The organism is Lysobacter antibioticus (assembly GCF_000731095.1).
Lineage (GTDB): Bacteria > Pseudomonadota > Gammaproteobacteria > Xanthomonadales > Xanthomonadaceae > Lysobacter > Lysobacter antibioticus_B.
Window position 1 is genome coordinate 57,672 of sequence record NZ_JMTZ01000012.1, and the last position, 57,671, is coordinate 115,342.

The 57,671-nt window shown below is 67.2% G+C and carries 49 protein-coding genes and 2 tRNA genes (2 of these 51 cut by a window edge); 6 read left to right on the forward strand and 45 right to left on the reverse strand.

The window, feature by feature from the left end; translation table 11 throughout:
- The 28 genes from EX88_RS0104750 to tpiA form a co-directional block, all read right to left on the reverse strand.
- On the reverse strand, nucleotides 1-725 hold the 5' portion of the coding sequence (locus tag EX88_RS0104750) for a TraB/GumN family protein (RefSeq protein ID WP_031370858.1). The gene continues 316 nt to the left of window position 1, outside the view; the window shows 725 of its 1,041 coding nt (coding positions 1-725); it begins with the start codon at nucleotides 723-725; its stop codon lies off the left edge, out of view.
- A gap of 219 nt (nucleotides 726-944) precedes the next feature.
- Nucleotides 945-3,053 carry a polyribonucleotide nucleotidyltransferase gene (gene pnp, locus EX88_RS0104755; protein WP_031370859.1) on the reverse strand — a complete coding sequence of 703 codons (2,109 nt, stop codon included), beginning with the start codon at nucleotides 3,051-3,053 and terminating at the stop codon, nucleotides 945-947.
- 256 nt (nucleotides 3,054-3,309) lie between these two features.
- On the reverse strand, nucleotides 3,310-3,570 hold the full coding sequence (rpsO, locus tag EX88_RS0104760) for a 30S ribosomal protein S15 (RefSeq protein WP_031370860.1): 261 nt from the start codon (nucleotides 3,568-3,570) through the stop codon (nucleotides 3,310-3,312).
- 222 nt (nucleotides 3,571-3,792) lie between these two features.
- A complete protein-coding gene (locus tag EX88_RS0104765; protein WP_031370861.1) occupies nucleotides 3,793-4,440 on the reverse strand; it encodes a hypothetical protein in 648 nt (215 codons plus the stop codon).
- A 58-nt stretch (nucleotides 4,441-4,498) separates the two neighbouring features.
- Complete coding sequence (truB, locus tag EX88_RS0104770; RefSeq protein ID WP_031370862.1) at nucleotides 4,499-5,431, reverse strand: tRNA pseudouridine(55) synthase TruB; 933 nt, start codon at nucleotides 5,429-5,431, stop codon at nucleotides 4,499-4,501.
- Complete coding sequence (locus EX88_RS0104775; RefSeq protein WP_200875798.1) at nucleotides 5,415-5,789, reverse strand: GlcG/HbpS family heme-binding protein; 375 nt, start codon at nucleotides 5,787-5,789, stop codon at nucleotides 5,415-5,417. The genes truB and EX88_RS0104775 overlap by 17 nt, the downstream gene beginning before the upstream one ends.
- A gap of 255 nt (nucleotides 5,790-6,044) precedes the next feature.
- Complete coding sequence (rbfA, locus tag EX88_RS0104780) at nucleotides 6,045-6,464, reverse strand: 30S ribosome-binding factor RbfA (RefSeq protein ID WP_031370864.1); 420 nt, start codon at nucleotides 6,462-6,464, stop codon at nucleotides 6,045-6,047.
- A gap of 109 nt (nucleotides 6,465-6,573) precedes the next feature.
- Nucleotides 6,574-9,216, reverse strand: coding sequence for a translation initiation factor IF-2 (gene infB / locus EX88_RS0104785; protein ID WP_031370865.1), 2,643 nt, complete (start codon nucleotides 9,214-9,216; stop codon nucleotides 6,574-6,576).
- A gap of 207 nt (nucleotides 9,217-9,423) precedes the next feature.
- On the reverse strand, nucleotides 9,424-10,911 hold the full coding sequence (nusA, locus tag EX88_RS0104790) for a transcription termination factor NusA (protein ID WP_031370866.1): 1,488 nt from the start codon (nucleotides 10,909-10,911) through the stop codon (nucleotides 9,424-9,426).
- 76 nt (nucleotides 10,912-10,987) lie between these two features.
- Nucleotides 10,988-11,584, reverse strand: coding sequence for a ribosome maturation factor RimP (rimP, locus tag EX88_RS0104795; protein WP_031370867.1), 597 nt, complete (start codon nucleotides 11,582-11,584; stop codon nucleotides 10,988-10,990).
- 293 nt (nucleotides 11,585-11,877) lie between these two features.
- Nucleotides 11,878-11,954: transfer RNA gene (locus EX88_RS0104800), tRNA-Met, on the reverse strand.
- Between the two features lie 793 nt (nucleotides 11,955-12,747).
- Nucleotides 12,748-14,193 carry an NADH-quinone oxidoreductase subunit NuoN gene (gene nuoN, locus EX88_RS0104805; protein WP_031370868.1) on the reverse strand — a complete coding sequence of 482 codons (1,446 nt, stop codon included), beginning with the start codon at nucleotides 14,191-14,193 and terminating at the stop codon, nucleotides 12,748-12,750.
- A 158-nt stretch (nucleotides 14,194-14,351) separates the two neighbouring features.
- Entirely contained in the window at nucleotides 14,352-15,869 is a 1,518-nt protein-coding gene (locus EX88_RS0104810; protein ID WP_031370869.1) for an NADH-quinone oxidoreductase subunit M, read from the reverse strand.
- A 19-nt stretch (nucleotides 15,870-15,888) separates the two neighbouring features.
- Entirely contained in the window at nucleotides 15,889-18,015 is a 2,127-nt protein-coding gene (gene nuoL, locus EX88_RS0104815) for an NADH-quinone oxidoreductase subunit L (RefSeq protein ID WP_031370870.1), read from the reverse strand.
- A gap of 6 nt (nucleotides 18,016-18,021) precedes the next feature.
- Nucleotides 18,022-18,348 carry an NADH-quinone oxidoreductase subunit NuoK gene (gene nuoK, locus EX88_RS0104820; RefSeq protein WP_031370871.1) on the reverse strand — a complete coding sequence of 109 codons (327 nt, stop codon included), beginning with the start codon at nucleotides 18,346-18,348 and terminating at the stop codon, nucleotides 18,022-18,024.
- Entirely contained in the window at nucleotides 18,345-18,983 is a 639-nt protein-coding gene (locus tag EX88_RS0104825) for an NADH-quinone oxidoreductase subunit J (protein WP_031370872.1), read from the reverse strand. Before EX88_RS0104825 ends, nuoK begins: the two co-directional genes overlap by 4 nt.
- Before the next feature lie 11 nt (nucleotides 18,984-18,994).
- Complete coding sequence (gene nuoI, locus EX88_RS0104830) at nucleotides 18,995-19,483, reverse strand: NADH-quinone oxidoreductase subunit NuoI (protein ID WP_031370873.1); 489 nt, start codon at nucleotides 19,481-19,483, stop codon at nucleotides 18,995-18,997.
- 13 nt (nucleotides 19,484-19,496) lie between these two features.
- The gene (gene nuoH, locus EX88_RS0104835; protein WP_031370874.1) at nucleotides 19,497-20,573 is read right to left on the reverse strand and encodes an NADH-quinone oxidoreductase subunit NuoH; all 1,077 of its coding nucleotides are present in this window, start codon (nucleotides 20,571-20,573) and stop codon (nucleotides 19,497-19,499) included.
- 5 nt (nucleotides 20,574-20,578) lie between these two features.
- The gene (gene nuoG / locus EX88_RS0104840) at nucleotides 20,579-22,810 is read right to left on the reverse strand and encodes an NADH-quinone oxidoreductase subunit NuoG (RefSeq protein WP_031370875.1); all 2,232 of its coding nucleotides are present in this window, start codon (nucleotides 22,808-22,810) and stop codon (nucleotides 20,579-20,581) included.
- 103 nt (nucleotides 22,811-22,913) lie between these two features.
- Nucleotides 22,914-24,278 (reverse strand): NADH-quinone oxidoreductase subunit NuoF, encoded by a 1,365-nt coding sequence (nuoF, locus tag EX88_RS0104845; protein WP_031370876.1) that lies wholly within the window; start codon nucleotides 24,276-24,278, stop codon nucleotides 22,914-22,916.
- Nucleotides 24,279-24,289: 11 nt separating this feature from the next.
- The gene (gene nuoE, locus EX88_RS0104850) at nucleotides 24,290-24,817 is read right to left on the reverse strand and encodes an NADH-quinone oxidoreductase subunit NuoE (protein ID WP_031370877.1); all 528 of its coding nucleotides are present in this window, start codon (nucleotides 24,815-24,817) and stop codon (nucleotides 24,290-24,292) included.
- A gap of 151 nt (nucleotides 24,818-24,968) precedes the next feature.
- A complete protein-coding gene (locus tag EX88_RS0104855; protein ID WP_031370878.1) occupies nucleotides 24,969-26,258 on the reverse strand; it encodes an NADH-quinone oxidoreductase subunit D in 1,290 nt (429 codons plus the stop codon).
- Between the two features lie 20 nt (nucleotides 26,259-26,278).
- Nucleotides 26,279-26,998: an NADH-quinone oxidoreductase subunit C gene (locus EX88_RS0104860; RefSeq protein ID WP_031370879.1), complete on the reverse strand. Its 720-nt coding sequence runs from the start codon at nucleotides 26,996-26,998 to the stop codon at nucleotides 26,279-26,281.
- Entirely contained in the window at nucleotides 26,995-27,582 is a 588-nt protein-coding gene (locus tag EX88_RS0104865) for a NuoB/complex I 20 kDa subunit family protein (RefSeq protein WP_031370880.1), read from the reverse strand. The genes EX88_RS0104860 and EX88_RS0104865 overlap by 4 nt, the downstream gene beginning before the upstream one ends.
- Nucleotides 27,573-27,929 carry an NADH-quinone oxidoreductase subunit A gene (locus EX88_RS0104870; RefSeq protein WP_031370881.1) on the reverse strand — a complete coding sequence of 119 codons (357 nt, stop codon included), beginning with the start codon at nucleotides 27,927-27,929 and terminating at the stop codon, nucleotides 27,573-27,575. Before EX88_RS0104870 ends, EX88_RS0104865 begins: the two co-directional genes overlap by 10 nt.
- 239 nt (nucleotides 27,930-28,168) lie before the next feature.
- Nucleotides 28,169-28,253, reverse strand: a tRNA-Leu gene (locus EX88_RS0104875).
- A gap of 122 nt (nucleotides 28,254-28,375) precedes the next feature.
- Nucleotides 28,376-28,870: a preprotein translocase subunit SecG gene (gene secG, locus EX88_RS0104880; RefSeq protein ID WP_031370882.1), complete on the reverse strand. Its 495-nt coding sequence runs from the start codon at nucleotides 28,868-28,870 to the stop codon at nucleotides 28,376-28,378.
- A gap of 73 nt (nucleotides 28,871-28,943) precedes the next feature.
- The gene (gene tpiA, locus EX88_RS0104885; RefSeq protein WP_031370883.1) at nucleotides 28,944-29,696 is read right to left on the reverse strand and encodes a triose-phosphate isomerase; all 753 of its coding nucleotides are present in this window, start codon (nucleotides 29,694-29,696) and stop codon (nucleotides 28,944-28,946) included.
- 179 nt (nucleotides 29,697-29,875) lie between these two features.
- Here tpiA and EX88_RS0104890 point away from each other — a divergent pair, with 179 nt between their 5' ends.
- Together EX88_RS0104890 and EX88_RS0104895 are read left to right on the forward strand one after the other, a co-directional pair.
- Nucleotides 29,876-30,412: a DNA-deoxyinosine glycosylase gene (locus EX88_RS0104890; protein WP_031370884.1), complete on the forward strand. Its 537-nt coding sequence runs from the start codon at nucleotides 29,876-29,878 to the stop codon at nucleotides 30,410-30,412.
- Nucleotides 30,413-30,959: 547 nt separating this feature from the next.
- Nucleotides 30,960-32,108 (forward strand): trypsin-like serine peptidase, encoded by a 1,149-nt coding sequence (locus EX88_RS0104895; protein ID WP_051884506.1) that lies wholly within the window; start codon nucleotides 30,960-30,962, stop codon nucleotides 32,106-32,108.
- A gap of 136 nt (nucleotides 32,109-32,244) precedes the next feature.
- Here the strand turns inward: EX88_RS0104895 and EX88_RS0104900 are convergent, their stop codons facing one another.
- Entirely contained in the window at nucleotides 32,245-33,180 is a 936-nt protein-coding gene (locus tag EX88_RS0104900) for an isopenicillin N synthase family dioxygenase (RefSeq protein WP_031370886.1), read from the reverse strand.
- Between the two features lie 375 nt (nucleotides 33,181-33,555).
- Between EX88_RS0104900 and EX88_RS0104905 the strand changes: the two genes are divergently transcribed.
- Entirely contained in the window at nucleotides 33,556-35,415 is a 1,860-nt protein-coding gene (locus EX88_RS0104905) for a DUF3413 domain-containing protein (protein WP_051884508.1), read from the forward strand.
- Nucleotides 35,416-35,817: 402 nt separating this feature from the next.
- On the opposite strand, the gene glmM is transcribed toward EX88_RS0104905, so the two are convergent.
- From glmM to prmB, 11 genes are all read right to left on the reverse strand, one after another.
- Nucleotides 35,818-37,158, reverse strand: a complete 1,341-nt coding sequence (glmM, locus tag EX88_RS0104910) for a phosphoglucosamine mutase (protein ID WP_031370888.1) — start codon at nucleotides 37,156-37,158, stop codon at nucleotides 35,818-35,820.
- Nucleotides 37,159-37,342: 184 nt separating this feature from the next.
- Nucleotides 37,343-38,233, reverse strand: a complete 891-nt coding sequence (gene accD, locus EX88_RS0104915) for an acetyl-CoA carboxylase, carboxyltransferase subunit beta (protein ID WP_031370889.1) — start codon at nucleotides 38,231-38,233, stop codon at nucleotides 37,343-37,345.
- Between the two features lie 116 nt (nucleotides 38,234-38,349).
- Complete coding sequence (gene trpA, locus EX88_RS0104920; protein ID WP_031370890.1) at nucleotides 38,350-39,150, reverse strand: tryptophan synthase subunit alpha; 801 nt, start codon at nucleotides 39,148-39,150, stop codon at nucleotides 38,350-38,352.
- Between the two features lie 134 nt (nucleotides 39,151-39,284).
- Entirely contained in the window at nucleotides 39,285-40,499 is a 1,215-nt protein-coding gene (gene trpB, locus EX88_RS0104925; protein ID WP_031370891.1) for a tryptophan synthase subunit beta, read from the reverse strand.
- Between the two features lie 155 nt (nucleotides 40,500-40,654).
- Nucleotides 40,655-41,323 (reverse strand): phosphoribosylanthranilate isomerase, encoded by a 669-nt coding sequence (locus tag EX88_RS0104930; RefSeq protein ID WP_031370892.1) that lies wholly within the window; start codon nucleotides 41,321-41,323, stop codon nucleotides 40,655-40,657.
- The gene (gene truA, locus EX88_RS0104935) at nucleotides 41,320-42,114 is read right to left on the reverse strand and encodes a tRNA pseudouridine(38-40) synthase TruA (RefSeq protein WP_031370893.1); all 795 of its coding nucleotides are present in this window, start codon (nucleotides 42,112-42,114) and stop codon (nucleotides 41,320-41,322) included. Before truA ends, EX88_RS0104930 begins: the two co-directional genes overlap by 4 nt.
- A 109-nt stretch (nucleotides 42,115-42,223) precedes the next feature.
- Nucleotides 42,224-44,221, reverse strand: a complete 1,998-nt coding sequence (locus EX88_RS0104940; RefSeq protein ID WP_235186197.1) for a FimV/HubP family polar landmark protein — start codon at nucleotides 44,219-44,221, stop codon at nucleotides 42,224-42,226.
- Between the two features lie 340 nt (nucleotides 44,222-44,561).
- Complete coding sequence (locus tag EX88_RS0104945) at nucleotides 44,562-45,584, reverse strand: aspartate-semialdehyde dehydrogenase (RefSeq protein WP_031370895.1); 1,023 nt, start codon at nucleotides 45,582-45,584, stop codon at nucleotides 44,562-44,564.
- Between the two features lie 106 nt (nucleotides 45,585-45,690).
- Nucleotides 45,691-46,752: a 2-hydroxyacid dehydrogenase gene (locus EX88_RS0104950; protein ID WP_031370896.1), complete on the reverse strand. Its 1,062-nt coding sequence runs from the start codon at nucleotides 46,750-46,752 to the stop codon at nucleotides 45,691-45,693.
- Entirely contained in the window at nucleotides 46,739-47,854 is a 1,116-nt protein-coding gene (aroC, locus tag EX88_RS0104955; protein ID WP_031370897.1) for a chorismate synthase, read from the reverse strand. Before aroC ends, EX88_RS0104950 begins: the two co-directional genes overlap by 14 nt.
- Nucleotides 47,855-48,470: 616 nt before the next feature.
- Nucleotides 48,471-49,400: a 50S ribosomal protein L3 N(5)-glutamine methyltransferase gene (gene prmB, locus EX88_RS0104960; RefSeq protein ID WP_031370898.1), complete on the reverse strand. Its 930-nt coding sequence runs from the start codon at nucleotides 49,398-49,400 to the stop codon at nucleotides 48,471-48,473.
- A gap of 338 nt (nucleotides 49,401-49,738) precedes the next feature.
- On the opposite strand from prmB, the gene EX88_RS0104965 reads away from it, so the two are divergent.
- The 3 genes from EX88_RS0104965 to EX88_RS0104975 are packed head-to-tail and all read left to right on the forward strand — an operon-like array spanning nucleotide 49,739 to nucleotide 52,267.
- Entirely contained in the window at nucleotides 49,739-50,386 is a 648-nt protein-coding gene (locus EX88_RS0104965) for an SCO family protein (protein ID WP_031370899.1), read from the forward strand.
- The gene (asd, locus tag EX88_RS0104970) at nucleotides 50,383-51,231 is read left to right on the forward strand and encodes an archaetidylserine decarboxylase (RefSeq protein WP_031370900.1); all 849 of its coding nucleotides are present in this window, start codon (nucleotides 50,383-50,385) and stop codon (nucleotides 51,229-51,231) included. Before EX88_RS0104965 ends, asd begins: the two co-directional genes overlap by 4 nt.
- Nucleotides 51,232-51,271: 40 nt before the next feature.
- The gene (locus tag EX88_RS0104975) at nucleotides 51,272-52,267 is read left to right on the forward strand and encodes a hypothetical protein (protein ID WP_051884512.1); all 996 of its coding nucleotides are present in this window, start codon (nucleotides 51,272-51,274) and stop codon (nucleotides 52,265-52,267) included.
- Nucleotides 52,268-52,316: 49 nt separating this feature from the next.
- Here EX88_RS0104975 and EX88_RS0104980 read toward each other — a convergent pair whose 3' ends face one another.
- The 5 genes from EX88_RS0104980 to EX88_RS0105000 form a co-directional block, all read right to left on the reverse strand.
- Nucleotides 52,317-54,101, reverse strand: a complete 1,785-nt coding sequence (locus tag EX88_RS0104980; protein ID WP_051884516.1) for an XVIPCD domain-containing protein — start codon at nucleotides 54,099-54,101, stop codon at nucleotides 52,317-52,319.
- A gap of 90 nt (nucleotides 54,102-54,191) precedes the next feature.
- Nucleotides 54,192-54,656 carry a hypothetical protein gene (locus EX88_RS0104985; RefSeq protein ID WP_152566101.1) on the reverse strand — a complete coding sequence of 155 codons (465 nt, stop codon included), beginning with the start codon at nucleotides 54,654-54,656 and terminating at the stop codon, nucleotides 54,192-54,194.
- 109 nt (nucleotides 54,657-54,765) lie between these two features.
- Complete coding sequence (locus EX88_RS0104990; protein ID WP_051884517.1) at nucleotides 54,766-55,455, reverse strand: lysoplasmalogenase; 690 nt, start codon at nucleotides 55,453-55,455, stop codon at nucleotides 54,766-54,768.
- Nucleotides 55,452-56,669, reverse strand: a complete 1,218-nt coding sequence (locus tag EX88_RS0104995; RefSeq protein WP_031370905.1) for a M50 family metallopeptidase — start codon at nucleotides 56,667-56,669, stop codon at nucleotides 55,452-55,454. Before EX88_RS0104995 ends, EX88_RS0104990 begins: the two co-directional genes overlap by 4 nt.
- Before the next feature lie 27 nt (nucleotides 56,670-56,696).
- Nucleotides 56,697-57,671 carry the 3' portion of a transglycosylase SLT domain-containing protein gene (locus EX88_RS0105000; RefSeq protein WP_031370906.1) on the reverse strand. 606 nt of this gene lie beyond the right edge of the window, so only the last 975 of its 1,581 coding nucleotides appear in the window; its start codon lies beyond the right edge, outside the window; it ends in the stop codon at nucleotides 56,697-56,699.

Sequence of the window (57,671 nt, forward strand, 5' to 3'; positions counted from 1 at the left end):
CGGTCCAGCGTCTTGCGGAAGCAGGCCACGTCGTCGAGCGTGGTCGCATTGAAGGCCTTGAGGGTCTGTTTCGGATCCTCGACCTTGAGCGGCAGGCTGGTGGAGCGCGTTTCGATCCCGGCCGCCTCGACCGCCTTGCGGATCGCCGGCCCGACGATGCCGGTTTCGTCGAGACCGCTTTTCTTCAGCGCCGCACGATAGAGCTCGCTCGCCGCGAACAGCGGCCGCCAGTTCTCGACGCTGTTGTCGCGGCCGATGTATTTGAGCTTCAACACCTGCCAACGCGCATGCAAGTCCGCCGGCAGCACGTCCTGCAGTTTCGCGCCGCCGGGGTTCTTGCGCAGCTTCAGCATCGAAGGCAACAACGACAGGCGCCCGAACAGGCCGATATCGGCGCTGACCGACAGGCGCGGCGGCTGCAATGCGAGCTGCGATTGCGCGATCGCGGCATCCATGTCGCGCGACAGCCAGGTGATGTCCTTGGGCAGCGGCGACAGCGTTCCCAGGATCCACAACACGCGATCGCCCTTGTGGAATTTCCACAGGCCGGGCCCCGGCTGCACGCCGGAAACCACCACCACGTCCATGTCGACGATGGGCGGCGGCGCCACGGCCGCCACGGCCGCGACAGAGGACGGTGCACCGCCTTGCGTTGACGACGGCTGCGCCGCCGCGGGCGCGGCCAGCATCGCGGTCGCCAGACCTAACAGCAGCTTCCTTCGCATCTCGGCGTTCTCCTTTGGTCGAACCGCAGTCGAGGCAGGGTTCGGCCACGATGGAAGCCCATCCGCGAGCCCGGCGCAAGTCGATCCGCCGCGACTGTCCCAGGCAATGCCTGCCGGTATGTCGCCGGCTGCTTCCGCCGCAGGCGCGAAGCTAAACGGCGCACAAAAGAAAAGCGGGCCGAAGCCCGCTTTTCTCGAATCCGACGTTGCGCGTGCCGATTACTCGGCGACGACGCCCTCGCCTTCTTCGACGGCCTTCATCGACAGGCGGATACGGCCCTGCTTGTCGACTTCCAGCACCTTGACCTTGACCACGTCGCCTTCCTTGAGCTTGTCGCTGACCTTCTCGACGCGCTCGTTGGAGATCTGCGAGACGTGGACCAGACCGTCCTTGCCCGGCAGGATCGTCACGAAGGCGCCGAAGTCCATGATCTTGGCGACCTTGCCTTCGTAGATGCGGCCCGGCTCGACGTCGGACACGATCTGGTCGATGCGCGCCTTCGCGGCCTGAGCGGCGGCGGCGTTGACCGAAGCGATGACGATGGTGCCGTCGTCCTGGATGTCGATCTGGGTGCCGGTTTCCTTGGTGATCGCCTGGATGGTCGAGCCGCCCTTGCCGATCACTTCGCGGATCTTGTCCGGGTGGATCTTCATGGTCAGCAGACGCGGCGCGTACTCGGACAGCTCGGTGCGCGATTCGGTGAGGGCGTGAGCCATCTCGCCGAGGATGTGCAGACGGCCGGCCTTCGCCTGGCCCAGCGCGACCTTCATGATCTCTTCGGTGATGCCCTGGATCTTGATGTCCATCTGCAGCGCCGAGATGCCCTCGGAGGTGCCGGCCACCTTGAAGTCCATGTCGCCGAGGTGATCTTCATCGCCCAGGATGTCCGACAGGACGACGAAGTTGTCGCCTTCCTTGACCAGGCCCATCGCGATGCCGGCGACCGGCGCCTTGATCGGCACGCCGGCGTCCATCAGCGCCAGCGAGCTGCCGCAGACCGAAGCCATCGAGGACGAACCGTTCGACTCGGTGATTTCCGAGACGATGCGGATGGTGTACGGGAATTCTTCCATCGTCGGCATCACGGCGAGCACGCCGCGCTTGGCGAGGCGGCCGTGGCCGATTTCGCGACGCTTCGGGCCCATCATGCGGCCGGCTTCGCCGACCGAGTAAGGCGGGAAGTTGTAATGGAACAGGAAGTGTTCCTTGTACTCGCCCGAGACGGCGTCGATGATCTGGCCGTCGCGCGCGGTGCCGAGGGTGGCGACCACGATGGCCTGGGTCTCGCCGCGGGTGAACAGCGAGGAGCCGTGGGTACGCGGCAGCACGCCGACGCGCGAAGCGATCGGACGCACGGTGTCGAGGGCGCGGCCGTCGATGCGGACCTTGGTGTCGAGCACCGAGTTACGCATGGTCTGGTACTCGAGCTCGCCGAATTCCTTCGACAGCTCCGAGGTGCTCCAGCCGTCGGCTTCGGCGCGGCCGGCGAGGCTCTGCAGCACGTCCTTCTTGATCGCGCCGATGGCGTCGCGGCGCTGCAGCTTGTCGCGCACTTGGAAAGCGGAGGCGAGCTGGCCGCCGACGGCTTCCTTCAGCGCGGCGATCAGCGCCTCGTTCTTGACCGGAGCTTCCCACGTCGACGGCTTGGTGCCGGCTTCGACGACGAGCTCGTTGATGATGTTGATGACCTTCTGCATTTCGCGATGGCCGAACATCACCGCGCCGAGCATGACGTCCTCGGACAGCATCTTGGCTTCGGATTCGACCATCAGCACCGCGTTCGAGGTGCCGGCGACGACGAGCTCGAGCTCGGATTCGGCCAGCTCGGCGGCGGTCGGGTTGAGCAGGTACTGGCCGTTCTTGTAACCGACCTTGGCCGCGCCGATCGGGCCCTGGAACGGGGTGCCGGCCAGCGCGAGCGCGGCCGAGGCACCGATCAGGGCCGGGATGTCGCCGTCGATTTCCGGATTCATCGACATGACCGTGGCGATGATCTGGACTTCGTTACGGTAGTCCTCCGGGAACAGCGGACGGATCGGACGGTCGATCAGGCGCGAGATCAGCGTTTCCTTCTCGGTCGCACGGCCTTCGCGCTTGAAGAAGCCGCCCGGGATGCGACCGCCGGCGTAGAACTTCTCCTGGTAATCCACGGTGAGCGGGAAGAAGTCCTGGCCTTCGCGCGCGCTCTTGGCGGCGACGGCCGTCACCAGCAACACGGTGTCCTCCATCTTCACGATGACGGCGCCGCCGGCCTGACGGGCGATTTCGCCGGTCTCCAGGGTCACCTGATGGTTGCCGTATTGGAAGGTCTTGGTAATTTTTGCCACGGGTGGGTTCCTTCGGTATCTATGCGTTCCGGTCGGGGCCCTTGCCCCGCTCCGGTCGGTCGCCGGCGCCGGCGACCAATAGGTGGGTGTGCGTTGCGCCGGTCCGACCGGCCGCGTTGCACGTGACCCGGTTTCGCCAGGTCGAAGCCATGCGCTCATCAAGCGCAGGCGGCGTTGCGTCCTGCAGCGCCACGCGGGTTTTCATGCCCGCCAAAACAAACCGCGGCGCATCGCTGCGCCGCGGTTGGGTGTCCGGTTAGCGGCGCAGACCGAGCTTTTCGATCAGAGCCTTGTAGCGATCGCCGTCTTTGCGCTTGAGGTAATCAAGCAGGCTGCGACGACGGTTGACCATCATCAGCAGGCCGCGGCGGCTGTGGTGATCCTGTTTGTGCTGCTTGAAGTGGCCGGTGAGCAACTCGATGCGAGCGGTGAGCAGGGCGACCTGGACTTCCGGCGAACCGGTGTCGGCGGCGCCGCGCTTGTTGTCTTCAATGATCTTGCTGGTGTCGATCGACATGACTTATGTTCTCTGTAGATGCGGGGCCCGCAGAAGCGAATCGGTCGCGACAAAATCGCCCCGACGCACCGCCTGGCCCGCCGCTTGCTTTAGTGAGGATTGCCGTCCAAGCAGGTCCCGTTTGGAAGTGCTTGAAAAGCGGCGGGATTGTACCAGCCCGCGGCGGCGAATGCGACCCGTGGGTCACTGGGCGGTGCCCGCCCGGACAGCTGCGACACCCGTTCAGTTACTGGTCGCCGGCTCGGCCTCTCCCGCCGCCTGCCCGGCCGCTTCCGGCGCCCAGGGACTGCCTGGCCGCGAACGCAGTCGCTTCAACAAATGGCGTATTTGCTGGAAATCCTTGGGCGGCTGCAGCCGCCAGCGCCCGTCGACCTTGCTCAGACTGATGATCCGCATCTCCCAGGCCGGACCGGCCCCGCCGCTTGCGTCATAGGTCGCCCGTCCCACCGCGTGATACAGGTCGGCCCCTTCGTAGAGCCCGCCGATGAGAGTCAGACTCTTCACTCGCTGCACCCCAGGCTGCCGGGTGAGGCCTGCCAGGAAGGTCGCGAAGAACTGGGCATCGTCCAGCGCTTTCAGTTCCCCTGGCGTCTTGCCGCCCAGCACCTCCAGGAATTCCGAGGGAATGAACTCGGGCTCGACCTGCTCGAAAACCTCGGTGAACACCTCGCGAATGTCCCTGAGCACCGCTGGATCGGCGAGATAGGCTGCGCACAACCCGTCATTGGAGACTGCGCAGCCGCGCGCCTGCTCGGCGACCGTTTCCGGGCGGCTGCGATCGAGCCGCTGCAGCCATTCGGGCTCATCGGCGAATACCGGAGCAGCGATCGCCAGCAAACCGGCCAGCGCCGCACAAACGATGGATTTCATTGCGGCCCCTGCCCGTTGCGATTCGGTTCTGTGGTTGCTGCCGCCTCGCGGCAGCCGCTCAGCCGCCTTGCGCCGCCCAACGGAACAGGCGCTGCGGCTGCAGCCGCCCTTCGGCCTGGCGTAAACCGAGGCCCAGGCAGCGCCCGGCTTCGCCGAACACCGCCACCAGGCCCGGTTCTCCGGGCTCGCAGCTGACCGCCTGGCCATGGCCTAGGCGCTCGGCCGCGGTGGCATCCAGGCTGACCCGGCCGAAACCGCTCAGCCCGGCCTCGATCGGCAGCAGGCAGGCGTCGAGGGCGGGGTCGCTGCCCTGCTCGGCCAGTTCGCGCAGCGCATCGAGGGTGATCATGCGCGGCTGCATGAACGGTTCGACCCAGAGCCGGCGCAAGGTCGCGACGTGAGCGCCGCAGCCGAGGGCCTCGCCGAGGTCGCGGACCAGGCTGCGCACATAGGTGCCGGAGCCGCATTCGATGTGCAGCTCCAGGCGCGGGCCGTCGCGGCCGGTCACGCTCAAAGAGTGGACGACGACGTCGCGCTCGGGCGCTTCGATGACTTCGCCGCGGCGGGCCTTCGCATACAGCGGTTCGCCGCCCTGCTTGAGCGCGGAATAGATCGGCGCGCGCTGGCGGATCGGGCCGCGCAAGGGCGCCAAGGCGGCTTCGATCGCCGCGTCGTCGAATTCGGGCACCGGACGTTCGAGCAGGGGCGCGCCGTCGGCGTCGTCGCTGTCGGTGGTCAGGCCGAGCACCGCGGTCGCGCTGTAGGCCTTGCGCGCGCCGAGCAGCAGCCCGGCGATCTTGGTCGCTTCGCCGAAGCACAGCGGCAGCAGGCCGGTCGCGAGCGGGTCGAGGCTGCCGGTGTGGCCGCCCTTCTCCGCACGAAACAGATGACGTGCCTGCTGCAGCGCCTGGTTGGAGCTGATGCCGGGGGGCTTGTCGAGCAGCAGCAAGCCGTCGACGTTGCGCCAATTGCGTTTACGCGTCGTGTTCAAGCAAGCCGTCCGCCCCTGCCTGCGCGATTTGCGCGTCCTGAACCGCCTGCATCCCGGACACGCCGATCGCACCGATCAACTCGCCGCCCACGATCAGGGGCAGCCCGCCATCCAACGGCAACAGACCATCGATTCCGAGCAATCGCAGCCCCAACCCGCCGGCAGCGACCGCGTCTTCGAACGCCTTGGTCGGACGGCGGAACTTGACCGCCGTCTCGGCCTTGGCCTGGGCCACGGGAATGCTGCCATATTGCGCCTGATCGAGCTTGTGCAACATCACCAGATGGCCGCCGCTGTCGACGATGGCGATGACCATCGGCCATTGCAGGCGTTCGGCCTCGGCCTGCGCGGCGCGCATGACCCGGCCGGCGGCCGCTAACGAAATCGGCGCGCCGTAACGCGGCGGTGGCTGCGACATGCGAGGGCTCCTGCTCGGGCAAGAAAGAAGGGAAAGAACGCCGCGCGAAGGCGGTCGGGGTGCTGTGAGACGCGCCGCGCGCGTAGATCGGACAGAGCCACGATCGAGTCCTCGCGGATCGCGAACGACTGCGCCGGACTTGGCGGCTTCGCGCCGGTACCGACCGACGGACCGGGCGCCAGCGCCTGCCTGCGCTTACTCCGGCTTGGCGTCGCCGTCGCTTTGGCCGGCGGCCCGATCGCCGTCGGCTTCAGCGTCGGTTTCCAGCGGCGGCAGATCGCGCAACAGGATGCCGATGCGCTCGCCGCGATCGACCGAATCGTCGTAATGGAAATGCAGTTCGGGTACGTGACGCAGCTTCATCGCCCGGCCCAGCTGGTAACGCAGCTCGCGCGAGAGTTCCTTGAGCGCCTTGACGGCCTCCTTGGAACGCTCGGCCTGCAGCGCGGTCACGAACACCTTGGCATGGGCCAGGTCGCGCGAGACCTCGACGTCGGAAACGCTTACCGACGGCAGGTTGTGCTCGCGCACAGCCTCATGCACCAGCGTCCCGAGCTCGCGGCGGAGCTGGGCGGAAACGCGGTCGGTGCGATGGAACGATTTGCTGCTGGGCATGTGGATCCGGGAAACGAGAAACGGGAAAGAGAATCGGTAGAGCGGAAGGGGGAACCGGTTGCCGATAACCGCCTTGCGATTCCCGACTCCCGATTCCCGATTCCCTGTCTTACAGCGTCCGCTGCACTTCGATGCGCTCGAAGCACTCGATCTGGTCGCCCGGCTTGACGTCGTTGTAGGCCTTCACGCCGATACCGCATTCGGTGCCGTTGCGCACTTCGTCGACGTTTTCCTTGAAGCGGCGCAGCGATTCCAACTCGCCCTCGAAGACCACGGCGTTGTCGCGCAGGACGCGGATCGGCTTGCTGCGCTTGACCACGCCTTCGACCACCATGCAACCGGCGACCGCGCCGAACTTGGAGCTGCGGAACACGTCGCGCACTTCGGCGATGCCGATGATTTCTTCGCGGATCTCGACGCCGAGGATGCCCGAAGCCACCTGCTTCACCTGGTCGATCACGTCATAGATGATCGAGAAGTAACGCAGGTCGACGCCGTTGCCTTCGATGATGCGGCGCGCGGAGGCGTCGGCGCGGACGTTGAAGCCGATCACCGTGGCCTTGGCCGTGGCCGCCGCGTTCGCGTCGGACTCGGTGATGCCGCCGACGCCGGAGCTGATCACGTTGATGCGGATCTGGTCGTTCGACAGCGCCATCAAGGACTGGCGCAGCGCCTCGACCGAACCCTGCACGTCGGCCTTGATGACCAGGTTGAGGCTCAGCTGGCCCTCGCCCTTGCCCATCTGGGCCATGATGTCTTCCATGCGGTTGCCGGCAGCGGCGACCAGGCGCGATTCGCGGCGCTTGGCGTCGCGCTGCTGGGCGACGTCCTTGGCCAGACGCTCGTCCTCGACGACCACGAAGTCGTCGCCGGCATCGGGCACGCCCGACAAGCCGAGCACCTGCACCGGGATCGACGGACCCGCTTCCTGCACCTGCGAACCGGTTTCGTCGAACAGCGCACGCACGCGGCCGTACTGCACGCCGCAGACGAGGTAATCGCCCTTCTTGAGCTGGCCCTGCTGGACCAGCACGGTCGCGACCGGGCCGCGGCCCTTGTCGAGCGCGGATTCGATGACCGTACCGGTGGCGCGGCCGATCGGCACCGCACGCAGTTCCAGCACTTCGGCCTGCAGCGAGATCGCGTCGAGCAGATCGTCGACGCCGTCGCCGGTCTTGGCCGACAGCTCCACCATCTGGGTCTCGCCGCCGAAATCTTCGGCGACGATGCCCTCGGCGAGCAGCTCGTTCTTGACCCGCAGCGGATCGGCGCCGGACTTGTCGATCTTGTTGATCGCCACGATCAGCGGCACGCCGGCCGCCTTGGCGTGCTGCACGGCTTCCTTGGTCTGCGGCATGACGCCGTCGTCGGCGGCGACCACCAACACGACGATGTCGGTCAGCTTGGCGCCGCGCGCGCGCATCGAGGTGAAGGCGGAGTGGCCCGGGGTGTCCAGGAAGCTGATCACGCCGCGCGCGGTTTCGACGTGGTACGCGCCGATGTGCTGGGTGATTCCGCCGGCTTCGCCCGAGGCGACCTTGGTACGACGGATGTAGTCGAGCAGCGAGGTCTTGCCGTGGTCGACGTGACCCATGATGGTCACCACCGGCGGACGCGCGACCTTGTCGCCCTGCACTTCCTCGGCGTGCGCGATCAGCGCGTCCTCGGCGGCATTGGCGTTGGTGCGCACGACGGTGTGGCCGAGTTCTTCGGTCACCAGCGCGGCGGTGTCGTGGTCGATGCTCTGGTTGATGGTCGCCATGACGCCCATCTTGAACAGCGCCTTGACCACGTCGCCGCCCTTGAGGGCGAGCTTCTGGGCCAGGTCGGCGACCGTGATGGTCTCGCCGATCGCGACTTCGCGCACGATCGGTGCGGTCGGACGCGAGAAGCCGTGCTGGCCGCCGCCGGAGCGCGACTGCTCGGACTGGCGACGCGGCTGCGGCCGCGACTTGCCGCGCGAGCTGCTGGTGCGACGGGCGCGGTCGGAGGCGCTCAGATGCAGCTGGCCGGCGAAGCGGTTGGCCGCATCGTCGTCCTCGACGCCGGCGACCATCGCGTGCGAGCCGCGGGTCTTGTGGCGCGGCGCGTTGTGGTCGACCCGGGCCGGAGCCGGCGCGGCCGGCTTCGGATGGCCGTGACCGTGGGTCGTCGGCGGCTTGCGTACGGCCGTGGTCGTCTCTGCAGCGGCCTCGGCGGCCGCGACGACGACGCTGGCGTCGGCGAGCTTGGTCTTCTGCTCTTCCTCGGCCTGCTCGGCCTTGGCGCGCGCAGCTTCCTCGGCGGCGCGACGCACCGCATCGGCCGCGTCGGCGCGACGCTGGTCGTCGGCGGCCAGGCGCTGCTGTTCGGCGAGGTTGCGCTGCTTGGACTCTTCGAGCTTGCGCAGGATCTCGGCGCGTTCGTCGTCCGGCGAGATGGATTGGCCGGATTCGTTCGGCTTCACCAGCGTCACCTTCTTGCGCACGACCACGTCGACGGTGGTGCGGTTCTTGCCGCCACCGACGGTGATTTCCTGCTTGCGGCTGCGATTGAGCGTGATCTTCTTCGCCGCCTCGTCGGTCTCGGCCGGCTTGTCGACCTTGCCGTGAGCGCGCTTGAGGAAGCCGAGCAGCTTGACTTTCTCGATGCTGGTCACGACCTGGTCGGGGCCGCTGAACTTCATGCCGGCCTCGGCCAGCTGTTCCAGCAACTTCTCGACCGGCGTGTTCACCAGTTCGGCCAGCTTGCGGATGGTGGTTTGCTGCGACATTCGGTTTCCGTGTCCTCGTGGCGCGGGACGAGTCCCGCGCGTGATGGCGCCATTCTAGCTCCGCGCGCGCCGCACGACCGGCTCGCACAGACCTTTTTGGCCTGCCCGCGGACCGGGCCGATGCCCGATCCTGCGAATCCGAGGCCGGCCAGGCCGGTCTCGGTGTGCCGCAAGACGCTCTTTGAGCCTCTTGCGACGTGTGTCACCTCATTCGAACCAGTGCTTGCGCGCTTCCATGATCAGGGCGGCGGCACGTTCCTCGTCGACGCCTTCGATATCGGTCAACTCGTCGGTCGCCAGGTCGGCCAGGTCGTCGCGCGTGACCACCCCGCGCGAGGCGAGCGTGAAGGCCAGCGACTCGTCCATGCCTTCCAGCGACAGCAGATCGGCGGCCGGCTGGTGCTCGTCGAGCTCTTCCTCGGCGGCCAGCGCCTCGTTGAGCAGGGCGTCGCGGGCGCGGGCGCGCAGTTCCTCGACGATGTCCTCGTCGAAGCCCTCCACCGCCAGCAGCTCGCCGACCGGCACGTAGGCGATCTCCTCGACCGTGCTGAAGCCTTCCGAGACCAGGATGCCGGCGATTTCCTCGTCGACCTCGAGCTTGTCCTGGAACAGCTGGCGGGCCGAGGACTGTTCGGCCTCGGACTTCGCCGTGACCTGGTCCTGAGTCATGACGTTGAGCTGCCAGCCCGACAGGCGGCTGGCGAGGCGCACGTTCTGGCCGCCCTTGCCGATCGCCTGGGCCAGACGGTCTTCGGCCACGGCCAGGTCCATCGAATGCTTTTCTTCGTCGACGATGATCGACTGCACTTCCGCCGGCGCCATCGCGTTGATGACGAACTGGGCCGGGTTGTCCGACCACAGCACGATGTCGACGCGCTCGCCGTTGAGCTCGTTGGACACCGCCTGCACGCGCGAACCGCGCATGCCGATGCAGGCGCCGATCGGATCGGTGCGGTTGTCGTGGGCGAGCACGGCGATCTTGGCGCGGTCGCCCGGATCGCGTGCGCAGGCCTTGATCGAGACCAGGCCCTGGCCGACTTCCGGCACTTCGAGCTTGAACAGCTCCATCATGAATTCGGGGGCGGCGCGGCTGATGAACAGCTGCGGGCCGCGCGGCTCGGTGCGCACGTCGAACAGGAAACCGCGCACGCGGTCGCCGGCGCGCAGTACGTCGCGCGGAATGCCCTTGTCCTTCGGGATGATCGCCTCGGCGTTGCCGCCCAGGTCGACGTAGATGTTGCCGCGCTCCACGCGCTTGACGATGCCGGTGACCAGCTCGCCGACGCGGTCCTTCCACTGGTCCACGACCTGGGCGCGCTCGGCCTCGCGCACGCGCTGGACGATGACTTGCTTGGCGGCCTGGGCGGCGATGCGGCCGAAATCCGGGTTTTCGATCTGTTCTTCGATGTAGTCGCCGACCTCGACGCCTTCGACTTCGTCGATCGCGTCCATCAGGCGGATCTGGCGGTCCGGGGACTCCATGACCACGTCGTCGGCGACCACTTCCATGCGGCGGAAGGTCTCGTAGCTGCCGTCCTTCTGGTCGATGCTGACGCGGACCAGCACGTCCTCATCGTGGTAGCGCTTCTTCGCGGCCGAAGCCAGCGCGGCCTCGATGGCCTCGAAGATCACTTCGCGCGGCACGCCCTTTTCGTTGGCTACCGCGTCCACTACCAGCAACAGTTCCTTGCTCATTTCGTCACTCCGCACGGGTCGGCTCGCAGCCGCCGGCTATTGGGATTGGTAATTGGCTGAATCTGAATCGTTGTGATCACTTCTTCTTCGAAGGCTTGGCCTTCGAGGACTTGTTCTTGGGTCGGCCCTTGGCCGGCGCGCCCTGCGGCTCGCCCTTGCTCGGGGCCAGGCCGAGCGCGGCCCAGTCGGGCACCAGACGGCCCTTGTCGATGTTCGAGAACGGCACGGTGAACGTCGCGGCCTCGACCGTGAACACGACCTGCTCGCCTTCGATGGCGACGATCCGGCCCTGCAGGCGACGGCGGCCTTCGTGCGGCAGCTTGAGCGCGACCTTGACCGTTTCGCCGACCAGGCGGCGGTAATGCTCGAGCGTAAACAGCGGGCGGTCGATGCCCGGCGACGACACTTCGAGGGTGTAATTGCTGCTGATCGGGTCCTCGACGTCGAGCTGCGCCGACACTTCGCGGCTTACCGCCTCGCAGTCCTCGATCGACACCGAACGCGGCTCGGCGCCATCGGCACCGGCGGCCGCTTCATCGGCGGGCACATCGATATAAATACGCAGCACTGCATTGCCGGCGGCCGGCAGATATTCCACGCCGAGCAGTTCCACGCCCAACGACTCTACCGTCGGGGCGAGCAATGCAGCGATTTGCGTTGCCTTGTCCGTCACGCGCCTGACTCCTGACTCGGGGTTGCGACTGGTGTAACCAATCCTGGTGTAACCAATGTTCGATACGTCATGTTTCCACTGCCATCCGTTTCGCGGTCCGCAAGCGCATGAACGCGGGACGCCATTCGAAACGAAGCTTCCGGAAACCCAAAAACAACAAGGGGCCCATCGGGCCCCTTGTCCGTACAACTGGATTTCGGTGTGTTCGCGCGAGCAGAGCGCGATCACAAAGCCCGAGCTTCGCGGCCAAAAAAGAAAGCCTCTAGAGAGGCTTTCGATTCGCCAGCCAAAGCTGGTAGCGGGGGCAGGATTTGAACCTGCGACCTTCGGGTTATGAGCCCGACGAGCTGCCAGACTGCTCCACCCCGCATCAGGCCGACCATCATAACGGCCGGCGTTACTTTCTGCAAGCCTGCAATCAGATCTTCATGATTGCCGCTTACCGCTGCATCGAACCGGTGGATTCCCTTGGGAATTCGCGGCGTTGGTGCAGGCCGCAATCTTAATGCGCATTCAAATATTTTCAAGTCTTTTTTGCGATGAGCGTTGCAATCGGTCCGGGCCGGCAGAAAAACCTGTCGCAGATTTCAACGCCAGGCCATGCTGGGCCTGGTTGTCCGGCGCGTTCGGCGGCCTCGCAACGGGTGTCCAGTGGCGCCTACGGCGAAGCCCCACCGTGCTCTTCGAGTTCGCCCGGCCCGTCATTCCCTCGAAAGCGAGCTCCGCCTTATTCCGGCGTAGCCGAATATCCGGGGCTTTATCGCAACATGACTCTGAAGTCTCTGCGGCCCGGCCGGAGCGCATGGCGCCCTGGCGTTCATGGATGCGCGAGCCTATGGCTCGCGAGCGCATCCATTTACCCGCCTCCGCGGGGATGACAGCAAAAAAAGCGATACCTCGCCGCTTTGCCGCGAACGCACGCTAGAGGCCGAAAACCGAACGAGCCCGGCACATCTGCTTTCGATGCCGTCCACAGCCCCCTCGCCTTCCCCGGCGAATCGCAGATACGAATCCCGCCCTCGCTACCCGCTTCGGCCGGCGCTGCGCCGAGACGGCCGCACAGCCGCGAGGATCGCGCGCCACAAACGCATCGGGCCGGCAAAAGCCGGCCCGATGCTGAAAGTGTCAGCGAAACCGTCGAAGGTTTCGGATGCGGCCGTCGATCAGGACGGGAACGCGCGCATGCACCAGTCCATGATCGGGTTCCAGGCCAGGCCCAGCGCCAACAGCGCGAGCGCGTTGACCCCGAACACCACGCGCAGCGGACGGTCGTCGCTCGGCGGCGGCATCTTGCCGTCGGGCTCGTCGAAGTACATCGCCTTGATCACGCGCAGGTAGTAGAACGCGCCGATCACCGCGAACACGATGCCGACGATCGCCAGCCACAACATGTCGCCCTGCAGCGCGGCCTTGAGCACCGCCAGCTTGGCCCAGAAGCCGAGGAACGGCGGCAGGCCGGCCAGCGAGGCCATCACGCACAGGACCATGCCGGCCAGCCACGGGCTGCGCGCGTTGAGGCCCTTGTAGTCGTCGATCTTGTCGGCGTCGAAACCGCGGCCGGACATGACGATGATCGCGGCGAAGGCCGCGGCCGACATCAACGCATAGCTGATCGCGTAGAACATCGCCGCGGCGAAGCCCTGGGCGCCGCCGCCGGCCATGCCGAGGAACAGGAAGCCGACGTGCGAGACCGTCGAGTACGCCAGCAGGCGCTTGAGGTTGGTCTGGACCAGCGCGCTGAGGTTACCGATCGCCAGCGACAGCACGGCCAGGCCGGCCAGCAGCAGGCGCCAATGGTCCTCCTGCCCCGCCGCACCGACTTCGAGCAGGCGGTAGGTCATGCCGAACGCGGCCAGCTTCGGCGCCGAACCGATGAACAGAGTGATCGGGGTCGGCGCGCCCTGGTAGACGTCCGGCAGCCACATATGGAACGGCGCCGCACCGAACTTGAAGGCGATGCCGGCGACCACGAACACCACGCCGGTGATCATCATCAGTGAGGACGGACCGACCTGGGCCGCGATCGCGATCTGGTCGAGCATCAGGCTGCCGGTGGCGCCGTAGATCAGCGACAGGCCGTACAGCAGCAGGCCCGAGGCCAGCGCACCGAGCACGAAGTACTTGATCGCCGCTTCCGAGGCCAGCGGGCTGTCGCGGTCCACCGCGACCAGCGCGTAGGAACACAGGGCCAGCATTTCCAGGCCGAGGTAGACCATGACCAGGCTGCCGGCCGAGACCAGCAGCATCATGCCGGCGATGGCGAACAGCATCAGCACCGCGACTTCGCCCTTGTACAGGCCGCGCGAACGCAGGTAAGGCCAGGTATAGATCATCGACAGGATGCCGACCACGCCGATGCCGAGCTTGAGGCCGTCGGCGGCGGTGTCGCGCACGAACATGCCGCTGAGCACCGTGCCCTGCCCGCCGACATCGAAGGCGATCAGCGCCGTCGCCACCGCGACCACGACGATCGCGAACACGTGGGAAACGATGCGGTTGCGCTCCTCGATGAACAGATCGAGCATCAGCAGCGCGAACGCGCCGATGATCACCACCAGTTCGGGCAGCAGGGGCATCAGGTCGGCGATGGTCCGTACAGGCATGTTCATTAGTGAATCTCTTGGCGGATCCGGCCCTGGGCGAGCCTTGCTCTAGGAACGAGTTCAGAGGAGTGAGAAGTGAGCTGCCGCGTTCGCGCTTCCTACTCGTTCCTCACTACTCGCTTCTACTCACTTCTCCACCGCGCGGGCCTGAGCCCACGCGGGGTTCACAACTTACTGGCGACGATCTGGCTGGCCAGGTTCGCGATGGCGGGTTCCATCAGGTCGGTCAGCGGCTTCGGCCACAGGCCGAGCACCAGCACACCGGCCGCGAACACACCCAGCACCAGCGCTTCGCGCGGGTTGATGTCTTCCAACTCGGCGACATGGGCGTTGCCGACGTCGCCCCAGATCACCCGCTTGACCAGCCACAGGGTGTAGCCGGCGCCGACGATCAGGGTGGTGGCCGCGCCGAACGCGATCAGCGGGTGCTGCTGGAAGCTGGCCACGATCACCATGAACTCGCCGACGAAACCCGAGGTGCCCGGCAGGCCCGAGTTGGCCATCGCGAACAACACCACGAACGCGGCGAACCACGGCATCACGTTGGCGACGCCGCCGTAGTCTTTGATCATTCGGCTGTGCATGCGGTCGTAGAGCACGCCGACGCAGGTGAACATCGCGCCCGACACGAAGCCGTGGCTGATCATCTGCACCATCGCGCCCTGCAGGCCCAGGCGCGCGGCATCGGTGCCGTGCGCATCGCCGTTGTGGACCAGGGCGAAGGCGATGAACGTGCCCAGGGTGACGAAGCCCATGTGCGAAACCGACGAGTACGCGATCAGTTTCTTCATGTCGTCCTGGACCAGGGCGACCATACCGACGTAGATGATCGCGATCAGGCTCAGGGCGATCACCAGCCAGGCCCACTCGTGGCCGGCGTCCGGCACGATCGGCAGGACGAAACGCAGGAAACCGTAGCCGCCGATCTTCAGCATGATCGCAGCCAGGATCACCGAACCGGCGGTCGGCGCCTCGACGTGCGCGTCCGGCAACCAGGTGTGGACCGGGAACATCGGCACCTTGACCGCGAAGGCGATCAGGAAGCCGAAGAAGATCCACATCTGCTCGGCCGCGTTGAGCTGCAGCGCGTACATGTCCGACAACTGCCAGCTGCCGCCCTTCAGGTACAGGTAGATCAACCCGACCAGCATGAACACCGAGCCGAGGAAGGTGTACAGGAAGAACTTCACCGACGCGTAGACGCGGCGCGGGCCGCCCCAGACGCCGATGATGATGAACATCGGGATCAGCATGCCCTCGAAGAACACGTAGAACAGCATCGCGTCCAGGGCCGAGAACACGCCGACCATCAGGCCTTCGAGGATCAGGAAGGCGGCGTAATACTGGCTGACGCGCTTGTCGATCGAGGTCCATGCGCTGATCAGCACCAGGCTCGAGGTCAGCGTGGTCAGCGCGATCAGCGCCGCCGAGATGCCGTCCGCGCCAAGGTGGTAGCGGATGTCGTAGGTCGGGATCCAGGCGTGGTCTTCGACCAACTGCATCGCCGCGCTGCCGAAATCGGCATGGGTGAACATCATCACGCTCAGGCCGAGCGTGACGAGGGCCACCACCAGGGCGAACCAACGCGCGGCGTTGGCGCGCTCGTTGCCGAACGCGAGGGTGGCGAAACCGCCGAGGATCGGCAGCCAGATCAGAATGCTAAGCAAGGGCACGGGGCTCACGTCGGGTGTCCTTGTCGGATTAGTGCCAGAACCGGATGACGACGGCGAGCAATGCAATCAGGCCGAGGATCATCGCGAAGGCGTAGTGGTAGAGATAACCGGATTGGACGCGGCGGGTCAGGTTGGCGACGAAGCCGACCAGGCTCGCACCGCCGTTGACGACGGCGCCGTCGATCAGCTTGCTGTCGACCGCGCGCGAGGCCTTGCCGATGCCCACGCCGCCGGCGGCGAAGCCGTCGATCCACAGATTGTCCATGCCGTACTTGTTCTCCAGGATGCGCACCGGCAGCGCGAACAGCTTGCGCGCCTTGGCCGGCAGCTCCGGCTTCCACCAGTACATGACCGTGGCCAGGGCGAAGCCTGAGAACGCGAGCCAGAACGCCGGCGCCTGGAAGCCGTGCAGCGCGAACGCCACCGGACCGTGCCAGGCCTCCTCGCCGACCATCGCGATGGTGTCGCGGGCGGCGTCCAGGTCGATCGCACCGAGGAAGAACGGCAGCTGCTTGACCTTGTAGTCCAGCCAATCGGTGCCGAACAGCATCGGGCCGGCGGTGAAGAAGCCGATCAGCACCGACGGGATCGCCAGCAGGATCAGCGGCACAGTGACCACCCACGGCGATTCGTGCGGCTCGTGCGGGCCATGATGACCGTGGTCGTCGTGCGCCTCGTCGTGCTTGCCGTGGCCATGATCGTCATGGGCGTGCGCCGCATGGTCGTCGTGACCGTGCCCGGCATGCGCGTCGCGGAAACGCTCCTTGCCGTGGAAGGTCATGTACAGCAGGCGGAAGCTGTAGAAGGCGGTCACGAAGGCACCGAGCAGCACCGCCCAATAGGCGTACTGGGCGACCCAATTGGCGTGCTCGCCGTGCGCGGCGTGGTGCGCCGCCTCGATGATGGTGTCCTTCGAGTAGAAACCGGCGAAGAACGGCGTGCCGACCAGGGCCAGCGTGCCGAGCAGACTGGTCCAGTAGGTGATCGGCATGTACTTGCGCAGGCCGCCCATCTTGCGCATGTCCTGCTCGTGGTGCATGCCGATGATGACCGAGCCCGCGGCGAGGAACAGCAGCGCCTTGAAGAACGCGTGGGTCATCAGGTGGTAGACCGCCGCCGAGTACGCCGACACGCCGAGCGCGACGGTCATGTAGCCCAGCTGCGACAGGGTCGAGTACGCGACCACGCGCTTGATGTCGTTCTGGACGATGCCGATCAGGCCGGTCCAGAACGCGGTGGTGGCGCCGATGAAGAGGACGAAGTTCAGCGCCGTCTGCGACAGCTCGAACAGCGGCGACATGCGCGCGACCATGAAGATGCCGGCGGTGACCATCGTCGCGGCATGGATCAGCGCCGAGATCGGGGTCGGGCCTTCCATCGAGTCGGGCAGCCAGACGTGCAGCGGCACTTGCGCCGACTTGCCCATCGCGCCGATGAACAGACAGATGCAGATCACCGTCGGCAGCGACCAGACGATCGGGTGCTCGCCGCCCCACACCTGGATGGTGCGGTCGGCCAGGGTCGGCGCGTTGGCGAACACGGTGCCGTAGTCGAGCGAGCCCAGCGCCCACATCACCGCGCAGATGCCGAGCAGGAAGCCGAAATCGCCGACGCGGTTGACCAGGAACGCCTTCATGTTGGCGAACACCGCGGTCGGCTTCTTGAACCAGAAACCGATCAACAGGTAGGAGACCAGGCCCACCGCTTCCCAGCCGAAGAACAGCTGCAGGAAGTTGTTGCTCATGACCAGCATGAGCATCGAGAAGGTGAACAGCGAGATATAGCTGAAGAAGCGCTGGTAACCCGGGTCGTCGGCCATGTAGCCGATGGTGTAGACGTGGACCAGCAGCGAGACGAAGGTGACGACCACCATCATCATCGCGGTCAGCTTGTCGATCATGAAGCCGACGTGGGCCTCATAACCGCCGACCTGGAACCAGGTGTAGACGTTCTCGTTGAACGGCGAGGCGCCCAGCCCGGCCAACTGCCAGAGCACGTACACCGACATCACGCAGCTCGCGGCGACGCCGAGGATGGTGATCGTGTGCGAGCCGGCGCGGCCGACCTTGCGTCCGAACAGGCCGGCGATGATCGAGCCGAGCAACGGCGCGAGCACGATCGCCAGCAGGATGGACTTGGAGATTGCGGGTTCCATGCCGGATCAGCCTTTCATCGTGTCGATTTCAGCGACGTTGATCGTGCGCCGGTTGCGGAACAGCGTGACCAGGATCGCCAGGCCGATGGCGGCCTCGGCGGCGGCGACGGTCAGGATGAAGAACACGAACACCTGACCGGCCGGATCGGCCAGCTGACGCGAGAACGCGACGAAGTTGATGTTGACCGCGAGCAGCATCAGCTCGATCGACATCAGCAACACGATCACGTTCTTGCGGTTGAGGAAGATGCCGGCGACGCTGATGCAGAACAGCACCGCGCCGAGGGCGAGGTAATGGCCCAGCGCGAGGCCCGACCCAAAGAATTCGCTCACGGCTTGGCCTCCTGCGCGGCGGGTTCGGCGGGCGCCGGCACCACCGGTTTGACCGCATCCATCTTGATGAGGCGGACGCGGTCGCTGGCGCGGACGCGGGCCTGGGCGCTCGGGTTCTGGTGCTTGGCGCCCGGGCGGCGGCGCAGGGTCAGCATGACCGCGGCGATCACCGCCACCGTCAGGATCACCGCGGCGATCTCGAACGGCAGCAGGAAGTCGGTGAACAGCGCATGCGCCAGCCACTTGGTGTTGGAGGCGCCGGCGGCGTCCGCGGTCAGCGGCGTGGCCAGGTTGGCCTTGACCCCGATCAGGGTCAGCATCTCGACCAGCATCACCACCGCGACCAGCAGGCCGAACGGCAGATAGCGCACGTAGCCTTCGCGCAGCGGCGCCACGTCGATATCGAGCATCATCACCACGAACAGGAACAGCACCATCACCGCGCCGACGTAGACCAGGATCAGGGCCACGCCGAGGAATTCGGCGCCGGCGATGATCCACACGCAGGCCACCGAGAAGAAGGTCAGCACCAGGCTGAGCGCGGCGTGGACCGGGTTTTTCAGGCTGATCACGGCCACCGCCGACAGCGTGGCCGCGGCGGCGAAGACGAAGAAAGCGATCTGGGCGAGATCCATATCGTGTGTACTCAGCGGAAGGCGGCGTCGGCAGCGCGGCGTTCGGCGATCTCGGTTTCGAGACGGTCGCCGATGGCCAGCAGCTGCTGCTTGTTGACGATGTTCTGTCCGCGTTGGTCGAAGTGATACTCGTGGATGTGGGTTTCCACGATCGAGTCGACCGGGCAGGACTCTTCGCAGAAGCCGCAGAAGATGCACTTGAACAGATCGATGTCGTAGCGCGTGGTGCGGCGGGTGCCGTCGGCGCGCTTTTCCGAGTCGATCGTGATCGCCAGCGCCGGGCACACCGCCTCGCACAGCTTGCAGGCGATGCAGCGCTCTTCGCCGTTGGGATAACGGCGCAGCGCGTGCACGCCGCGGAAGCGCGGCGATTGCGGGGTCTTCTCCATCGGGTACATCAGCGTGTACTTGGGCTTGAACAGATACTTGAGCGTCAGCCCAAGGCCCTGCGCGAGCTCGATCAGGAGCAGGCTCTTGAAATAGGAAACGATGCGGTTCATTAGGATGCCTGTCTCACTGTCCCGGCTGGAAGACGCCGTAGTACGCCATCACCGCGACCACGCAGATCCAGGCGATGGTCAAGGGGATGAAGACCTTCCAGCCCAGACGCATGATCTGGTCGTAGCGATAGCGCGGGAACGAAGCGCGGAACCAGATGAAGCAGCTGGCGAAGAAGAACACCTTGACCAGCAGCCACCACCAGCCGTCGACCGACAGCAGCGGAATGCCCAGGCCCTGGAACGGGCTGAGCCAGCCGCCGAGGAAGAACAGCGAGGTCAGGAAGCTGATCAGGATCATGTTGGCGTATTCGGCCAGGAAGAACAGCGCGAACGCCGACCCCGAATACTCCACCATGTGACCGGCGACGATTTCCGACTCGCCCTCGACCACGTCGAACGGCGCGCGGTTGGTCTCGGCCACGCCGGAGATGAAATAGACCACGAACAGCGGCAACATCGGCAGCGCGAACCATTCCAGCGCGCCGGCATTGCCGGACTGCGCCATCACGATGTCGGTGAGGTTGAGGCTGCCGGCGCCGACCATCACGCCGACCATGGCGAAGCCCATGGCGATTTCGTACGAGACCACCTGGGCCGCGGCGCGCATCGCGCCGAGAAAGGCGTACTTCGAGTTCGACGCCCAGCCGGCCAGGATGATGCCGTACACGCCGAGCGAGGTCATCGCCAGCAGATACAACAGACCGGCATTGGCGTTGGACAGCACCAGCTTGGTGTCGAACGGCACCACCGCCCAGGCCGCGAACGCCGGCGCCAGGGTCAGCAGCGGCGCGAGCTTGTACAGGAAGGACTCGGCCTTGGTCGGCTGGATCACTTCCTTGAACAGCAGCTTGAACACGTCGGCGAAGGCCTGGAGGATGCCCATGCCGACGTACATCGGACCGCGGCGCACGTGCATCCAGCCGATCAGCTTGCGTTCCCAGACCACGTAGAAGGCGACGGTGATGATCACCGGCATCGCGATCAGCAGGATCTTGAGCACGATCCAGGCGACCGTGCCGGCCATGCCGAACGACTCGAGCCATGCATGGAAGGGATCGACCACTTGGGCGATTGCGGTGGCAGTGTTCATCGCACTCATGCCCTCACCACGTTGACGCGGGCGGCGCCGAGCGGCGCGGTGGCGCCATGCCCGCTTTCGATCCAGACCGTACCCGGCGCGACCTTGTCGCTGATCGCGACCGGCAGCGTGGCGGTGCCGGCGCCGGCGCTGAACTTGCCCACCGCGCCAGCGGTGAAACCGAGCGCGGCGGCATCGCTGGAATGCAGCACCGCACGCGGCTCGAGATTGAGCGGGTGCGATTGCAGTGCGGGCGCGCGGCGCACGGTGGCGTCGCTGCGGTAGATCGCGGTCGAGACCGCGACCTCCATGCCCTCGCCCGCCGCCGTCGGCGCACGGCCGGCGGCCGGCTTGACGTCGCGGCCTTGCAGACCGGCGCGCAGGCCGTCGAGATCGGTGAACTCGAAGCCCTTGGCCGCCAGTTCGCCACCGAGCGCGCGCAGCACGCGCCAGCCCGGACGCGCTTCGCCCGGCAGCTTGCCGCCGGAGACCGCACGTTGCTCGATGCCGTCGAGATTGGTCAAAGTGGCGTCGACTTCAGGCAGCAGACCGATCGGCAGGATCACGTCGGCGACGGCCTGGGTCGAACGGCAGGCGTAATGGCTGAAGGCCACGACCTGGGCCGCGCCGAGCGCGCGCAGCGCACTGGCGGTGTCGGCGAAATCCAGACCCGGCTCGATGCCGTAGAGAATGTAAGCGCCGCGCGCTTCGTCGAGCATGCCGCGCGCATCGCGGGCGCTCGGCAGCACGCCCTGGCGAGCCAGGCCGACCGCGTTCGCGCCCTGCGGAATACGGCACAGACGCGCACCGGTGGCGTCGGCGAAAGCCTTCGCGGCGGCACGGATGGCGGCGGCGTAGGGGCCGTTCTCGGCCAGCGCGCCGACGATGATCGCCGCATGCGTGGCGTTCTTGGCGATTTCGCGCAGCGCCTCGTCGCCGAGCGCGGCAGCGAGCTGCGACGGCGCGACGATGCGCTTGCCGGCGACGTCGAAGGTGAAATCGAAGTCGACCGGATTGACCACGTGCACCTTGGCGCCGCGGTTGAAGGCCTTGCGCACGCGCTGATGCACCAGCGGCAATTCGTGGCGCAGGTTGCTGCCGACGATCACGACCAGGTCGGCCTTGTCGATCTCGGCGACCGGCATGGCGAAGGTTTCGGCCACGGCGGCGTCGGACAGGTCGTGCTGGGAGATGCGGTGATCGAGATTGCCGGTGCCCAGGGCCTCGGCCAGACGAGCCAGCAGCGCGCCCTCTTCGTTCGAGGTCGCCGGGTGCGCGAGCACACCGAGGTTATCGCCGCCGTTGTCGCGCAGGATCTTAGCGGCGCGGGCCATGGCCTCGTCCCACGAGGCCTCGCGCCACTCGCCGCCGTCCTTGACCATGGGGCGCTGAGCGCGGTCTTCCGCGTACAGGCCCTGGTGCGAATAACGGTCGCGGTCCGACAGCCAGCACTCGTTGACCGCTTCGTTGTCGCGCGGCACGGTGCGCAGCACGTCGCCGCGGCGCACGTGCAGGAACAGGTTGCTGCCGAGCGCGTCGTGATAGCCCAGCGACTCGCGTGCGGTCAGCTCCCACGGGCGCGCCTTGAACTGGAACACCTTGTTGGTCAGCGCGCCGACCGGGCACACGTCGATGACGTTGCCCGACAGCTCGGTGGTCAAAGGCTTGCCGTCGAAAGTGCCGATCTGCAGGTTCTCGCCGCGGTACATGCCGCCGAGCTCGTAGGTACCGGCGATCTCGGCGGTGAAGCGGACGCAGCGCGTGCACTGGATGCAGCGCGTCATCTCGGTGGCGACCAGCGGGCCGATGTCCTCGTCGGGCACCACGCGCTTGCGCTCGGAGAAACGGCTGACCGAACGGCCGTAGCCCATCGACAGGTCTTGCAGTTCGCACTCGCCGCCCTGATCGCAGATCGGGCAGTCGAGCGGATGATTGACGAGCAGGAACTCCATCACGTTGCGCTGCGACTTCAGCGCCTTTTCGCTGCGCGTGACGACCTTCATGCCGTCCATGACCGGCGTGGCGCAGGCCGGCGCCGGCTTGGGCATCTTCTCGACTTCGACCAGGCACATGCGGCAGTTCGCCGCGATCGCCAGCTTGTCGTGGTAGCAGAAACGCGGGATCGCGATGCCGGCCTTGTCGGCGGCCTGGATGATCATCGAACCCTTCGGCGCGGCCATCTCGACACCGTCGATGAAGACGGTGACGTGGTCCGGCGGCAGATTGGGATTTACCGGTTGAGCGCTCACAGCGAGCTCCCCATCAAAGCGAGGAACGAGCCCCTTGAATCAAGGGGCGCATTGTTCGGACGCATTGCGTTCGAACAATGGGGGTTGTGGTAGTGCGCCGCGCTCATGCCGCCATCTCCACGTTGCCGGCGGCCTGATCGTCGACCAGGAAACGCTTGTTGACGATCGCGTACTCGAACTCGCTCCAGAAGTGGTGCAGGAAGCCCTGCACCGGCCACGCGGCGGCTTCGCCGAACGCGCAGATGGTGTGGCCTTCGATCTGGCCCGCGGCGGCGCGCAGCATCTGCAGATCGTCCAGGGTCGCCTGCTTCTCGACGATGCGGGTCAGCATGCGGTACATCCAGCCGGTGCCTTCGCGGCACGGCGTGCACTGGCCGCAGCTTTCCTTGAAATAGAACCGGGCGATGCGCTGGCAGGCGCGGACCATGCAGGCGGTCTCGTCCATCACGATCACCGCGCCCGAGCCGAGGCCGGAACCGGCCTTCTGCAGCGAGTCGTAGTCCATCGTGCAGGCCATCATCGCCTCGGCCGGCAGCACCTTCATCGAGGAACCGCCGGGGATCACGGCCTTGAGCTTGCGGCCGCCGCGCACGCCGCCGGCAAGTTCGAGCAGGTCGGCGAACGAAGTGCCCAGGCGGATCTCGTAATTGCCCGGCTTGTTGACGTGGCCGGACACCGAGAAGATCTTCGGGCCGCCGTTGTTCGGCTTGCCGAGGTTGAGGAACCACTCGGCGCCGTTGCGCAGGATCGCCGGCACCGAAGCGTAGGTCTCGGTGTTGTTGATCGTGGTCGGCTTGCCGTACAGGCCGAAATTGGCCGGGAACGGCGGCTTGTAGCGCGGCTGGCCCTTCTTGCCTTCCAGCGATTCCATCAGCGCGGTTTCTTCGCCGCAGATGTAGGCGCCGGCGCCGAGCGCACCATAGATGTCGATGTCCACACCGCTGCCGAGCACGTTCTTGCCCAGCCAGCCGTGTTCGTAGGCTTCCTTCAGCGCCTGCTCGAAATGCTCGAACGGCTCGTGATGGAATTCGCCGCGCAGGTAGTTGTAGGCGACGGTCGAACCGGTCGCGTAGCAGGCGATCGCCATGCCCTCGACCACCGCATGCGGGTTGAAGCGCAGGATGTCGCGGTCCTTGGCGGTGCCCGGCTCGGATTCGTCCGAGTTGCACAGGATGTACTTCTGGGTGCCGCTGCCCTTGGGCATGAAGCTCCACTTCAGGCCGGTCGGAAAGCCCGCGCCGCCGCGGCCGCGCAGGCCCGACGCCTTGACCATGTCGACGATCTGCGCCGGGTCGGTCTTCTCGCTGAGGATCTTGCGCAACGCGCTGTAACCGCCGGTCTTGAGATAGTTCTCGTACGACCAGGGGGTTTCGTAATGCAGCGTCGTGTAGACGACCTGGTGCTCCTGCGGAGCCGGGCCGACCGGACCGTAGCCCTTGGAATAATCGTGGTGATCGTGATGCGCCATCGGGGCCGACCTCACTTCAAACCGTCGAGCAGCGCGTCGACCTGGGTCGCATCGAGCTTCTCGTGGTAATGACCATTGACGACGACCACCGGCGCGCCGCAGCAAGCGGCCAGGCACTCTTCCTCGCGCTTGAGGAAGATGCGGCCGTCGGCGGTGGATTCGCCGAGCTTGCAGCCGAGCTTCTTCTCGGCGTGCCGGACCAGATCCTCGGCGCCGTTGAGCCAGCAGCTGATGTTGGTGCAGAAGGCGACGTTGTTGCGACCGACTTTCTCGGTCTCGAACATCGAGTAGAAGCTCGCGACCTCGTAGGCCCACACCGGCGGCAGGCTCAGGTACTTGGCCACCGCGGCGATCAGCTCGTCGGTCAACCAACCGCCGTTCTGCTCCTGCGCCGCATGCAGACCCTGCAGCACGGCCGAGCGCTTACGGTCCGGCGGAAACTTGCTCAGCCAGTGATCGATGTGCGCGCGCGTCTTGTCCGATAGCGCGAGCATCGGATCGACGTGCTGGGTGGCTTCGAAATTGCCTGTCGCTTTCATAAGGGTAAAGCCGGGAATCGGGAATGGGGAATCGAGAGTCGGGAAAAGCGGAACAGCGAGAAAGCGGAGCGGGCGAATCGCAGAAGCTCGGCGCAAAACCGCACGGCCTCAGCTTTGTCGATTCCCCATTCGCGATTCCCGATTCCCGCCTTCACCGATCGATCTCGCCGAACACGATGTCGTAGGTGCCGATCATCGCCACCACGTCGGCGAGCATGTGGCCCTTGACGACCTCGTCCATCGACGACAGATGGGCGAAGCCCGGCGCGCGCAGCTTGACCCGGAACGGCTTGTTGGCGCCGTCGGAGACCAGGTAGCAGCCGAACTCGCCCTTGGGCGCCTCGACCGCGGCATAGGTCTCGCCGGCCGGCACGCAATAGCCTTCGGAGAACAGCTTGAAGTGATGGATCAGGGCTTCCATGTCGTCCTTCATCTCCTCGCGCTTGGGCGGGGCGACCTTGAAGTTGTCGACGATCACGGGGCCGGGATTGGCGCGCAGCCACTTCACGCACTGCTTGATGATGCGGGTGGATTCGCGCATTTCCGCGACGCGCACCAGGTAACGGTCGTAGCAGTCGCCGTTGACGCCGACCGGAATGTCGAAATCGACCTCGGCGTACTTGGCATAGGGCTGCTTCTTGCGCAGGTCCCAGGCGATGCCGGAGCCGCGGATCATCGGACCGGTCATGCCCCAGGCCAGGGCCTGCTCCGGCGAGATCACGCCCACGCCGACGGTACGCTGTTTCCAGATGCGGTTATCGGTCAGCAGCGTCTCGTACTCGTCGACGCGCTTGGGGAAATCGTCGGTGAACGCATCCAGGTAGTCGAGCATCGAGCCTTCGCGCCATTCGTTGAAGCGCTTGAGGCTGCTGCCCTTCTTCCACGGCGATTCCTTGTACTTCGGCATCCGCTCGGGCAGATCGCGATAGACGCCGCCGGGACGGTAGTACGCGGCATGCATGCGCGCGCCGCTGACCGCCTCGTAGCAGTCCATGAGCTCTTCGCGCTCGCGGAAGGCGTACAGGAACACCGCCATCGCGCCCAGGTCGAGCGCGTTGGAACCGACCCACATCAGGTGGTTCAGGATGCGGGTGATTTCATCGAACATGGTGCGGATGTACTGCGCACGCTCGGGCGCCTCGATCCCCATCAGGGTTTCGATCGCGCGCACGTAAGCGTGCTCGTTGCACATCATCGACACGTAGTCCAGGCGATCCATGTAGCCGATCGACTGGTTGAACGGCTTGGACTCGGCCAGCTTCTCGGTGCCGCGGTGCAGCAGGCCGATATGCGGGTCGGCGCGCTGCACGACTTCGCCGTCCATTTCCAGGATCAGGCGCAGCACGCCGTGCGCGGCCGGATGCTGGGGGCCGAAGTTGAGCGTGTAGTTGCGGATCTCGGCGTTGTTGAGGCCCGAGGTGCCGCTGTTGACGAACGGCATCGTGGTGGCGGGGTTGGACATCACTTCACCTCGACGCGCTGGGCGGCTTCGCCGACGGCGGTCTGGTAGCGCGCGTCGTCGCGGATCACGCGCGGCACGCCGACGCGCGGTTCGATCGAGACCGGCTCGTAAACCACGCGCTTCTTCTCGGCGTCGTAACGCACTTCGACGTTGCCGATCAGCGGGAAATCCTTGCGGAACGGATGGCCGACGAAACCGTAGTCGGTCAGGATGCGGCGCAGGTCCGGATGGCCTTCGAAGATGATGCCGTACAGGTCGAAGGCTTCTCGTTCGAACCAATTAGTGCCGGGCCAAATGGCGCTCAGAGAAGCGACCACAGGTAGGTCGTCGTTCGCAGCGAAGGTCTTCAGCCGCAGACGCAGATTGTGCTGGCACGACAGCAGATGGGCGACCGCGGCGAAGCGGCGCTCCGGCGTCGAGGCGTCGCCGTTGGGCGACTCGCCCCAACGGAAACGGCCGGCGCTCTTGCCTTCGACGCCGCGCGAGAAGCCTTCCGAGGACACGTCGGTGTCCCACTCGTCGCCGCCGTAGCTGAGGTAGTCGACGCCGCTGACGTCGACGCATTGCTCGAAACCGAACTCGTCGCGCAAGGCGCGCGCCGCGGCCAGCCAGGCGGCCGGGGAGACTTCGAGGGTCAGCTCGCCGCGCGGTTCGGCCACGACGACCAGAGCGTCGGCGAAACGTTCGCGCAGACGCTCGGCAAGGTTCGCAGTGCTCATTCGCGGACGCCCTGCTTGTGATCGCCGAAGTTGGTGCCGCGGCGGATCTTGCGCTGCAACTGCAGGATGCCGTAGACCAGCGCTTCGGCGGTCGGCGGGCAGCCGGGCACGTAGACGTCGACCGGCACCACGCGGTCGCAGCCGCGCACGACCGCATAGGAATAGTGGTAGTAGCCGCCGCCGTTGGCGCAGCTGCCCATCGAGATCACCCACTTCGGGTCGGGCATCTGGTCGTAGACCTTGCGCAACGCCGGGGCCATCTTGTTGACCAGGGTGCCGGCGACGATCATCACGTCGGACTGGCGCGGCGACGGGCGGAACACCACGCCGTAGCGGTCCAGGTCCAGGCGCGAGGCGCCGGCGTGCATCATCTCGACCGCACAGCAGGCCAGACCGAAGGTCATCGGCCACATCGAGCCGGTGCGCGCCCAGTTCCAGAGCGTGTCCAGATTGGTCGTGACGAAACCCTGCTGCAGCAGCGGATTTTCGCCTTCCGGGCGCAGGATGTCGTCGAGGCGGCCTTCCGGGATCGGGTTGTGCATCAAGCCCGAAACCTTGTCGCCAACGGTTTGGATCACTCCCATTCGAGCGCTCCCTTCTTCCAGACGTAAACGAAGCCGAGCAGGAGCATGCTGGCGAAAATGCCCATCTCGATCAGGCCGATCGGTCCGAGGTCTCGGAACACCGTGGCCCAAGGCACGATGAAGATGATTTCCAGATCGAAGATGATGAACTGGATGGCGATCAGGTAGTAGCGCACGTCGAACTGCATACGCGCGTCTTCGAAGGCTTCGAAGCCGCATTCGTACGGAGACAGTTTCTCCGCAGTCGGACGCTTGGGTCCGAGCGTATTGCCTACTACCAACAGGGCGACGCCAATGACGCTGGCGACGATCAGGAACAACAGAGTCGGCAGGTATTCGGCCAGCACGCGGTGTTCTCTCGGCTACTTGTTCGGCTACATGGGCGCGTTTCCGCGACCTTGGCTTGGCGCCCGGGCGCCCAGTCGTTGGGACGGCGGGTCGCGGCCCGCCGTGCGTGCCGCAGCTTGGCGCCCGGGCGCCCAGTCGTTGGGACGGCGGGTCGCGGCCCGCCGTGCGTGCCGCACCTGCGTACCGTGGTGCGAGTTGCGAATTGCTTGGAGCTAGGAGTGTGAAGCTAGGAATGGAATGGTGCCCAAAGGGGGACTCGAACCCCCACGACCTAAGTCGCTACCACCTCAAGGTAGTGCGTCTACCAATTCCGCCATCTGGGCACTGTATCCAACCAAGCCATCCTGGCTTCGACTTCACAAGGGTCTTGCGAAGTCGCTCGGTCATCGCTGACCTGCCCCGCCATCCGAGCGGGGCGCTGGAACTCTATTTTAACCTGTTTATCTCAGCCGCCAGTAGTCGGCTGCTTTGCCGGGGCTGCCTGCTCGGCCGGAACCTGCGCCGGAGCAGCGGCCGGGGCCGCCGGAACCTGGGTCGCGGGGGCCGGAGCCGTCGCCGGAGCGGACTGGCTTGCCGGAGCCTGTGGCACGCTGGTGGCCGGAGCCGCCGGGGTGCTGGTGGCCGGAGCAGCGGTCGCCGACGGGGCCGGAGCCGTCGCCTGCGGGACGTTGCCCATGAGGCCGACGCTGGGCTTGTCCGGGGTGACTGCGGTGCGACTCGCCTGCCAGGCCATGAAGAGGCTGATCACGAAAAACGCGATCGCCAGCCACTTGGTGGCCTTGGACAGGAAGTTCGACGAACCGCGGGCACCGAACACGGTCGCCGAGGCACCGCCGCCGAAGCCCGAGCCCGCCTGCGCACCCGCGCCGCGCTGCATCAGGATCAGCGCGATCATGGCGATCGCGATCAACACATAGATGACGTTGAGGAACAACAGCATCGTTAAGGATTCTTCGATTCGGACTGCTTGTTACGACCGTGCCGGGCCCGCGAGGTTCATCGGGCCCGCTCGATCAGGGTGCCGCCGCGAGTGCGATGGCGTTGAAGTCCGCTGCGACCAGGGAGGCGCCGCCGACCAGGCCGCCATCGACGTCCGGCTGGGAAAACAGCGCGGCGGCGTTGTCGGCTTTCACGCTTCCGCCGTAAAGGATCGGAAGCGAGCCAGCGATTGTAGCATCGTGTGAAGCGATTTCGCTACGAATGAATGCGTGGACTTGCTGGGCCTGCTCGGGCGTCGCGGTCTTGCCGGTGCCGATGGCCCAGACCGGTTCGTAGGCGAGGATCGCGCCTTCCAGCGCGGCCACGCCGAGCAGCTCGAAGATCGGGGCCAATTGCTCCTGCAGGCGCCACTGGGTCTGGCCGTCTTCGCGTTCGGCCAGGGTCTCGCCGATGCACAGGACCGGCACCAGCCCGGCGGCCTTGGCGGCGGCGAACTTGCGCGCGACCAGCTCGCTGCTTTCTGCGTGGTACTGGCGGCGCTCGGAGTGGCCGACCAGGCCGTAGCCGGCGCCGACGTCCTTGAGCATCGCGGCGGAGACTTCGCCGGTGTAGGCGCCCTTCTCGTTGCTGCTCACGTCCTGGGCGCCGAAGCTCAGGCCGCGCTCGCCGTAGTGCTCGATCAGCTCGCCCAGGTACGGCAGCGGCGGTAGGATCAGGCGTTCGACACCGGACGGCGGCGTTTGCGCTGCGACTTCGTCGAGCAAGGCGAAAGCGAACTCGCGGCTGCCGTGCAGCTTCCAGTTTCCGGCGACGATTCTGCGGCGCATGGCGACTCCCTTGATGCTGAGGCGCGCAGTTTACATTCAACGACCAGGACTGAGTGGAGAGCAGTGAGGAGTGAGCCAAAGCGCCCCCCGCACTCGTTTCCGGCGCGCCCGCCCTTACTTAGCCAGGCGCCACCCCACTCACTCCTCACTTTTCTTTACTCACTTTCCTTCCGCCCCGCATGAGCCCCACGCCCTCGCCCACCCTGCACAGCTTCGCCCCGATCGAGGCGCCGGACGCCAAGGTGCTGGTGCTCGGCAGCATGCCCGGCGTCGCCTCGCTGACCGCCGGGCGCTACTACGCCCATCCGCAGAACCGCTTCTGGCCGATCATGGGCGCGGCGGTCGGCGCCGGCCCCGAACTGGCGTACGAACAGCGGCTGCAGCGCCTGCGCGCCGCAGGCATCGCGCTATGGGATGTATTTGCCGAATGCGAACGCGAGGGCAGCCTGGACTCGGCGATCCGCGACGAAACCGCAGTCGCCAACGATTTCCCCGGCTTCCTGGCCCGTCATCGGCAGGTGCGCACGCTGCTGTTCAACGGCGCCAAGGCCGAGCACGCGTTTCGCCGCTTCGTCCTCAAGCCGCTGGCACGCCCGGACCTGATCCTGCGTCGGCTGCCCTCGACCAGCCCGGCCAACGCCTCGCAGCGCAATGAGACGAAGTGGACGGCCTGGCGCGAGGCCCTGCGCGAAGCCGGCGTCTGCGTAGCCGACTGATTCCCGGGCTCGTTCCTGGACTGATTGCCGGGCTGAACGCCTGGCCGATCGGCGCCCTCGCCGGCCGATCCGGCCGCGAAACCCGCCTCGCCGCCATCGGTGACCGCTCGGCCGCGCCCTCCGGATGGCGGTACGGGTGATTCACGTCTGCAACATCCGCGGCCCCGGCCCGAACCGGGCCCGCACCACTGAAACCCGCGCCGCCACGGGCTTTCAGCCTGACGAAAGCGGCCCCGTCCCTGCCCGCCGGAGACCCGGCCGGCGACTTTTTTCCTTCCGTCCCTGTCCTGCGCTCCAGGGCACCGCCGTTTGTTGGGGTTAACCGCCCAGCAGGGCCCACCACCATCACTCGATCGCTTGCGGCCCTCCGGGCGCCGCGGGAAGCGGAGCTTTTCGTCCGCACCCACAGGAAGTCGCTGCGCCGTCGTCGTGATCGACACCAGCAGCGCCGAAACGCCGTTCGCGCCGTCCGGGTCGGAGCGCGAGCGGTCACACAGGGACCGACCCGTTCATCCCTCAGGGAAGCGCTACCACAAGGAGCTCCACCATGAAGACCCATCGCCACCGTTCCGCCCTGCAGCTCGCCGCGTTCAGCGCGCTCGTGCTGCTCTCCTCCACCGCCTCGGCCATCGCCGGCGAGACCGTGATCCGCACGCCGCAGGGCGACATCGCCGCGATCGACGCGCCGAAGTCGCAGCAACTCAATGCCAAGAACGCCCACGCCCATCCGTTCGCGACCGAACGTCAGCGCGCGGCAGCCAAGCCCATGGTCTGGACCGACCGCGGCAACGACGCAGCGCCGCAGGCCGCGGCCCTGACCGACAAACTCGTGCGCGCCGCCGGCAGCGCCCCGGGCGGCAGCGCCCCGGCCTTCGGCAATTACCTGGCCCGCAGCCATTTCCGCGCCGGCTGGGACAAGCTCGACGCGCTGGATGCGCGCCAGGGCGCGGCGGCGGACGCCTCGATCTCCTCGGAGAAAGACGGCGCCCACTACCCGTACACGCGCTTCCTCGGCAACTACTACACCACCCAGTGGAAGGCCTCGCCGTGGAACAAGATCGGCAAGCTCTATTTCACCAAGCCCAACGGCAGCACCTCGTACTGCACGGCCAACGTCGCCAGCGGCAACTCGGTGCTGGTGACGGCCGCGCACTGCGTGTACTCCTTCGGCCAGGGCTGGAACTCGAACTTCCTGTTCGTGCCGGCCGAGCGCTACGGCGTAGCGCCGTACGGCAAGTTCGGCTGGAGCGCCGCGCGCGTGCCGACCAACTGGATCAGCTCGGGCACGCGCCGCTGGGACGTGGCCGTGATCAAGCTGACCGGTGAGCAGACCAGCGGCCTGCCGGTGACCAGCTACGTCGGTTGGCTCGGCCGCGCCTGGAACCAGCCCTACTCGCTGTACACCTACTCGCACGGCTACGCGAGCAACCTGAGCACGCAGTACACCAACATCTGCGCCGGCCAGACCTACGACTCGCCGACCGAAGGCACCAACGTCCTGGTCCAGGGTTGCGACATGACCTACGGCGCCAGCGGCGGCGGTTGGCTGATCAACTACACGCCGAACTCGAGCAGCGGCAACCACGTCAACAGCGTGGTCAGCGGCCCGCATATCGGCGCCTTCGGCACCGCCTGGGTCGGCGCGCGCTTCAACGACGACAACATCGTCCCGCTGTGCACGGCGATCGGTTGCTGAGAGCCGGGATTCGGGAATGGGGACTCGGGATTCGTTCGCGATCCCGGAACCCTGGCCAGGGACTGGCCGAGGCTGTAAAGAAAAAGCCGGCGCGAGCCGGCTTTTTCTTGTCTGCGGACAGCACCTGCGAAATCGACTACTTCAGCTTGATCTCGCGCAAGCGCTCTTCGAGGTAGCCCTGGGCGGTGATCGGCTCGGGGTAGCGGCTCGGGTTGTCCGGGGTGATCGTCGAGGGCAGCACGTCGATCAGGAAATCCGGGTTCGGGTGCAGGAAGAACGGCGTCGAATAACGCGGCTGGCGCGCCTTCTCGCCCGGCGGGTTGACCACGCGGTGGGTGGTCGAGGGATATACGTGGTTGGTCAGGCGCTGCAGCATGTCGCCGATGTTGACCACGATGGTGTCGGCATCGGCGGTGAACGGCACCCACTCGCCCTTGCGCGACTTCACTTCCAGGCCGGCCGAGCTCGCGCCGACCAGCAAGGTGATCAGGTTGATGTCCTCGTGGGCGCCGGCACGCACGTTCGGGATGTCGTCGGTGGTGATCGGCGGGTAGTGGATCGGGCGCAGGATCGAATTGCCCGAGTCGGTCTTGTCGGCGAAGTACTGCTCCGGCAGGCCGATGTGCAGGGCCAGCGCGCTGAGCACGCGCGAACCGAGGCGGTCGAGCGACTGGTACAGGCCATAGGCCTGTTCGCGGAAATCGGGGATCTCCTCCGGCCACAGGTTCGGCGGCATCTCGGCGGCGTACTTGGAGTCGCGCGGGATCTCGCGGCCGACGTGCCAGAACTCCTTGAGGTCGAAGTGCTTGGAATCCTTGGCGGTCTCCACGCCGAACGGGGTGTAGCCGCGCGCGCCGCCGCCGCCGGCGACGTGATACTTGCGCTTGACCTCTTCGGGCAAGGCGAAAAAGCGCTTGAACACGTCGTAGGAGCGGTCGATCTGCTGGTCCGAGATGTCGTGACCGCGAATGCCGGCGAAGCCCCATTCGCGATAGGCCGCACCGAGCTCGGCGACGAAGGCGTCGCGATCAGTATCGAAGCGGCGGATGTCCAGGGTGGGAATCTGACTCACGTTGACGTTCCTGTTGATGTTTCTTCCGGGCAGACCGCTATCTTCGCTCAAAGCCGCGGGCTGCGCGCAAGGCCCGCGCCGCGGGCCGCCCGTATGGACACAACCCGCATCGCCGGCCGCCCGTATGGACGCAAACCCGTACCGCGGGCCGCCCGCATGGACGCAAACCCGCACCGCGAGCCGCCCGCATGCACACAACCCGCACCGCCGGTCGCCCGTATGGGCAGTTGGACCCTACACAGGATGAACGCCTTCATGCGCAGCGCCCGCCCCCTCCTTCCGACGGTTCTCCACGGCTTTGTTACACGATAAAGTCGCGCCCCGACCCGGCGTTGCTGACCGGCAGCGCCACCGACCGTCCGAGACGCTCCTTAGATGGATGACCTAGCCGCCCGCCAAGCCTTCACGGTGCGTCGCGCCCTGGCCTGGCTGACCGGGTTCACCCTGACCAACGCGGCGGCGGCGATCGCGATCGCCGGCTTCAACATCCCCTTCGGCCATCTGGCCGAGCATTGGAAGGCCGCGTTCTTCCTGACCGTGGCCCTGCCCGGGCATTTCCTGTTCTTCGGCGCCCTGCTCGGCGTGGTCCCGCTGCTGCTGGGCTGGATCGGCCGGCGCATGCGCTGGACGACCATCGCCGCGGTGCTCCTGCAATCGGCCTGGATCTGCCTGCTGGTCGCCGACGCCAAGGTCTTCGCCCTGTACCGGTTCCACCTCAATGCCATGGTCGCGAACATGGTGTTCGGCGGCGCGATGCAGGATCAGGTGGTGTTTTCCGGTACGGTCTGGGGATTGATCGCGCTCGCGATCGGCTCGGTGCTGATGCTCGAGATCGTCGCCGCCTGGCTGTGGTGGCGCACGGTGGAGCGCCGTCCCGGCACGATCGGTATCGTCAAGGCCTGGTGGATCGCGGCGGCGGTGATGCTGTTCGGCCAGGGCATGGTCGCCTACTACGACGCCCGCGGCGATCGCACGGTGATGTCGCAACTGCCCTACATCCCGTGGGCGCAACCGATCACCCTGAAGGACGCTCTGCATCGCTTCGGCGTCGCCAACGCCGAAGCCGCGCGCCTGCCGAGCGCGGGCGAAGGCCTGCTGGCCTACCCGCGCCGGCCGCTGCAATGCGAGGCCCAGCCCAAGCTCAACGTGGTGGTGATCCTGCTCGAATCGCTGCGCTACGACGTGCTCACCCCCGAAGTGATGCCGAACACCTGGCGCTATGCGCAGCAGTCGCTGTCGTTCGACGATCATTACAGCGCCGGCAACGCCACCCGCTTCGGCGTGTTCGGCCTGCTCTACGGCCTGCCCGGCGGCTACTGGCACAAGATGCTCGCCGAACAGCGCGGCTCGGCCTTGATCGGGCAGATGAAGCGCGACGGCTACGGCATGTACATCTACGGCAGCGCGCCGCTGTACAACCCGGAGTTCGACCGCACCGCGTTCTCGGAAGTGCGCGAGCACATCGTCAACGGCCCGCGCGAACGCAAGAGCGCCGAACGCGACCAGGCCATCCTGGAGCGGTTGCAGGCCGACATCGTCGCGACCCCGGCCGATAAGCGCTTCTTCGGTTTCGTGTTCCTGGATTCGCCGCACCAGCCCTATTACATGCCCAAGGGCTATGTCTCGCCGTTCCAGCCGATGGCGAAAGAGATCAACGTGTTCGAATTCGGGCCGGACCACGACCCGACCCCGGAGTTCAACCGCTACCGCGCCTCGGTGCGCTACAGCGACGAGCTGATCGGCCGTTTCCTCGCTCGGCTCCAGGCCAGCCCCTTCGCCGACAACACGGTGGTGGTGATCACCGGCGACCACGGCGAGGAATTCAACGACCTCAAGCAGAACTACTGGGGCCACAACGGCAATTTCTCCGACTACCAGTTGCGCACGCCGTTCGTGCTGCACTGGCCGGGCAAGACGCCGCAGAAGATCGCCCACACCACCTCGCACGAAGACCTGGTCCCGACCCTGATGCTGCATGCGCTCGGCTGCCGCAACGACAGCGCCGATTACAGCACCGGCCGCGATCTGTTCGGCCCGGGGCAGCCGTCGCGCCCGCTGCTGGTCGAAAGCTGGTCGCAGCGCGGCATCCGCCAAGGCGACCGGATCTATCTGTTCGACAATTACGGCGCCGCCACGGTGGTCGACCGCCAATACCGCCCCCTGCCCGACGCCAAGGTCGACCCGGCGGCGGTCAAGCAGTCTTGGGAAATGCTGACGAGGTTTCAGCAGCGTTGAGAAATGCGCGGTGGGCCGTCTTACCCTTGTAGGAGCGGCGTGAGCCACGACCATGGGGTCGCCGATGACTGCGCAGGTTCGGACGAATGGCGGTCGCGACTTGCGTCGCTCCTACCCCAAAGCTACGTAGCTCCTGTAGGAGCGGCGTGAGCCGCGACCACGGGGCGGCCGATGGCTACGCAAAGCCGGATAGATCACGGTCGCGACTTGCGTCGCTCCTACCCCAAAGCTGCGTGCTCTTGGGTAGGAGCGGCGCGAGCCGCGACCGCGGGGCGGCCGATGGTTGCGAAGGTCCGGATCGATCGCGGTCGCGACTTGCGTCGCTCCTACACGAGCTCAGGCAGGACAAAAAAAATCGCACCGGCGCCTGCGCGCCGGTGCGATCGTTGTCCGCTCGAAACTTCAGACGGCCGCGCGTACGGCGTTGGCCAACGTGTCGAGCGTGGTCTGCATCAGGGTCGCTTCGTCGGCTTCGACGGTCACGCGCACCACCGGCTCGGTGCCGGAGGGGCGCAGGAAGGCGCGGCCGCGGCCGGCCACGGCGGCTTCGGCCTGGGCCAGGGCCTGCTTCACCGAGGCCGCTTCGGTCGGCTTGTTGTTGCCTTCGTAGCGGACGTTGATGGTCTTCTGCGGCACGCGGCTCAAGCCTACGAGCGCATCGCGCAGGCTCAGGCCGCGACGGCCCAGCACTTCCAGCACCTGCAGCGCGCTGACGATGCCGTCGCCGGTGCTGGTGCGGTCCAAGCACAACAGATGCCCGGAAGCTTCGCCACCCAGCACGCCACCGTGCGCGATCAGTTGCTGATGCACGTAGCGGTCGCCGACCTTGGCGCGCAGGAACGGGATGCCGCGCTGCTCGAAGGCGCGTTCCAGACCGTAGTTGGTCATCAGGGTGCCGACCACCGGGCCCTGCAGGCGGCCGCTGTCCTGCCAGTCGGTGGCGAGCACGTACAGCAGGTCGTCGCCGTCGCAGACGCGGCCTTCGCCGTCGACGAACAGCACGCGGTCGCCGTCGCCGTCGAAGGCGATGCCGAGGTCGGCGCCAGTCGAGCGCACGCGCTCGACCAGGGTCTGCGGGTGGGTCGAGCCCACGCCGTCGTTGATGTTGAGGCCGTTCGGCTCGATCCCGATGGCGTCGACGCGGGCGCCGAGTTCGCTCAGCACCAGCGGGCCGCTCTGGTAGGTCGCGCCGTTGGCGCAATCCATGGCGATGCGCATGCCGCTGAGGTCGAAACCGCGCGGCACCGAGTTCTTGCAGGCTTCCAGGTAACGGCCGATGGCATCGCGGGTGCGCACGGCCTTGCCGAGGCGTTCGGATTCGACGGTCTGGAACGGTTCTTCGAGCGCGGCTTCGATCGCCAGCTCGGTTTCGTCGTCGAGCTTCTCGCCTTCGGCCGAGAAGAACTTGATGCCGTTGTCGTAATGCGGGTTGTGCGAGGCCGAGATGACGATGCCGCCGTCGGCGCGCAGCGAACGGGTCAGGTGGGCGACCGCCGGTGTCGGCATGGGGCCCATCAACTGCACGTCCACGCCGGCGGCGACCAGGCCGGCTTCGAGCGCCGCCTCGAACATGTAGTTGGAGATGCGCGTGTCCTTGCCGATGATGACCATCGGGTTGCGCCAGCCGCGCCGGATCAACGCGTGGCCATAGGCGTTGCCCAGGCGCAGGACGAAATCGGCCGAGATCGGGCCTTCGCCGACCCGGCCGCGGATGCCATCGGTGCCGAAATACTTACGTGCCATACAGTTCAACCTCCAGGTAGCGCGACGCGTCGCACCTGGACGCGCGCGCTGGATGTGATCGGGAAAGGAACGAAGACATCGCCGACGATCGGCGCCCCCTGGCCATCCAGCCCGCCGTCGTGTGCAGAAATCGCTGGGACTGTCTCGACAGCCCCATAGTGACCGCGCGGATACGCCGCTACGATCAAGCCGCTGCCTCGGCGTCGTCTTCGGGTTGAGATTGTTTCATCATCATCGCCAAAAGATGGGCGAGACGATCACGCATTTCGCGACGGTCGCAAATCTGGTCGACCGCGCCGTGCTCGACGAGGAACTCGCTGCGCTGGAAACCTTCCGGCAGTTTTTCGCGCACGGTCTGTTCGATCACGCGCGGGCCGGCGAAGCCGATCAGCGCTTCGGGTTCGGCCATGTTGATGTCGCCGAGCATCGCGAACGAGGCCGACACGCCGCCGGTGGTCGGATGCGTCATCACCGAGATGTACGGCAGGCCGGCCGCGCGCAGGCGACCGAGCGCGGCCGAGGTCTTGGCCATCTGCATCAGCGAGAACAGGCTTTCCTGCATGCGCGCGCCGCCGCTGGCGGAGAAGCACACGAAGGGGCTGCCGATCTCCAGCGCGGTTTCGGCGCCGCGGGCGAAGCGCTCGCCGACCACCGACCCCATCGAACCGCCCATGAAAGCAAAGTCGAACGAACTGGCCACCAGCGGCCGCTGCTTGAGCGTGCCGCGCAGGGTGATCAGGGCGTCGCGTTCGCCGGTGGCCTTCTGCGCCGCCTTGATGCGCTCGGAGTACTTTTTCTGGTCCTTGAACTTGAGCACGTCGGTCGGACCGAGCTCGGCTCCGATCTCGACCGTGCTGCCGGCATCGAACAGCGCGTTCAGGCGCGCGCGCGCGCGGATCGGCATGTGGAAACTGCACTTCGGGCAGACCTCGAGGTTTTCCTCGAGCTCGGGGCGGTACAGCACCGCGCCGCAGCGCTCGCACTTCTCCCACAGCCCCTCGGGCACGCTGCGTCGTTTGGCCGCGCCGGATTCGGTGCGGATGCCGGACGGCATGAGTTTCTTGAGCCACGACATACGATGAAACCTTCTGTTCAGGCAGCTAAATGAAGGACCGGACCGGCGACGATGAGGCCATCGCCGCCGCCAGCCTAGCGGGTCAGTTTAACGCAGCGAACCATACGGTCCGCGGTTCAGCCGTCCAGGGCCTGTCGCAGCGGGGTCAGGAAGCGCCGCGCGGTCTGGGCCGCGGCCTGCGCATCGGCGGCCTCGGCGAGCTCGGCCACCAGGGCGCTGCCTACCACCACGCCGTCGGCCTCGCGGGCCATGGTCGCGGCGCTGGCGGCGTCCTTGATGCCGAAACCGGCCACCACCGGCACCCGGCTGCGGGCGCGGATGGTGTGCAGGCGGTCGTTGGCAGCGCCGGTGTCGAGGCGGTCGGCGCCGGTCACGCCGGCGAAGCTGACGTAGTACAGGTAACCCTGGGCGTCGTCGCAGAGCAACGCCAGGCGCGCGTCGGTGGTGGTCGGCGAGGCCAGCAGGATCAAGGCCAGACCGGTCTCGTTGAAGGCCGCACGCAGGTCCCCGGCTTCTTCCGGCGGCAGGTCGACCAGCAACACGCCGTCGACGCCGGCCGCGACCGCGTCGCGGGCGAAGCGCGCGTTGCCGCGGATCTCGATCGGGTTCAGATAGCCCATCAACACGACCGGCGTGTCGGCGTCGCGGCCGCGGAACTCGCGCACCGCTTCGAGCACCCAGCTCAGGCCGGCGCCGCGCGCGATCGCGCGCTCGGAGCTGCGCTGGATGGTCGGGCCGTCGGCCATGGGATCGGAGAACGGCACCCCGAGTTCGAGCACGTCGGCCCCGGCCTCGACCAGCGCATGCATCACCGGCACGGTCGCCTCCAGCGACGGATCGCCGGCGGTGACGAACGGGATCAGGGCCTTGCGGCCGGCGGCCTGCAGTTGTTGGAACTTGGCGTCGATTCGGTTCATTAGGCGAGCAGTGAGTTCAGAAGAGTGAGGAGTGAGTCAAAACCAAAGCCGAGCCGCACGACGGGTGAGATCTCGCAAAGGCGGCGCGTTGCCGCCCTTACTCACTCCTCACTCCCACGCACTCGTTGTTCGCCTCAAAAGTGCAGCCCTTCGCGTCCGGCGATGGTGTGCACGTCCTTGTCGCCGCGGCCGGACAGGTTGCACAGCACGACCTGGTCCTTCGGCATCGAGCGCGCCAGCTTGATCGCCTGGGCGATGGCATGGCTGGATTCCAGCGCGGCCAGGATGCCCTCGGTGCGCGCCAGGGTGCGGAAGGCGTCGAGCGCTTCGTCGTCGGTCACGCCGACGTATTCGGCGCGGCCGGCGTCCTTGAGGAAGGCATGCTCGGGGCCGACGCCGGGGTAGTCGAGACCCGCGGAGACCGAATGGGTCTCGATGATCTGGCCGTCGTCGTCGCACAGGACATAGGTGCGGTTGCCGTGCAGCACACCAGGACGCCCGGCCGCGAGCGAGGCGGCGTGGCGACCGGTGTCGATGCCGTCGCCGGCCGCTTCGGCGCCGACGATGCGCACCGCGCGGTCGTTGAGGAAGGCATGGAACAGGCCGATCGCATTGCTGCCGCCGCCGACGCAGGCCGTGATCGCATCGGGCAGGCGGCCGTACTCGGCCAGCATCTGCGCCCTCGCCTCGCGCCCGACCACGGCGTTGAAGTCGCGGACCATGCGCGGATACGGATCCGGGCCGGCCACGGTGCCGATGATGTAGAAGGTGTCGCGCACGTTGGTGACCCAGTCGCGCATCGCTTCGTTGAGCGCGTCCTTGAGGGTCTGCGAGCCGCTGGTCACCGGCACCACCGTCGCGCCGAGCAGCTTCATGCGGTAGACGTTGATCTTCTGCCGCTCGATGTCGGTCGCGCCCATGTAGACCACGCACTCCAGGCCCAGGCGCGCGGCCACGGTGGCGCTGGCGACGCCATGCTGGCCGGCGCCGGTCTCGGCGATGATGCGGGTCTTGCCCATGCGGCTGGCCAACAGGGCCTGGCCGATGGTGTTGTTGATCTTGTGCGCGCCGGTGTGGTTGAGGTCTTCGCGCTTGAGCAGGATCTGCGCGCCGCCGACTTCGTCGCTGAGGCGCTGCGCGTGGTAGATCGGGCTCGGCCGGCCGACGTAATGGGCCAGGTCGCGCTCGAACTCGGCGATGAAGGCCGGATCGACGCGGGCCGCGTCGTAGGCCGCGGCCAACTCTTCGAGCGGCGCGATCAGGGTCTCGGCGACGAAGCGGCCGCCGAAACGGCCGAAGTGACCGGAAGCGTCCGGATAGGCGTGGAAATCGATGGGGTCTGCGGACATCGGCTCGGGCGCGTTCTGCATCAGGGCGGACGTCGCCGTGGCGGCGACGGGAACGGGTGAGTTTAGGGCATCGAGGCGATCACCGTACGCACGAGGTGATCGCAGAATGGCGCCTCCGGACCCGGACGCCCTGCACCGCCGCCTTGCGCCAGGCCTCAGTCGACGTGACAGTCGGCGCGCCGCACTTCTTCGACGAAGTGGCGCATCTTGTCGCCGTCCTTGAGCCCCGGCGCGCTTTCGATGCCGCTGGACACGTCTACGCCCCAGGGCAAGGTCGCCAGGATCGCCTCGAACACGTTCTCCGGGGTGATGCCGCCGGCGAGCACGAAGGGTTTCTGCACGCCGACCGGAATCCGCGTCCAGTCGAAGGTCTTGCCGCTGCCGCCGCTGCTGCCCTTGGCGTGGCTGTCGAACAAAAAGCCGGCCGCGCCCGGATAACGCGTATGCAGCGCCGAGGGGTGCTGGTCGGCGAGTTCGCCGCCCATCGGGATGGCTTTCAGATAAGGCACGCCGAAGGCGCGGCAGAAGGCGTCGTCTTCGTTGCCGTGAAACTGCAACAGGCTCGGCCGGACCTGGCGCACCACCTCGCGCACTTCGTCGACCGGGTTGTCCATGAACAAGGCCACCGCGTCGACCAGCGGCGCCAAGGCCTGGCGCATGGCGCGCGCCTCCTCGGCGGCGACGCGGCGCGAGCTGCCGGCGGCGAACACGAAGCCGATGGCGTCGGCGCCGAGCTCGCAGGCCAGGCGCACATCGCCGGGACGGGTGAAACCGCAGAACTTGATGCGGGTACGGAACAGGGTGCGGGGACAGGGCTGGCTCAAAACGTAACCTCGGCAGGCAGCTGGCAATCGGCGGGATAGCGTGGGCCGACGAACACCAGACCCGAGGACGGCGCGGTCGGGCCGGCGACGGTACGGTCGCGTCCGGCCAACAATTCCCCGATCCATGCCTCGGGCTGTTCGCCCCGGCCCACCATCAGCAAGCTTCCGACAATGTTGCGCACCATATGGTGAAGAAAGGCGTTGGCCTGGACCTCCATCTCGACCACCTCGCCGTCGCGGCGCACCCCGATGTACTGCAGGTCGCGGCGCGCATGCGGGGCTTGGCAGTGCACGGTGCGGAACGCCGAGAAGTCGTTTTCGCCGAGCAGGGCCTGGGCGGCGCGGTGCATGGCGTCGGCGTCGAGCGGCCGGCGCTCCCAGGTCAGGTACTGCCGTTGCAGGGCCGGCCGCACCGAGCGGTTGAGGATGCGGTAGCGGTAGCGACGCGCGCGGGCCGAGAAGCGGGCGTGGAAATCGGCCGCGACCGGCACGCACCAGCGCACGCATACCGAGGGCGGCAGGCGCGAAGTGGTGCCGAGCACCCAGCCGCGCAGGTCGCGCTGGGCACTGCTGTCGAAATGGACGACCTGGCAGGAGGCGTGGACGCCGGCATCGGTACGCCCGGCGCAGGTCACATCGACGCGGCCGCCGGCCACGAACGACAGCGCGTCCTCCAGAGTGCTCTGGACGGTGGCTTCGCCGCGCAGGTCGGGCTCGCCCGGGCGCACCAGGCGTTGCCAGCCGGAAAACTCGCCTCCGTCGTACTCCACGCCCAGGGCGTAGCGGCGCAGCGGCGCCGCCACTGCGGAGGGAGCCGCCACTACGGAAGAAAGGGCGTCCGTCTCGAAAACTTCGGTCATGCCTGGTTCGGTCGCGTGCTGGCGCGGCTCAACTCAACGCTCAGGATTCGAGTTCGCGCAGCAGGCGCGCAGCCTGTTGGCGCGCCGCATGGTCACCGTTGATCAACACCTCGCCGAGCAGCTGGCGGGCGCTGCTTTCGTCGCCGAGGTCGAGGTAGGCGCGGGCCAGCTCGATGCGCTCCTGGCCCGGCGCGGTCGCCGCTTGGGCGTTGCTGCCGGCCGCGCTCGGATCGAGCACCGGCGCGGCGACGAATTCGGGGATCTGCGGCGCTGCCGGTTCGGCCCGCGGCGCGCCTGCGCCGGTATCGGCCGGGCCGACCGGCGCACGGGCGCTGCCGGCTTCGGCAGCGTGCCAGGTCGGCACTTTCGCGCCGGTGCGCGGTTCGGTCTTGGGCGCGGTCCAGAACGGCGCGGCGATCGGTTCGGCGGTCGCGGCACGGTCGGCCTCGGGTTCGCCGATCAATTGCGCGACCGGGTCGACCAGGGCCGCGGCGGGGTCCGGGCGGCGGCGCAAGGAGTCGCCCGAATCGCTCGCAACGGCATCGGCCGCAGCACGGTCCGGGCCGCCACGGCTCGGCGCATCCGCCGCCGAAGCCGGCGCGCGGAAGCTCGGCTTCTTGGGTTCGCGGCGGCTCAACACCCAGCCGCCGATCAGCAAAGCGAGCACGCCGAGGCTGCCGAACACCCACGGCAAGGGCGAGCCGCCCTCGCTGCGGGCCTGGTTTTCGGCCAGACGCTGCTGGCTCGCGGCCAGCTCGCTGTCCTTCATCGCAATGAGCTTCTGCTGCTGCGTCTGCAACTGCTCCAGCTCGGCGACGCGGCTCTTGAGGTCGGCCAGTTCGGCATCGCGCGCGGCGATGACCTCGTTGGCCTGCTGAATCTCCTGTCGAACCATGCTGCCCTCGCCTCCGGCGCTGATGCCGGACTGTGCGCCCGCCTGGGTGGCTTGGCTGGCCCCCGGCGGGACGATTTCAAGACGCGCGTCGTTGCTGCGCGAGGCCGCGCCGCTCTGTGCGGCCGGTGCCACCGGCGTTTTCGCGACGGCGTCGGACTCCAGGCTGATCGGCTGCGGAACCGGCTGCCGCGCCTGGCGCCACTGCTGGACCTGCACCCGGACCAATTCGCTGGCTTCGCGCGGATCGATCGCATCGAGTTGGTTGCCAGGCGGCAGGCGCAGCACCGCGCCCTGCCGGAGGCGGTTGATGTTGCCGCCGATGAAGGCCTCGGGATTGGCCCGCAACAGCGCGATCATGGTCTGGTTGAGGGTGTTCTCGCCGGCCACGCCGGCAGCGATCGCCGACAGGGTCTGGCCTCGCTCGACCGTGATCTCGCCGTCGGCGCCTACGCTCGGTGCGGCCGCCACCGGGCGCGGCTCGCGCGGCGCCTGCGGGATGCGGCCTGCATTCGGACGCTCGGCCTGCGCCGGCTGCACCGCCTCGGGTTGCGCCGGCTCGGGCTGGAGCGCGATGGGTTCCGGCGCCGGCGCCGGTGCCGCGGTGATCGCACTGCCCGGGTCGTAACGGTCGAGCTGGTTCTCCACCGCCAGCGGATCGGTCGCCTGCGGCTGCGCACCGAACGGCAGCGGCGCATCCAGCGGACGCTCGATGGTGTTGGCGGCGGCGCCGGTCGGAGCCTGGATCGGCGGCTGCATCGGTGCGGACACCGTGCGCGGCGCGTCGAGCAAGGCCGAGTATTCGCGGGTCAGGCGGCCCTGCCCCCAATCGACTTCGATCAGGAAGGTCAGCAGCGGCTGATTGACCGGCTGGGTGCTGGTGACCCGGATCACCGGCTTGCCGGCGTTGTCCAGGGCGAGCACGAAGCGCAGGTCGGTGACGATGCCTTGCGGCGGCTGCAGGCCGATGCGCTGGAAGGTCTCCGGCGAGGCCAGCCCCGCGCGCAACTGCGCCAACTCGTTGCTGTCGCTGGAAATGACCGGGATCTCGGCCAGCAACGGCTGGCCCGCGCGCGATTTGACCTCGATCTGCCCCAGACCGAGCGCACCGGCCGCCCCACTGGCCAGAGCCAACGCGAGAGCCAATGCTGTGCGTGCGAAACCTGATCTCACAGACGATCCCATTACCCTAGTCAGGCGGCGACTCTAGCGGTCGGCGGGCGGAATGCGCAACGCGGCGATGAAGGTCGGCCTTCGATTCGGCGTTCGATCGGCATCCGACCGCCTGAACCGATTCGGCCCGATGCCTGGCGCACCGCCGTCGACCCGTGTCTGCGCAGAGTGCACCACATCGGCCGGTCGACGCCAGCAGCCCGGCTCATTCCGGCGAAGCCGGCCCACGGCCCGGTCTGGACATAAACGCATTGCGCAAAAAAATCGGGCCCCGCAGGGCCCGATCCGTACTTCGATCCGTGCGCTGCGGGGCTCAGCCTTCGTTCCAGACCAGTTCCGCCAGTTGCACGGCATTGGTCGCCGCGCCCTTGCGGATGTTGTCGGACACCACCCACAGCGACAAACCGCGCGGATGCGAGATGTCGTCGCGGATGCGGCCGACGAAAACCGGATCTTGTCCCGAAGCGTGCGTGACCGGCGTCGGATATCCGCCGCCGACCGGGTCGTCGACCACCACCAGGCCCGGCGCCTGCTCGAGCAGTGCGCGCGCATCGACGGCGCTGATCTTGTCGCGGGTCTCGATGTGCACCGCCTCGGAGTGGCCGTAGAACACCGGCACCCGCACCACCGTCGCGTTCACGCCGATGCTGTCGTCGCCGAGGATCTTGCGGGTCTCCCAGACCAGCTTCATCTCTTCGGTGGTGTAGCCGTTGTCGGTGAAGTCGCCGCCGTGCGGGATCACGTTGAAGGCGATCTGCACCGGATAGACCTCGGCCTTGGCTTCCTGGAAGTTCAACAGCGCCGCGGTCTGCTTGCCGAGCTCTTCCATCGCGCGCTTGCCGGTGCCGGACACCGACTGGTAGGTGGCGATGTTGATGCGTTCGAGCTTCGCCTTGCGGTGGATCGGCGCCAACGCGACCATCAACTGCATGGTCGAGCAGTTCGGATTGGCGATGATGCCGAGCGGGCGGTGCTTGGCCGCTTCCGGATTGACTTCGCTGACCACCAGCGGCACGTCGTCCTGGTAACGGAACGCGGACGAGTTGTCGATCACCACCGCGCCGGCCGCGGCGAACTTCGGCGCATATTCCTTGGACACCGAACCGCCGGCCGAGAACAGCGCGATATCGACGCCGCTCGGATCGAATTTCGCCAGGTCCTGGACCACGATGGTTTTGCCGTCGAACTGGATTTTCTCGCCCGCCGAGCGTTCGCTCGCCAACACATGCAACTGACCGATCGGGAATTTGCGCTCGGCCAGCACCTTCAGCATGGTTTCACCGACTGCGCCGGTGGCACCGACGACAGCGACATTGCAGGACGTCTTGGCGTTCATCTGTTCCTATTTACCTGACTTGTGGGAGCCGCCGGACCCATTTCCGGCGGATGTTGCTCGGGTCGGCGCGCGAGGCGCCGGAAAAGCTTGGCCGCGGGCTGCGCCTTCATGGCGCGCCCTGTGCGCCCATTGTGCGGCCGCCGGCGTCGGCGTGGCGGGCCTCAGCTCGGTGGGCGAGCTGCGCGGCGTTCACGGGCGACGGCGGCCGGCCGGCGTCGGGCCCGTGGCCCAGCGCCGCGATCAGATTGTCCACCGCCAGCGCGACCATGGCACGCCGGGTGGCGAGGCTGCCGCTGGCGATATGCGGGGTCAGCACGACGTTGCGCAGCGCGAGCAGGCGCGGATTGAGCGCCGGCTCGCCCTCGAACACGTCGAGCCCGGCCGCGGCCAGGCGCCCGTGTTCGAGGGCATCGGCGAGCGCGTCTTCGTCGACGATGCCGCCGCGGGCGATGTTGGTCAGGGTCGCGTGCGGCTGCATCCGCGCCAGCGCGGCGGCGTCGATCAGATGATGCGACTGCGGCGAGTACGGCAGCACCAGGACCAGGTGGTCGGCGCGTGTCAGCAGTTCCTCGAAACCGACGTAGGTCGCGGCCGACTCGCGTTCGACCGCTTCCAACAGACGGCTGCGGTTGTGGTAGAGCACGCGCATGCGGAAGCCGGCGGCGCGGCGCGCGATGGCCTGGCCGATGCGGCCCATGCCGAGGATGCCCAAGGTCGTGCCGTGCACATCGCCGCCGAGCAGCGAATCGAAACTCCACTGCCGCCAATGACCTTCGCGCAGCCAGTGCTCGGCCTCGCTGATCCGCCGCGCGGCGGCCATCATCAAGGCCCAGCCGAAGTCGGCGGTGGTCTCGGTCAACACGTCGGGCGTATTGGTGACGAGGATGCCGGCCGCGCTCAGCGCCGGCAGGTCGAGGTTGTTGTAGCCCACCCCGACGTTGGCGATCGCGCGCAGGCGGGCGGCGGCGGCGACCTGCGCCGCACCGATCGGGTCGTTCAGCGTGACCAGGGCGCCGTCGGCCTCGCGCAGCGCCGCGGCGATCGCCTCGGGGCCGTGCTGGGTCACGCGCGCGGTCGCGACGACGTCGAAGTGCTCGCGCAGGCGCGCGACGACGTCGTCGAACAACGGTTGCGAAACCCAGACCCGCGGCCGCTCAGGCATCGGCATCGAGCTCCAATTGGGCCGGGATGCGCGGGCTGACCACACCGACGTCGCCGCACTGGGCGCGGTGGCGCAGGGCCTGGTCGACCAGCACCAGCGCGACCATGGCCTCGCAGATCGGGGTGGCGCGGATGCCGACGCAGGGGTCGTGGCGGCCGGTGGTGATCACTTCGACTTCGTTGCCGTGGATGTCGACGCTGCGCACCGGCAGGCGCAGGCTCGAGGTCGGCTTGAACGCGGTCGAACAGCGCAACTGCTGGCCGGTGCTGATGCCGCCGAGGATGCCGCCGGCATGGTTGCTGGCGAAGCCGGAGCGCGACAGCTCGTCGCGATGCTCGCTGCCCTTGGACGCGACGACCGCGAAGCCGTCGCCGATCTCCACGCCCTTGACCGCGTTGATGCTCATCAGGGCGGCGGCGAGGTCGCCGTCGAGCTTGCCGTAGATCGGCTCGCCCCAGCCCGGCGGCAGGCCGTCGGCGATCACGTCGACGCGCGCGCCGACCGAGTCGCCGGACTTGCGCAGCGCGTCCATGTAGGTCTCCAGCTCGCCGACCTGGTCGGCGGCGGGCCAGAAGAACGGGTTCTCTTCCACCGCAGACAGGTCGTAGGCGTTCGGCACGATTTCTCCGATCTGCGACATGAAACCGCGCACGCTGACGCCGTAGCGCTCGGCCAGCCACTTCTTGGCGATCACGCCGGCGGCGACGCGCATGGTGGTCTCGCGCGCCGACGAACGCCCGCCGCCGCGCGGATCGCGCAGGCCGTACTTCTGCCAATAGGTGTAGTCGGCGTGGCCGGGGCGGAACTGCTCGGCGATCGAGCCGTAGTCCTTGCTGCGGGCATCGGTGTTGCGGATGACCAGGGCGATCGGCGTGCCGGTGGTGCGGCCCTGGTAGACGCCGCTGAGGATTTCGATGTCGTCGCTTTCCTGGCGCTGCGAAGTGTGGCGGGTGCGCCCGGTGGCGCGGCGGTCGAGGTCCCGGCGGAATTCCTCCGGCGCGATTTCCAGGCCCGGAGGGCAGCCGTCGATCACGCAACCGATCGCCGGACCGTGGCTTTCGCCGAAGGTCGTCACCGTGAAAAGCTTTCCAAAGCTGTTGCTGGCCACTGATCGAAGTCCTGATGCGTGCCGGTCTCGTCCGGCGTGGGGGGTGCGCGGAGTCGGTGCGAGCGTCGCTTGCGCGAAGCGCCCGTGCCGATGCGCGGCGGCAGGGGTGCGTCCTGCGCCGACGCCATCGCGATGCGCGCCGAACGCAGCCACCTGCCTACGCCGATGGTATGACGCAGCGGTGACGCGCGGCTTCACGAATCGCAGGGCGACGGCGATCGAGGACAGCGGATTCTATGCCGGCCGACCGCGCGGGCATGCGACGGCGACACGCATCGCCTGCGACTCGCGCCTCATCTCGAATTCCCGCGAATGTGAGGGAAAACCGATGATGTGGAGTGTGCCGTAGACACCGATCTCGCGCGAACTACCGACGCGACCTACGTCGTCCACCATAGCCGACGGCGCAGGTTTCCGCTGCAACGATGAGCGAAGCCCAATGCGACGAGGTGGTCGGCGACCCTACGCCGGAGTATCTGCGCGCCTGCTCGAACGAACGCAGACGCCGCGGGGCGCTTGCGGATTCCGGTCGGTCTGGCGCCTGGCGCGTGCTGGATCAGCGTTCAGGCGCTGCGGGGACGCGTCGCGTCGCCCGCCACCGGCCGCCGACGCACGCTCAACCGCGCGCGTCGGCGAGTCGTTTGATTGCGTCGTGGTGTTCGACGAGGTCGTGGCGCTCGGCCACGAAGATGCCCATCTGGCCGACCTTGAACTCGACCCAGGCCAGCGGCAATTGCGGCAGCAGTTCGACCAGGGCGCGTTCGGCTTCGCCGACTTCGCAGATCAGCAGGCCGTGCTCGCTCAGATGATCGGGCGCATCGCGCAGTATCTTCAGCGCCAGGTCCAGGCCGTCGTCGCCGGCACGCAGGCCGAGCTCGGGCTCGTAGGAATATTCCTTCGGCAGCGCGTCGGTCTCGTCGTTGGTGACGTAGGGCGGATTGGTCACGATCAGATCGAAGACCTCGCCCTGCAGCCCCTTGAACAGATCGGACTTGCGCAGCTCGAGGTTATCGGCGTGCAGGCGGGCCTTGTTCTCGGTGGCCAGCGACAGCGCGTCGTCGTTGATATCGGCGCCGACCACCTGCCACTCCGGGTGGTAATGCGCGGTGGCGATGGCGATGCAGCCCGAACCGGTGCACAGGTCGAGCGCGCGCTCGACCTCGCGGCCGCCGAGCCAGGGCTCGAAGCCCGACTCGATTAATTCGGCGATCGGCGAACGCGGCACCAGGGCGCGGCGGTCGCTCTTGAAACTCAGGCCCGCGAACCAGGCCTCGCCGGTCAGGTAGGCGGCCGGGATGCGCTCGTTGACGCGGCGCTCGAACAGTTCCAGCACCTTGGCCTTTTCTTCGCCGGTCACGCGGCCGGCGCCGTACACCGGGCTCAGGTCGTGCGGCAGGTGCAGCGCGTGCAGGACCAACTGGGTGGCCTCGTCGAGCGCGTTGTCGTAGCTGTGGCCGAAGGTCAGCCCGGCCGCGCCGAAGCGGCTGGCGCCGTAGCGGATCAGGTCGACGAGGGTCAGCTGTTCGAAGGAGGCGGAAGCGGGCACGGCGGGTCCAGGGCAAAACAAGGCGCGCAGTATAGCGGGTGAGGTGGCTTCGGGCTTGGGGACGGGACTCGGGCACGGCCAGAGCAAATCCCCCCTGCCCCCCTTTTTCAAAGGGGGGAAGCCCTTCGGGGCGGTTTCGGCCGGGCCTGTTGGAGGGGCCGAGCCTGGACGTGCTCCCAGTTTCCTTACGAATCCTCCAGACGAGTCCCCCCCCTTTGAAAAAGGGGGGCAGGGGGGATTTGCTTTTCGCTCCCGGCCCGCCCCTCGATCCGTTCACGCCGAACAAGCGCCCGCCTCCGCGCCCGGTATCATGCCCCGGCGCAACAAACGGAATCGCCATGTTCAATCGCACCACCGCCATCGTCCTGGTCGCCGCGCTCGCCGCCGCAGCCGGCCTGTGGGCGTCCAGGCAGTACTTCGGCAGCGCCCGCCCTTCGCCCTGGCCGCAGACCAAGGCGGTGCGCCTGTTCGAGCCGCCGCGCACCCTGCCGGCGTTTTCGCTGCGCCAGTCCGACGGCACCCAGCTCATTCCCGGCGAACTCAAGGGCCACTGGACCCTGGTCTTCCTCGGCTTCACCCATTGCCCCGACGTCTGCCCGACCACCCTGGCCGAGCTGTCGGTGGCGCAGAAGCAATGGGACTCGATTCCCGAATCCACCCGTCCGCGGGTGTTGTTCGTCTCGGTCGACCCCGAGCGCGACCCGCCCGACCGCATCGGCGAGTACGCGCACGGCTTCCACAAAGACACCCTGGCGGCGACCGCCGACATCCCGGCGCTGGAAACCTTCACCAAGTCGCTCGGCATGGTGTTCGGCAAGGTGCCGGCGCCCGACGGCGCGCCCGCCGACCAGTACACGATGGACCACAGCGCCAGCATGGCCGTGCTCGATCCGCAGGGCCGCATGGCCGGCCTGATCCGACCGCCGCTGGACCCGAACGCCATCGCCGCCGACCTTGCCGCACTGACCGAAGCCAAGACCCCGTGAGTCTCGTCACCACCCTGACCTATGCCCTGCCGCACCGCGCGCTGTCCTCGATCGCGCGCTCGCTGGCCTATTCCTCCAACCCGCGCGTCAAGCAGTGGCTGATCGATACGGTCACGCGCAAGTTCGGCGTGAATCTCGGCGAAGCCGCTGAGCCCGATGCGCAGGCCTATCCGACCTTCAACGCTTTCTTCACCCGCGCGCTGAAGCCCGGCGCGCGCGTGCCCGAGGCCGACCCGCGCAGCTTGTTGATGCCGGCCGACGGCCGCATCAGCCAGTGCGGGCCGATCCGCGCCGGCGAAATCTTCCAGGCCAAGGGCCAGTCGTTCACCGCGACCGAGCTGCTCGGCGGCGACGAAGCCGCGGCCGCGCCGTTCCGCGATGGCGTGTTCGCCACGGTCTATCTGTCGCCGAAGGACTATCACCGCGTGCACATGCCCTGGGCCGGCACCCTACGCGAAACCGTGCACGTGCCGGGCCGCTTGTTCAGCGTCGGCCCGGACGCGGTGCGCAACGTGCCGCGTCTGTTCGCGCGCAACGAGCGCCTGGTCTGCCACTTCGACACCGACTTCGGGCCGATGGCGATGGTCATGGTCGGCGCGCTGTTGGTCTCGGGCGTGGAAACGGTCTGGAGCGGAGTCGAGATCCCCCGCTACGGCGATCGCGTCCAACACAAGGACTACCGCGGCAAGGGCATCGCGCTCGAACGTTTCGCCGAAATGGCCCGCTTCAACTACGGTTCGACCGTGATCGTGCTGTTGCCGCCGGGCGTGGCGAACCTGGCCGACGGCCTCGGCGCGGAAACCCCGGTGCGCCTGGGCGAAGCCCTGGCCCGACGCAACGACTGAATCGCTGCGACTTCGCAAACCTCACCCAAGGAGGGGAATCATGTCATTTCATCAACGCCCGGCCCTGCGCCGGGCGGCCTGCGTGTTGTTGATCGCCGCCCTCGCCGCCTGCAGCAGCAAGAGCGAGAACGAGCAGTTGCTCGAACTGCGCGACGGCCTGGCCTACACCCAATATCGGCGCCTGTCCGAGAGCGGCTTGCCGGGCGCGATCGGCGCCTACCGAAAAGGCATGGAATGGAGCGGCAAGACGCCGCCGGTCGAGTTCGACGAGGCCGACTACTGCGCCATGCACGTGCTGCTTGCCTACGGCGCGTTGGTCGCCGACAAGAGCACGATCGCCTTGGCCGAAAGCGACATCGTCGAGGCGCGCAACTGCGGCAGCTTCGATCGCGTCGCCGCGAACTCGCTGCGTTCGGTGGTGTTCCAGCGACTGGAATGGCCGCAACTGGCCCAGGCCGAGAGCGACAAAGTCTGGACCGCGCCGCAGGCGCCCGGCGCGGATCAACCGCCGGTCGCGCACGTGATCACCTTGCATGCCGCCCTGACTTATCTGGCGGTGAGCGAGAAGCGCTGGGACCACGCCCAGGTGCATATCGATGCGCTCGGGCAGCTGTTGAAGCAGCCGTGGATGAGCGAGCTGCCGCGCGCCGGCCTGGCGTTCCAGGAAGGCCGCACCCGCGACGGCCTGGTCACGCTCAAGCGCATGAGCCAGGACCCGAGCGCACCCGAGCCGGTGCGCAAGGAACTCGCGCGTTTCATCGCCAAGGTCGAAGCCAAGGGCGGCGACGTCGATTCCTTCGTCTTCATGCCGCGCCTGATCGCGGTGCTGACTTGGGAAGCGGTCAAGCAAGAAGGGCCGGACGTGCTGCGCACCACCACGCGCTTCGCCGAAGAGCAGGCCTGGAAGCCCTTGAACGATTCGGTCAAGGACGGCGCCGGCAAGGCCCGCGAAGTCGCCGGCGGCTGGTGGAATAAAGCCCGCGACGCGGTCTCCTCCGACGCGAAGGCGGCGCCCGAGGCCGCGAAACCGCAGTAAGCGCACCGCCGTCGCACCAGGCGACGGCGGTGCGATGCAGCGGGGCTTATTACATGCCCCGCGCGTGCGGCGGCAGCGCCTGCTGCTGGGTCTGGTGTTGCTGCTCGTGTTGCGCCGCCTGCTGCGGGCCGAGCTGGCTCAGGCGCTGCTGCGAATCCTGCACCGGCGTATTGGTCGCATCGGCGGTCGGCATGTGCGCGCGCAGGCTGGCCGGGTCGTTGGCCGCGCCCTGCACCACGAACACGTTCTGCCCGGCGCGCTGGGTCTCGGTCTGCTGGCTCAGGAACACGCCGTCGATGCGCTCGAAACCGTTCTGGCGGGCCAGGCAGGCGACGCTGAAGATCATGCATTCGCTGGTTTGGTCCGGGGTGCGCCCGAGCCGCGCGTCGAGCTGATTGACCTGGGCCCGCGCTTGTTGCACCAAGGGGTCTTCCGGCCCGGCACGTCCGCTCGCGTTCGCATGCGGCTGGGTCGCCTGCGGCGGGACCTCCGGCACCTGCACGCCCGGCGTCTGGGTGGCCGGGGTCTGCGCGCCAGGCGGCTGCGGCTGCGTCGCCGGTTGCTGAGCGGCCGGCTGCAGCGCCGGATCCGGCGTGGTGCGCAGCACCGGCGCATGCGGATCGACGTGCAGCAGGCGCGTGGTGGCGCCGTTGTGGGTCTGGCTGAGGTCGGTGGTGCCGTCGCGATTGCGCACCCGCGAAAGCTCGTTGCGATCGACATCGGCCCACACGCCACCGATATTGGAATGACCGCTGCCGTCGCGGTTCCAGACCACGAAGTCGTTGCCGGACGCGTACAGGCCTGCGGTCGGACGCCCTGCCCGGCCCTGGCCTTCCTGCTGCGGACGGCCATAGGCATAGGCGCTGCCCTGGTCGAGCGCGTGGATCAAGGCCGGCGCCTCGACCTTCTGCAGGAACAAATTCTTGGCGGTGTCGTACTCGGCGGCGAGATGCGGACGCGCCGCGTCCTGACCGGTCTGGCGGGGATTGACCAGGGGATTGGCCATCACGTCCTGCCAGGTCTGGTGCAGCGGGCTGCGCGAGTCGGCGTTGCGCAGCGCAATCATCACTTCCGCGCCCTGCAGCGCGGCGTCGCGGCCGGTCTCCATGTAGTCGCGGTCGCCGCTGGTCCTCGGCAACAGGCGGTCGACCGCGCCGCTGACGTCGGCGACGCTGTTATGGGTGCCGTTGTTCATGTCGCGCAACAAGGCCGGGGTCCAGCGCGTGCCGCTCTGGTTCTCGACCTTGGCCACCATCGTAGTCAGGCGCACTTGGTCGTCGGGCGTGGAATTGCGGTACAGCGCGGTCTGGCTGACCTGGGCCATGACGCCGCTGACCAGTTCGTTGGCCTGGGCGACGTCGCGGTTGTGGATGTAGGTGACGCCGGCGTCGGAGCGCAGGAATTCGTTGAGATTGCCTTCGATGCGCGCGTCCATCGCGCGCCCGCCCTGGGCGGTGATGGTGTTGCCGTTGCGGCCGAGGTCGGCGATGGTCTGGGTGCGTTCGGCGGCGCTGAGCACGCGCTCGGGATGATTCGCGCGGGCCCAGCCCTGATAGGCGTCGACCAGCGACGGCACCACTTCGGGATGCTGGCCCAGGTCGGTCTGCAAGGTGCCGATCGAATAGCCGCTGTTGCCGACCGGCTGCATCACCCCGTTGACGGTGTTGCCGGCGAAGGACAGGTGATTGGAGACGTCGCGGCCGCCGACGCTGCCCTCGGAGCCCACGCCGATGGCGAAATAGGCGATCGCGCGGCGTTCGTCGTCGGTCATGACGCGCGGCGGCGGGGCCGCAGGCGGTGTCGCCGCGGCGTCGTTCTGTGCGGGTTGGTTCATGGTCTAGCCTCCTTGCTGCGACACGGGCCGGAGCGCCCGCGGCTTCGCTGTCTGTTCGGACCCTTCTGTGCGGACCCCATCGTCCGCGGCTCAGTTGTCTTTGGGTTCGTCGTCTTTGGCTTCGTCGTCGGCGCACTGGTCGTCGGTCGGCACCTTCTGCCCGGCCTTGGCCTCGTGCAAGGTCAGATAGGGTTTGTAGTCGCTGCCGAACTTCCGGTACCAGACCACCGTCGCCTTATCGCGCACGAGATAGGCCGAAGCCTCGCCATAGCTCGGGCAGGCTGGCGTGCCGGTGTCGCTGCAGAACTGCAGGAACAACTTGTCGTCGCGCAGCTCGCCCTTGAGCTTGCCGCTGTCGCCGCCGACGCGGGTGCCGTCGTCCCAGCTGCCGGTATAGGACTGGCCCGAACCGGCCAGGTCCAGATTGGCGGTGTGGTTCCAGCCGCAGCTTTGCTGATAGCTCCACTGGCCATCGAAACGCACCCCGGCCGAAGCGCAGGAACACAACAATAAGGTCAGCAACGCCGCGGCGGCGCGATTACATCCTGTAAGCATGACGGACTCCAGACGGACCATGCGCAGCGATTTAGCACGCGCCCTGGCTTTAGTAAACCGATTCCCGGGCCCAGGTCCGGTTACGGGGCGATAGAGCATCAAAGCGCGATCAGCCGCGGCGAACCGACAGCGCGATCAGAGTCTGCGCGATCCAATAGGTCGCCAACACCACGGCCGAGGCGGCCGCGAACGGCGCGGCGAAGCGGTCGATCGCCAGGGTCGCGTCGGAGGCGACGAAGAACGCCCCGCCCAAGGCAGCCAAGGCGGTCGCCCGCGAGGCGCGGTGGCGCCATGCCGCGGCGGCCTGCGCCGCCATCGCCGCGAGCACCACCACGTAGACGATCACCGGGACCCGCAGTTCCCCCGGCAGATGCGGCCATAGCACCGACAGCACCGCCGCGGCCAGCGCGGCATACGCCGGAAACGGCCAGACCGCGGCGAACCAGGGCGCGCGCCGGGTCAGGCCGATCAGGTACGCGATATGGGCGCACAGAAAACTGCCGAGCCCGAACACGAACCAGTCGCCCGGCAACATCAGGAACACGTCGCCCAGGGTCGACAACAGCAGGCCGATCAGGATCGCGCGCCGGTAGCCGGTACCTGCGTCGACTTCGGGCTCCCCCTCGCCGCCGCGACGCAGCAGCATCGCCACGATCAACAGCGTGGTCAGCGGCTTGAATACATAGTGCAGCCACGGCGCCAGATAACTGCCGGCGATCGCCAGCGCTGCCGACAGCGCGATCGCTGCGAGCCACGGGTTTCGATGCGAAGACGAGGTCGTTGCGATGCGGTTTTTCATGCCGACGCCACTGTCTCACGATCCTTATGCAGCGAACCGGGACCGGCGTCGATCAAGGCTTCGATCTCTCGGCGCAGACGCGCCTCCTCGGCACGCAGCGAAGGGTCGGCCGCTCCTTCAGCGTATCCGCGCGACAAGGCCAGTTGTTTACGAGCAGCGTCCCGGTCGCCGCGTAAGGCCGCGGCCAGGGCGCGCAAGCGCGGCACCAGATGCGGCGTGTACCAGAACGCGGGCTGCTTCGCATCCAAGGCATCGAGCACGGCGGGGCTGCCCGTGCGCCAAGCCTGGGAAAAAAGCCATTCTGCCTCGGCCAACGCCATCAGATCCGCCATCGCCTTCTGCTTCGATGGATCGTAACTCCCGAAGCGGGTCCGCATTTTTTCGAAGAATTCTGCGACCCGATCAAGGTCGCGGACATCCAGCGAGCGTTTCAACATCAACCAATCGTGATACAGCGGCATCGGTTCGGGTTCCGCAGCCAGGCGCTCCAGCAATTCAACCGGCAGATCATTGACCGATTCGCCATGCAATAGTCGGCCGCTGATTATCGAGAACGTGCTCCTGGGGATCCGATCAGCGCTGTTGCGCGAAGCGCGCAGCCATAGCAAACCATCGCTTGCAAAGCTGCCGAGCATGCGCGGAAACAGATTGCCCACACACATGGAAAAATTGAGCAAAGCGCTCAGCTCCCACGCCGTTTTCGCGATCGATCGTTCCAGGTAGAACGCAGCCGAAATACTGAATGCCGCGACCAGCAGATTCGCGAGCGGCCCGCCTAACGCGTGCATCATCAAACTGCGGCGCAAATCGCGTTTCGGGTCCGGAAAAGCCAGGACATAGCCATCCACGCCCATGGCCTTGTCTCGCTTGCGCCAACGAACCCGCAAACCGTGCCCGTACGGCATGGCCTCCAGCGACCATAAAGCGATGCCCGCGATGGCCATGCCCGCCCAACGAGCGGCGAGCCAGTGACCGCCTTCATGCACCAACAATGCGACCGGCACGATCAGCACCATCGCAATGGACAGGCTGATCGTCACCCCGATATCGAACCGAGACCCGGCCCCCAGGATCAACAGCGAAATCCCGCACGTCGCAACTGCGCCGAACAGGAAATTAAGCCGGTAGAAGAACCTCTGCCACCGCGGCGACAAATCCCAGGCGACGGGCGCCGCCCGGGTCGGTGCAAGCTCATCGTCGGCGGGCGCGTCCATGCGTTCGCTCCGGGCTCGGCGACCGGCTTACGGGCCGCAACCGTTGAGTTTGAGCTTCTGGCCCGGCTTGACCATATAACGCGGGGCCTTGATGCCGTTGGCCTTGGCGAGTTGCTTGGTGTCGCACTGGAACTTCTGCGCGACGTCGGTCAGGGTTTCGCCGCGCTGGACGCGGTAGTCGCGCGGCGTCGCCGGCTTCTTCTTCGCCGGCGCTTGCGGCGAGGCCAGGCCGGCCAGTTCGCCGGCGGCGATGGTGGTCGGCAAGGTGCCGTCGACGGCGCCGTCGGAAGACGGCAACACCGTGAGCGGGCCGGTGCGGACGATGGCGTTGCTGGCATCGCTCATCACCAGGGTATGGGCGAGTTCGGCGCGCTTGCCCTGGGTGCACCAGCGGTTGTACAGGCCGACCATCTTGACCGTGGCGTTGAGGCTGGTGCCGGCCGCGAGATAGCTGCTGGGCTGGTAACGCGGGTTGAGGTTGCGCAGCGCGCGCATATAGCCCTCGCGGGTGCCGCCGTTGCCCAGGCAGATGGTCAGCTCGTAGATCGAAGTGGCTTTGCTCAGGCGCAGCGGCGCCGGCTTGGCGTCGATGCGCGGGAAACGCAGGCCGTATTCGCGCGGATGCAGGTACAACCAGGCCGCCGCGATCACCATCGGCACGTAGTCGCGGGTCTCGGCCGGGAACTGGTTATAGACCGACTCGTCCCAGAAATTGCGTCCGCCGCTGGCGTTGTTGATGCGCAGCGCGCGGCCTTCGCCGCCGTTGTAGGCCGCCAGCGACATCTCGATGCTGTTGTTGAGCTGGCCCAGGCGCTCGTTCAAATACGAAGCGGCGGCCTCGGAGGACGCGCGCGGGTCGTAGCGGGTGTCGAAACCGCTGCCGTCGTCGCCGAGCCCAAAGCGCTTGCCGGTGGCGAACATGAACTGCAAGGGACCGGCGGCGCCGGCGCGCGAGGTCACGTGGACCTTGCCGTTGGACTCCTTGGCCATGATCCCGAACAG

Bases quoted from the DNA above. Each gene is read 5' to 3' on its own strand.
- EX88_RS0104990 (WP_051884517.1), bottom strand. From the start codon at position 55,455: ATGAAAAACCGCATCGCAACGACCTCGTCTTCGCATCGAAACCCGTGG.
- nuoE (WP_031370877.1), bottom strand. From the start codon at position 24,817: ATGAAAGCGACAGGCAATTTCGAAGCCACCCAGCACGTCGATCCGATG.
- EX88_RS0104865 (WP_031370880.1), bottom strand. From the start codon at position 27,582: ATGGGAGTGATCCAAACCGTTGGCGACAAGGTTTCGGGCTTGATGCAC.
- nuoI (WP_031370873.1), bottom strand. From the start codon at position 19,483: ATGAACCGCATCGTTTCCTATTTCAAGAGCCTGCTCCTGATCGAGCTC.
- EX88_RS0104965 (WP_031370899.1), top strand. From the start codon at position 49,739: ATGTTCAATCGCACCACCGCCATCGTCCTGGTCGCCGCGCTCGCCGCC.
- EX88_RS0104895 (WP_051884506.1), top strand. From the start codon at position 30,960: ATGAAGACCCATCGCCACCGTTCCGCCCTGCAGCTCGCCGCGTTCAGC.
- EX88_RS0104765 (WP_031370861.1), bottom strand. From the start codon at position 4,440: ATGAAATCCATCGTTTGTGCGGCGCTGGCCGGTTTGCTGGCGATCGCT.
- nuoL (WP_031370870.1), bottom strand. From the start codon at position 18,015: ATGGAACCCGCAATCTCCAAGTCCATCCTGCTGGCGATCGTGCTCGCG.
- EX88_RS0104860 (WP_031370879.1), bottom strand. From the start codon at position 26,998: ATGAGCACTGCGAACCTTGCCGAGCGTCTGCGCGAACGTTTCGCCGAC.
- nuoH (WP_031370874.1), bottom strand. From the start codon at position 20,573: ATGAACACTGCCACCGCAATCGCCCAAGTGGTCGATCCCTTCCATGCA.
- nuoF (WP_031370876.1), bottom strand. From the start codon at position 24,278: ATGGCGCATCACGATCACCACGATTATTCCAAGGGCTACGGTCCGGTC.
- EX88_RS0104890 (WP_031370884.1), top strand. From the start codon at position 29,876: ATGAGCCCCACGCCCTCGCCCACCCTGCACAGCTTCGCCCCGATCGAG.
- EX88_RS0104985 (WP_152566101.1), bottom strand. From the start codon at position 54,656: ATGCTTACAGGATGTAATCGCGCCGCCGCGGCGTTGCTGACCTTATTG.
- EX88_RS0104825 (WP_031370872.1), bottom strand. From the start codon at position 18,983: ATGGATCTCGCCCAGATCGCTTTCTTCGTCTTCGCCGCCGCGGCCACG.
- trpA (WP_031370890.1), bottom strand. From the start codon at position 39,150: ATGAACCGAATCGACGCCAAGTTCCAACAACTGCAGGCCGCCGGCCGC.
- trpB (WP_031370891.1), bottom strand. From the start codon at position 40,499: ATGTCCGCAGACCCCATCGATTTCCACGCCTATCCGGACGCTTCCGGT.
- EX88_RS0104995 (WP_031370905.1), bottom strand. From the start codon at position 56,669: ATGGACGCGCCCGCCGACGATGAGCTTGCACCGACCCGGGCGGCGCCC.
- EX88_RS0104855 (WP_031370878.1), bottom strand. From the start codon at position 26,258: ATGCCGTTCGTCAACAGCGGCACCTCGGGCCTCAACAACGCCGAGATC.
- glmM (WP_031370888.1), bottom strand. From the start codon at position 37,158: ATGGCACGTAAGTATTTCGGCACCGATGGCATCCGCGGCCGGGTCGGC.
- EX88_RS0104945 (WP_031370895.1), bottom strand. From the start codon at position 45,584: ATGAACGCCAAGACGTCCTGCAATGTCGCTGTCGTCGGTGCCACCGGC.
- infB (WP_031370865.1), bottom strand. From the start codon at position 9,216: ATGTCGCAGCAAACCACCATCCGCAAGCTGGCCGAACTGGTGAACACG.
- EX88_RS0104775 (WP_200875798.1), bottom strand. From the start codon at position 5,789: ATGCGCGCCGCGCAGGCCGAGGCCGAACGCCTGCAATGGCCGATGGTC.
- EX88_RS0104950 (WP_031370896.1), bottom strand. From the start codon at position 46,752: ATGCCGATGCCTGAGCGGCCGCGGGTCTGGGTTTCGCAACCGTTGTTC.
- tpiA (WP_031370883.1), bottom strand. From the start codon at position 29,696: ATGCGCCGCAGAATCGTCGCCGGAAACTGGAAGCTGCACGGCAGCCGC.
- EX88_RS0104975 (WP_051884512.1), top strand. From the start codon at position 51,272: ATGTCATTTCATCAACGCCCGGCCCTGCGCCGGGCGGCCTGCGTGTTG.
- rpsO (WP_031370860.1), bottom strand. From the start codon at position 3,570: ATGTCGATCGACACCAGCAAGATCATTGAAGACAACAAGCGCGGCGCC.
- EX88_RS0104905 (WP_051884508.1), top strand. From the start codon at position 33,556: ATGGATGACCTAGCCGCCCGCCAAGCCTTCACGGTGCGTCGCGCCCTG.
- rbfA (WP_031370864.1), bottom strand. From the start codon at position 6,464: ATGCCCAGCAGCAAATCGTTCCATCGCACCGACCGCGTTTCCGCCCAG.
- secG (WP_031370882.1), bottom strand. From the start codon at position 28,870: ATGCTGTTGTTCCTCAACGTCATCTATGTGTTGATCGCGATCGCCATG.
- nusA (WP_031370866.1), bottom strand. From the start codon at position 10,911: ATGAGCAAGGAACTGTTGCTGGTAGTGGACGCGGTAGCCAACGAAAAG.
- accD (WP_031370889.1), bottom strand. From the start codon at position 38,233: ATGTCGTGGCTCAAGAAACTCATGCCGTCCGGCATCCGCACCGAATCC.
- nuoN (WP_031370868.1), bottom strand. From the start codon at position 14,193: ATGAACATGCCTGTACGGACCATCGCCGACCTGATGCCCCTGCTGCCC.
- EX88_RS0104980 (WP_051884516.1), bottom strand. From the start codon at position 54,101: ATGAACCAACCCGCACAGAACGACGCCGCGGCGACACCGCCTGCGGCC.